This is a genomic window from Alistipes sp. D31t1_170403_E11 (assembly GCF_015553985.1).
Taxonomy (GTDB): domain Bacteria; phylum Bacteroidota; class Bacteroidia; order Bacteroidales; family Rikenellaceae; genus Alistipes; species Alistipes montrealensis.
Genome location: NZ_JADNHQ010000001.1, coordinates 807,398 through 865,068 on the forward strand (window position 1 = coordinate 807,398; position 57,671 = coordinate 865,068).

Below are 57,671 nucleotides of genomic sequence, written 5' to 3' on the forward strand. Positions count from 1 at the left end.
TATTTCAAGATCGACATCCCCAAACTGCTATCGCTGATGAGCTTCCGCGACGCCGACGCATTCGTGCCGGGCATCAACGACCTGGTCTACGGCAACGAAGAATACGGCATCCTGTCGGCCGGGGAGAAGATCGAACGGGGGCGCGTGGCCGTCGACGAACTGGGCCGTTACCGGACGGCCCGCGAGACAGGCGATACGGCGGCGATCGCCGAAATCGAAGCCAAGTTCGACCGTTCGACACCCGAGGGCGAAGCGTTCCTGCGCGATCATTTCGCCTACTTCGGCTACGGCTACCTCGACTCCCCGCAGCAGATCGTGCCCAACGTGCCGCTGCTGTTCTATTCGTTCCGCGTGATGGTCGGCGCCGGCTGTTTCTTCATCCTGCTGCTGGGCCTCATATGGTGGTTCAACCGCAAAGACCGGCTTTCCGGCAAACGCTGGCTGCTGTGGATCGCCGTATGGTCCATTCCGCTGGCCTACCTCGCTTCGCAGGCAGGCTGGATCGTGGCCGAAGTCGGCCGTCAGCCGTGGGCCATCCAGGATCTGATGCCCGTAGGCGTCGCGGCCTCGAAAATCCCCAGCGGATCGGTTTCCACAACCTTCTTCCTCTTCCTCGTGCTGTTCACCGCACTGCTCATCGCCGAACTGAGCATCATGTTCCGGCAGATCAAAATAGGACCTAAAAACGACTAAACCATGGATACGATAACATTACTCCAACATTATTGGTGGCTGATCATCTCCCTGCTGGGAGCCATCCTGGTTTTCCTGATGTTCGTGCAGGGCGGACAGGCGTTGCTCTACAACATCGGCCGCACGGAGGAGGAACGCAACATGCTCGTCAACTCGCTGGGCCGCAAGTGGGAGTTCACCTTCACGACGCTCGTGACATTCGGCGGCGCATTCTTCGCCTCGTTCCCGCTCTTCTACTCCACGTCGTTCGGCGGGGCGTTCTACGTCTGGATGGCCATCCTGTTCTGCTTCGTCCTGCAGGCCGTGGCTTACGAATACCGCCGCAAACCCGCCAATGTTTTCGGCGAGAAGACCTTCAATGCATTCCTTTTGATCAACGGCGTACTGGGGCCGCTGCTGATCGGAACCGCCGTCGGAACCTTCTTCACAGGGGCGGAATTTACCGTCGACCGCCTCAACCTCGCCAACCAGGGCGGTGCGGCGGTCATCTCGCAGTGGGCGACGCCGTGGCACGGGCTGGAAGCCGTCGCCGAATGGCGCAACGTCCTGCTGGGCATAGCAGTCGTGCTGCTGGCCATGACGCTCGCTTGCCAGTATTTCATGAACAACATCGACGACGAAGTAATTTTCCGGCGCGCCGCACGCCGCATGCGCACGTTCGCCGTGCTCTTCGTAGCATGCTTCGTAGCATGGCTCGTCGCATTAATCCTCGCCGACGGTTGGTCGGTCGACGCCGCGGGCCGAATCTCCGTCGAACCCTACAAATACCTTCACAACCTGCTGGAAATGCCCTACGTCACGGCCGTACTGCTTATCGGCGTGGTCTCGGTGCTGTGGAGCGTCTGGCTGGGCTGGCGCTCGAACCGGCATGCCATCTGGTTCGGGGGCGTCGGCACGGTCCTCACCGTGCTGTCGCTGCTGCTGCTGGCCGGATGGAACAACACCGCCTACTACCCCTCGCTCACGGACATGCAGTCGTCGCTGACGATCTACAACTCCTCATCGAGCCTCTTCACGCTCAAGACGATGGCCTGGGTATCGCTCTTCGTCCCGCTGGTCGCGGCTTACATCTGGTACGCCTGGCGGGCCATGAACCACCAAGCGATCACCCGCGAGGAGATTCGCGGCGACGACCACCAGTATTAATACAGAAAAAATCCCGACCGCATGAGATACGCTCCCATACTACTCTTGTTTCTGCTCTGCAGTTGCGGTTCCCGTCCGGGAAAAACAACGGCAAAACCGCAAACCGGACCTCCAGCGGCGCAAACCCCGCAACCAGCGCCCCGGCAAACCGGCGCCGCCACGGCAGAGGACACGGTACGCCATCAGCTCGGCGGCAAACTGTTCTTCTCCGAATGGTCCAAATTCAACCCGGCCGACTCGATAACCGTTATCGAAACCCGTTACCACAAGGCGGAAGGAAAGGAGCTCTACCGCGAATACCGGTTTATCACCCACAACCGTTACAGCTTCGCCCATCGGTTCTTCGAGAGCAGCTACCTCGATTCGGTCTACATGTCTTATTTCGACGGCCCGGATTACCGCGAGTTTTATGAGCATCAGCTTCCCGACTCCCTAAAATCGGAATACATCGACCCAGCAATCGGCGATTTCAACGGTTACTGGGTCTATCTGGCCGAATACAACGGTGATTATTACCTCGATGACGACTGGTCGTGGCATATTTCGTTCCACATTGCGGACAGCGTCAAAAGCGAACTCTATATGGACGGCCCCGTTCCCCGGAAAATCAGGACTGCGACGGCACTGCCCCAGGGAGGTTTGTTGCTCCGCTTCCACAGGGCCGATCCGCTGCGCTCCTACAAAGACGACTCGCTGCGTATCGAAGCCGTCGACGCACGACGGGGCGTCTACCGGCTTTCGGGCGAAAACGACTATTTCACCGCTCCGGCGCGGGCCGTACATAATTTCGAGATCATCCAATATTGCAACAGTACGGGCGATCTGATATAATCCGACAAAGGACTAAACGACCGGTATTGATATATCAAAACAAAAAACGGAGGTTAAAGCCTCCGTTTTTTTGTTTATCCGTCTTCGGTCTACTTCTCCTCCTTGTCCCCGAACGGAAATTGGTTCTGGTGCACGTCCTCGAAGCGCATACCCTTCTCGTAGGTCTTCATCGCACGACGCGACATACCCATCGACGAGAAACCGCCGTCGTGGTAGAGGTTCTGCATCGTGACCTTGCGCGTGAGGTCCGAAAACAGCGTCAGCACATAGTCCGCACAATCCTCCGCCGTGGCGTTGCCCAGCGGCGACATATTCTCGGCAAAACCCATCAGGTCCCCCAGCCCCAGCACACCGCTTCCGGCCGTGGTCGGCGTCGGCGACTGCGATACGGTATTGATACGCACGTTCTTCTCGCGGCCGTAAATGTAGCCGAAACTGCGCGCAATCGACTCCAACAACGCTTTGGCATCGGCCATATCGTTGTAACCGTAAAGCGTACGCTGAGCGGCAATGTACGAAAGGGCCACAATCGAACCCCAGTCGTTGATAGCGTCCTTCTTGCGGGCCACCTGAATAGCCTTGTGGAACGAGATAGCCGAGATGTCGAGTGTCTTCGAAAGGTAATCGTAGTCCAGATCGTCGTACGTACGGCCCTTGCGGACGTTGGGCGACATGCCGATCGAGTGAAGCATGAAGTCGAACTTACCCCCGAAATGCTCCATAGTCTTGTCAATCAGGTTTTCCAGGTCTTCGACGCTCGTAGCGTCGGCCGGAACGACGATCGTATTGCATTTTTCGGCCAGTTCGCCGATGGTTCCCATGCGGATAGATACGGCAGTATTCGTCAGGACGATTTCGGCTCCCTCTTCCACGGCGCGTTCCGCCACTTTCCAGGCGATCGACTGCTCGTTGAGTGCTCCGAAAATCAGGCCTTTCTTTCCTTTCAATAAATTGTATGCCATCGTATTTTAGTTTAAAAATTCGGACAAATATAACAATTATTTTTGAATTGGGACACCAATCGGCTCTTTCGCCACAGGAAACAAGCCCTCCGAAATACGAAAAAGCGGGCTTTCAGCATCGGCTGGAACGCATTTATGTTTTTTTGAAAAACTACGCCGTCCCGCCATGAAACCCGGCCCCCGATCCTATTTATTATTGTCCCCCTCTCCAACTCCTGTACCCCATACGCCGACGAACGTTTTCCGGCAACCGGGTAAATCCCTGCCGCCGTCCCGATCGCCCTGCCCCGGACCAATCCAGCACATGGGAAAAAACCGGGTTGCAAATCAGATTTGCAACCCGGTCCTCCTGTTTTGCGGAAGGAGAGGGATTCGAACCCCCGGAACCTTGCAGTTCAACGGTTTTCAAGACCGCCGCGATCGACCACTCCGCCATCCTTCCGGGCACAAAAGTAGTACCGATTTTCCATTCCGCCAAATCTTTACCCCGATTTATCGTCCATACCGCCGCGCCGAAAATCAAATTCGGACAATAATTTTCGTCTTTATCCGAAATTTGCATATCTTTGTCAGTGAGTTAGGACCTAGAGGTTATTTTCTTCACGCAACGATGTTATGAACAAAGCTCATTTGGTCGAGGCCGTCGCCCTCGATGCGAACATCTCGAAGATCGAGGCCCGCAAGGCCGTCGACTCTATCATCCGGGTTACGGTGCAGGCTCTCCGCGAGGGCGAACGGCTGACCCTGACCGGGCTGGGCTCGTTCAGCGTGCAGCAGAAGTCCGAGCGCATAGGGCGCAATCCCCGCACAGGCGCCGCCGTGAAGATTCCACCCCGCAAGGTCATCAAATTCCGTCCCACGGTCGAGGTCGAATAACCGCCCCGTCCGCAAAAATCCCGAAACATGCCTGAAATATCACTCCGCGCCGAGCAGATGCCGGCCTCTCCGATACGCAAACTCGTTCCGCTGGCCGACGCCGCCCGCGCCCGGGGAACGAAGATTTACCACCTGAACATCGGCCAGCCCGACCTGCCTTCGCCGAAAGAGGGCCTCGAAGCCCTGAAACACATCGACCGCAAGGTTCTGGAATACAGCCCCAGCGACGGCTACCGTTCGCTGCGCGAGAAGTTGGTTACTTATTACGAGCAATACCAGATCAAGCTCTCGCCCGAGGAGATCATCGTCACCACGGGCGGCTCCGAGGCCGTACTGTTCGCCTTCATGTCGTGCCTCAACCCCGGCGATGAGATCATCGTGCCCGAACCGGCCTACGCCAACTACATGGCCTTCGCCATTTCGGCAGGCGCCGTGATCCGTCCCGTCGTCTCGTCGATCGAAAACGGCTTCGCGCTGCCCCCGATCGAAGAGTTCGAGAAACTGATCAACGACCGCACGCGCGGCATCCTGATCTGCAATCCCAACAACCCCACGGGCTACCTCTACACCCGGCGCGAGATGAACCGCATCCGCGACATGGTGAAAAAATACGACCTGTTCCTCTTCTCGGACGAAGTCTATCGCGAATTCATCTATACCGGCTCGCCCTACATTTCGGCCTGCCATCTCGAAGGCATCGAACAGAACGTCGTACTGATCGATTCGGTATCGAAACGCTACTCCGAATGCGGCATCCGCATCGGCGCGCTGATCACCAAGAACAAGAAGCTGCGCAACGCCGTGATGAAGTTCTGCCAGGCGCGCCTTTCGCCGCCGCTCATCGGGCAGATCGTGGCCGAAGCGTCGATCGATGCCCCGCGGTCGTACAGCACCGAGGTCTACGAAGAGTATATCGAACGCCGCAAATGCCTGATCGACGGATTGAACCGCATCCCCGGCGTCTACTCGCCGATCCCCATGGGCGCCTTCTACACCGTGGCGCGGCTCCCGGTCGACGACAGCGACAAATTCTGTGCGTGGTGTCTCTCGGATTTCGAATACGAAGGCGAAACCGTCATGATGGCCCCGGCGTCGGGTTTCTATTCCGACCCCGCATGCGGCCGCAACGAAGTCCGCATTGCCTACGTCCTCAAAAAGGAGGACTTGGAACGGGCCCTGCTTATCCTGGGCAAAGCGCTCGAAGCCTACAACGCCAAAACGAAGAAATAACCCGAGACCCGCCTGCAGGCGGGTCTTTTTTCGATAAAAGCATTCCTTCCCGTTACACGGAACCCCCGGTCCGGACCCACCAATTCGGCCAAAGCTATGCCGTTTAGGATAGTTTTCGGGAATTTTAGGCCAAAAAGTTTGGGCTATGGGGATAGTTTTCCTACTTTTGCCCCGATTTTGCATGCCGCGAGACATGCCGAGTATAAACCAAACCAATTCGTTATGAAAAAACTTATCCTCGTTCTGGCCGCCGCTGCCATTGCCACCGGCGCTTACGCCGAAGGTTATCAGGTAAACAACATGTCGGCTAAGCAAACCGGTATGGGTCACGTAGGAACCGCCATGAAGCTCAACTCCGAGTCGATTTTCTTCAATCCGGCAGCCTCGGCTTTCCAGAGCAGCCGGTTCGATATTTCGGCCGGGTTCACGGGTATCCTTTCCAACGTCCGTTACCAGTCGCTGCCGACCCTCGGAAACGATTATACAAGCGGCCCGAGCGAGAAATCGGACAATAAGCTCTCCACCCCGATCCATGTCTATTTCAACTACAAGCCGACCGAACGGCTGGCCGTCGGCCTGGGCTTCTACACCCCTTACGGTTCCTCGATGAACTGGGGCAACAACTGGTCGGGAGCGCACCTCGTGCAGGAGATCAACCTCACGGCTTTCACCTTCCAACCTACCGTATCGTACAAAATCTGCGACCGCCTTTCGATCGGCGCGGGCCTGATGGTTTCGTGGGGTAATTTCGACCTGTCGCGTTCGCTGCTTTCGCCCACGACACGCCGCGGGCTCATCGCAGGCATGATCGACCCGAAAATCACCCAACTCGAAGGGGCCATCAACAGCGGCGCACTTACGGGTGAGGCCCTTGCACAGGCAACCGCAACCCTCCAGACGCTCGAAGGCGCCAAAGGTTATCTTAACAACACGATGAGCCAGTCGCTGGTATCGGCCAAACTCGAAGGCGACGCCGACGTGGCTGTGGGTGTAAACGCCGGCTTCCTGTGGGACATTACCGACGAATGGTCGCTGGCCATGACCTACCGTTCGCGCCTGAACATGAAAGTCGGCAAGGGCCACGCAACGATGAACATCGACCCGACGGCTGCGGCGCTCATTGCCCAACTCGGCCAGCTCTCTCCGGGAACCGAACTGATCCCGGGCCTCGACAAAGGCACGTTCAACGCCGAACTGCCCCTTCCGACAACCGTAACATGGGGCGTATCGTTCCGCCCGGCCGTGAAATGGGAACTGGCCGTCGACCTCCAATGGACCGGATGGTCGGCCTACAAAGCCCTGAATGTCGTCTTCAATGAAGAGGAACTGGGCATCAAACCCATCTACTCGGTGAAGAACTATTCGAACACACTGGCCTTCCGCTTCGGAGCGCAGTACCGTGCAACCGATTTTATCACGGCCCGCATGGGTATGTACGTCGACGAAAGCCCCGTGAGCAGCGACTACCTCAACCCCGAGACCCCGTCAATGACCAAAGTGGCTTACACCGCCGGCGTCAGCCTGCGTCCCACGAAATTCATGTCCATCGACCTGGCTTACTGCTACGTATCGTCGGCCGACCCCGAGCGCAGCGGTTCTTACCCCGTCTACGGTTATACGAGCGGCAAACTCGAAGAGGTCTTCTCGGGCAACTACAAGCTCCACGCCAACGTATTTTCCCTCGGCGTAGGTTTCAGTTTCTAAAAACGGAAAAATTTATTACCTTTGTGGCGCATCTCTCCGAGGTGCGCCGCATTGTTTTAACGGCTCCATAGTTCAAGGGATAGAACGAGGGTTTCCTAAACCCTAAATTCGCGTTCGAGTCGCGGTGGGGCTACGAGAAAGGGAGGAATATCAATTCCTCCCTTTCTCGTAGCCCCCTGGGCTCATACAGACAATCCTTCTAAATCTCCCTTTGAAAAGGGAGACTTCCGCACATCTATGTAGTTAAAAAACGAGAAAAGTTTATTCCTCCTTTTCTTATGGAATTTTACCTATCTTTGCTCCGTAAAACAAGACGACATGGAATCGCTCAAAGAACTCTATAAAATCGGCAATGGCCCGTCGAGCAGCCACACAATGGGCCCCAAGCGGGCTGCGGAACAGTTTGCGGAGCGCTGCCGCGATGTCGACGCCTACCGTGTAACGCTCTACGGATCGCTGGCAGCGACGGGCAAAGGCCACCTTACCGACGTGGCGATCCTCTCGGTACTCGAACCGATAGCTCCGGCCGAAATCGTCTGGAAACCCGAAGTCGTCCTCCCCTTCCACCCCAACGGCATGCTGTTCGAAGGGCTGAAGGCCGGCAAGGTCACCGACTCCTGGACCATTTACAGCATCGGCGGCGGTGCGCTGGCCAACGAAGCCACCCGCCTCGAAACACCCCAGAGCCTCTACCCGCTGTCCACCATCTCCGAGATCAAAGAGTGGTGCTACCGCGAGGGCAAAACCTACTGGGAGTATGTCAGCGACTGCGAGGGCCCCGAAATCTGGGAGTTCCTCGACCGGATATGGACCGTGATGTGCGAGACCATCGACCGCGGGCTGAACAACGACGGCGTACTGCCCGGAGGCCTGAAAGTCGCCCGCAAGGCCTCGACCTACTGGGTCAAATCGAAAAGCTATACCGATTCGCTCTCCTCGCGCGCCAAGATTTACGCCTACGCGCTGGCCACCTCCGAGGAGAACGCTTCGGGCGGAACGGTCGTAACGGCCCCCACCTGCGGGTCGAGCGGCGTCATGCCCGCGGTGCTCTACCACCTGGCCACCTCGCGTAACTTCCTGCGCATCCGCATCCTGCGGGCGCTGGCCACGGCCGGGCTGTTCGGCAACGTCGCCAAAACCAACTCCTCCATCTCGGGCGCCGAGGTCGGCTGCCAGGGGGAGGTCGGCGTGGCATGTGCCATGGCCGCCGCCGCCGCGTGCCAACTCTTCGGCGGAACCCCGTCGCAGATCGAGTATGCCGCCGAAATGGGCCTCGAACACCACCTGGGCCTCACGTGCGACCCCGTATGCGGGCTGGTGCAGGTCCCCTGCATCGAACGCAACGCCATTGCCGCTGCCCGCGCTTTCGATGCCAACGCCTACGCCACGCTCTCCGACGGCTCCCACATGGTGAGCTTCGACAAGGTCGTGGAGGTGATGAACGAAACGGGCCATGCGCTGCCGAGCCTCTACCGCGAGACCTCCGAAGGCGGCCTTGCCAAACGTTTCAAACGCTAAGGTTTCAGGCGCGCCGGAACAAGCTTTCCGGCGTGTGACGATTTTTCCCTGTAAACGGATAAAATTTCCCCGTCGGAGTGCCTCCGGCGGGTTAATTTTGTTATCAGCTAACGTCAACCTAAAACCACAATACGTATGAAACGATTTTTACTTCTCATGCTGGCCATCCCGCTGCTGACCGGAGCCTGCAGCGACGACACGACCAAAGACCCTGCGCCCGAACCTCCCGCCGCAACCCTGCCGGCAGGAACCAAGGACGACCCCTTCGGCGTGAACGACATCGCCGGGATCAGCGGACAGTCATCCGTCTGGATACGGGGCTACGTCGCGGGCGCCGAAGCCGGAGCGAGCACGATGTCCGTAGGTTCCGACAAACCTTCGCGCAGCAACATCCTGCTTGCATCGAAAGCCAACGAGTACCGCCCCGACAAGTGCATCCGCGTCGAACTGGCCGACAATTCCGACATACAGGCCCGCCTGAACATCGTCGACCATCCCGACCTGGTCGGTAAAAAGGTCCTGCTCCATGCCGACATCGTTTCGGTGAACAACGCCGTCTGCATCGCCAACATCACCGAACAGGAAGGCGGCAAGGAACCCGTCGAGAACCCCGATCCGGAGAATCCCAACCAACCCGACCAGCCTGATGACCCGACGCCTCCCGTAACAGGCAACGTCGAACTGGACAAACTCTACGGCTATGCCGAAGGCACGACGGGCGGCGCCGGCGCCACCGAAGCCAACATACACCACTTCAACGACGGCGACAAATTCCAGCAGTGGCTGAACCTCCGCGAAAAGAACAAGAGCGAGGTCCCGGCAATCGTCTGGCTGAGCGGCAGGTTCACCAAGGAAAACGGCCGCGGAGGCAGTTCCGCAAGCCCGTGGTTCGACATTAAGCGCACGAAGAACCTTTCGATTTACGGCACGAACGATTTCGTGATGGAAAACATCGGTTTTTTCCTCAACGAGGCCTCGAACATCATCATCCGCAACATCTACATCAAGATGCCCAAGGCGGATAACGGCGCCGATGGCATCTCGATGCAGGAAAGCAATAACGTCTGGGTCGACCACTGCACCTTCGAGTCGGTGAACCAGACCAAGGATTACGAGGACGGCTCGTGTGACGTAACGCACCAAACCTACAACGTCACCGTGTCGTGGTGTCACTTCATCAAAACCCAGAAGTCGTGCCTCGTAGGCCATTCGAACGGCCAGACGGCCGACACGAAGATCACTGTAACGTTCCACCACAATTTCTTCGACCTGTCGAGTTCGCGCCACCCGCGCGTACGCTTCGGCCGCGCCCACGTCTTTAACAACTACTTCAACCAGGTTACCACCTACGGCGTAGGCAGCGCTTACGGAGCGATGGTACTCGTCGAGGACAACTGTTTCGAAGGCGTAAAACTGCCTACCGATATTTGCACCTACCCCGCCAAACCGAGCGGCAGCAGTTGGGTTTCGAATCTGCAAGGCTCTGTGGCCGGCTATCTCTACGAACGCGGCAACGTCTTCAACAATAAGCCCGCCGACGCCACGTCGCCCTATCCCTTCACCAACGTGGAGTACAAGGCCTACAACGGCGAAAAACTCGCCGCGCCGCTGACCTACGACGACTTCAAGCCCTCGTATAACTACATCGTGGACCCCGCCGACCGGCTGGCCGAGATCGTTCCTTCGGCTGCAGGTACGGGCAAACTCTCCGGTTACGCCTCGGCGCCCAAAGAGGCGGACAACGGCGGTATTTCGGGCGGCGGAACCGACCCCGGAACCGATCCGGACCCGGGAACCGATCCCGATCAACCCGGCGGCAGCGACCTCGGCAACGGCTGGACACTGCTCTCCAACGGCACGACCCAAGCCACGGCAGTCTGCAAGGGCAGTCAACTGACCCTGACGGCCTGCGGCAAATTCGAAAGCGGTACACAGACTTTCGGATTCGTCTATAAGGAGGTTACAGGCAATTTCGTCGCGACTACACAAGTCGACTCCTACACAGCCCTGAAAGAGACCAACCAGGCGTTGGCTGGCCTGCTGGTCACACCCGACGTGGCAACTGCCTCAAGCGGTGATTTCATTCACGCCATGGCAGCCAAGGGACTTGCGAAATTCTACTATTCCAACCGGGCAGAAGCCGCCGGAAAAGCCGGAAAGGGCGAGTTAAGCGCTCCGGAAGCAATGACCGGAAGCAGCCCCGTCGTCCGGCTCGAACGTTCGGGCGACACCTTCACAGCATCCTATTCGCTCGACGGAGGTGCAACGTTCGGCAAGGAAAAGTCCGTCACCATCAGCGGGTTGCCCGACAAGTTACTGCTCGGCCTTGCAGCCAGCAGCGGCGACAGCAAGAAGACCTCGGAGGCCGTTTTCAGCAACCTGAAACTCAACGGACAGGCCGTCGCCTTCGAATAAGACGACCTCAGAGACAGAAAAATCCCGGAGCCTGCAACGGCCCCGGGATTTTCGCTATTCGTAGTAGGTGATTTTCCGAAACTCCAACTGATAAGCGTCCGGATCGTGAACGACCTCCGACCGCTCGTGTTCGGCCCCCTCGACCGGCTGCACGGAAGTACTTTTCACGGTTACCTTGCGCTCGGTCCAGTTGCCGTGTTCATCGAAACTCACGTATTCATAGACATGGATTCGCTCCGTATCTTCATCGTAATTATGGGCAGTTTCCCGACGGGTCGCAAGCCGTCCCTGCGCATCATACGTATAGACGGTTTCCACGCCGGTTTCCCATAGCGCCGCATAGGTCTGCGCCAACCGTCCGGCGTCATCGTATGAAAATTCGGTCGACTGCTCGCCGTCGCCCACCGCATCCCCCTGGTATTCGAGTTTCTGCGCAACGATCCTTCCTGCGGCATCATAGGTCAGCGACGCCGACATCCCGGCCTGCGCATCCTCGCCATACAGAAAGACCGTATTCGCCCGATAGGTGTATTCGGCGCATCCGTCGAGTACCAGATATCCCCTGCGATTGAATCCGTAATCCCGGCTCCACATCATGTCGGCCTCCGCGTATTCCCCTTCGGCGGTTCCGGTCTGCCAGTTCTCCACCCGGCAGTTTTCCACCGGCCCCGTAAGTTCGAATAGCGCCAGGCACGCTCCGTTATGCCGCACCGGGATTTCGCAACTGTCCGCAGGCGCCCCGCTGCCGGATGTCTCCGCCTGCGCCTGCGCCGCTGCATTCTGTTTCGGACGGCCAACGCATCCGGCCAATAAAAAAAGCACGGCCAGCACAGCCGCCGGCAAGACAAACCGATTCGATTTCTGCATAATTCTGAGATAGTGACGGCACAAAGGTATGAAAAAAATCCCGGCAGGCACAAAAAAGCCTCTCCCGAAAAGGAGAGGCTTTTTTCGATATACGGAGGACGGTCCGGCCCAACCGGCCCTTCAACTACTGTACCTGCTGGAGGCTCTCCAGATCGGCTTTCGAACCGACTACGAGGTCGTCGTAATCGCGCAAGCCCGTACCGCCGGGGATCAGGTGACCGCAGATCACATTCTCCTTGAGGTTCTCCAGCGGATCGACCTTGGCCTGGATGGCCGCCTCGTTCAAGACCTTGGTTGTCTCCTGGAACGAAGCCGCCGAAATGAAGCTCGAAGTCTGCAATGCGGCACGGGTGATACCCTGCAACACCTGGGTCGAGGTCGCGGGCACGATGTCACGCACCTGAACAGGCTGCTGGTCGCGGCGCTTGAGGCTCGAATTCTCGTCGCGCAGCTTACGCAGCGAAACGATCTGTCCGGGCTGCAGCGAAGTCGACTCGCCGGCGTCGGTAACAACCACCTTGTCGTAGAGTTCGTCGTTCACATCCATGAACTCCCACTTGTCGACGATCTGATCCTCGAAGAAACGGGTGTCTCCCGGGTCCTCGATCTTCACCTTGTTCATCATCTGACGAACAATGACCTCGAAGTGCTTGTCGTTGATCTTCACACCCTGCATACGGTATACCTCCTGCACCTCGTTGACGATGTACTCCTGTACCTTCGTAGGACCGAGGATATTGAGGATGTCGCTCGGAGTGATCGCACCGTCCGACAGCGGGCTGCCGGCCTTCACGTAGTCGTTCTCCTGCACGATGATCTGGCGCGACAGGGGAACCAGGTAACGTTTCACGTCGCCCTGCTTCGAGGTGATGATGATCTCACGGTTACCGCGCTTGATCTTGCCGAACGTTACCTCGCCGTCGATCTCCGATACGATGGCGGGGTTCGACGGGTTACGGGCCTCGAAAAGCTCCGTAACACGCGGCAGACCACCGGTGATGTCGCCGCCCGACTTGCCGACGGCACGCGGAATCTTGATCAGGATATCGCCGGCCTTGATCCGGGCGTTGTCCTTGACCACCACGTGGGCGCCTACGGGCAGGTTGTACTGCTTAACCTCGAGACCCTCCTTGTCGACGATCTTGATAACGGGGTTCTTGGTCTTGTCTTTCGACTCGATCACGACCTTCTCCGAAAGGCCCGTCTGCTCGTCGCGTTCGTCGCGGTAGGTGATACCCTCGATAACGCTTTCATAGGCGGCACGTCCCTCGTACTCCGAAATGATAACGGCATTGTAGGGGTCCCACTCGCAGATCAGATCGCCTTTCTTGACCTCGGCCTCGTCGCCCATGAAGAGCGTCGAACCGTAGGGCAGGTTGTGCGTATAAAGTACGATTTCGGTCTTGGGATCGACGATGCGGAACTCCGACTGACGCGAAATCACGATGTCGATGGCCTCGCCGGCTGCGTTCTTGCCCTTGACGGTGCGCAGCTCGTCGATCTCCAGACGACCTTCGTATTTCGAAACGACATTGGTCTCGACGGCCGTACCACCGGCCACACCGCCGACGTGGAACGTACGCAGAGTAAGCTGCGTACCCGGCTCGCCGATGGACTGCGCGGCGATAACGCCGACGACTTCGCCCTTCTGGACCATGCGGGCCGTGGCCAGGTTGCGGCCGTAGCACTTCGCGCAAACACCGCGGCGCGACTCGCAGGTCAGCACCGAACGGATTTCCACCGACTCCAGCGGTGACTTTTCGATGGCCTCGGCAATCGACTCGGTGATCTCCTCGCCGGCCTCGCAAAGCACCTCGCCGGTCAGCGGGTGAATCACGTCGTTCAGGGCCACACGGCCCAGGATGCGGTCGTAGAGGGTCTGTACCACGTCGTCGTTGCGCTTGATGGCCGTAGCCGTCAGTCCGCGCAGCGTGCCGCAGTCCTTCTCGTTGATGATCACGTCCTGTGCAACGTCCACCAGACGGCGCGTCAGGTAACCTGCGTCGGCCGTCTTCAGGGCGGTATCGGCAAGACCCTTACGGGCTCCGTGGGTCGAGATAAAGTACTCGAGCACCGAAAGTCCCTCCTTGAAGTTCGAAAGGATCGGGTTCTCGATGACCTGCTGGCCACCCTCGACACCCGACTTCTGCGGCTTGGCCATCAGACCACGCATACCGCTCAACTGGCGAATCTGCTCCTTCGAACCACGGGCTCCGGAGTCGAGCATCATGTATACCGGGTTGAAACCGTCGTTGTCCTTGATCAGCGTTTCGATCACAACCTTCGTCAGCTTCGTATTGATGTTCGTCCAAACGTCGATGATCTGGTTATATCGCTCGTTGTTGGTGATAAGACCCATGTTGTAGTCCTCCATGATGGCATCCGAACGTTCGTAACCCTCCTGCACGAGTTTCTCCTTCTCTTCGGGGATAATCACGGCATCGAGGTTGAACGACAGACCGCCGCGGAAGGCCATCCGGTAACCCATGTTCTTGATATCGTCGAGGAACGCGGCCACCTTGTCGGCGCCGGCCTTCTTCATCACCACGGCGATAATATCGCGCAGCGAACGTTTCGTCAGAATCTCGTTGATGTAACCTACCTCCTTGGGAACCATCTGGTTGAAGAGGATACGGCCGATGGTCGTCTCCTTCAGCACACGCACCTGGTTACCGTTTTCGTCCAGGTCGTCGACCATACACTTCACGATGGCGTGCAGGTCGGCCTGCCCCTCGTTGTAAGCGATGATCGCCTCCTCGGCGCCGTAGAATACGCGGCCTTCGCCCTTCACGCCCTTGCGGGGTTTGGTGATGTAGTAGAGACCGAGGACCATGTCCTGCGAAGGCACGGTAATAGGCGCGCCATTCGCGGGATTGAGGACGTTGTGCGAACCCAGCATCAACAACTGCGCCTCCAGGATGGCGGCATTGCCCAGCGGCAGGTGCACGGCCATCTGGTCGCCGTCGAAGTCGGCGTTGAACGCCGTACAGGCCAGCGGGTGCAACTGCATGGCCTTACCCTCGATCAGCTTGGGCTGGAACGCCTGGATACCCAGTCGGTGCAGCGTCGGGGCACGGTTCATCAGCACGGGGTGACCCTTGATAACGTTCTCCAGGATGCCCCAGATCACGGGATCTTTGCGGTCGATGATCTTCTTGGCCGACTTCACCGTCTTCACGATACCGCGCTCGATGAGCTTGCGGATCACGAACGGCTTGTAAAGCTCGGCGGCCATATCTTTAGGAATACCCATCTCGTGCATCTTCAGCTCGGGGCCGACGACGATGACCGAACGGGCCGAATAGTCGACACGCTTACCCAGCAGATTCTGGCGGAAACGGCCCTGCTTACCCTTGAGCGAATCCGACAGCGACTTGAGCGGACGGTTCGACTCGTTTTTCACGGCGTTCGACTTGCGCGAGTTGTCGAACAGCGAGTCGACAGCCTCCTGCAACATACGCTTCTCGTTACGCAGAATCACTTCCGGAGCCTTGATCTCGATCAGGCGCTTCAGACGGTTGTTGCGGATGATAACGCGGCGATAAAGGTCGTTCAGGTCCGACGTGGCGAAACGGCCGCCGTCGAGCGGAACCAGCGGACGCAGCTCGGGCGGGATCACGGGAATCACGTTGAGCACCATCCACTCGGGCTTGTTCTTGCCCTCCGAAGCGCGGAACGACTCGATGACGTTCAGGCACTTCAGAGCCTCGGACTTACGCTGCTGCGAAGTCTCGGTCGAAGCCTTGTGGCGCAGCGAGTAGGACATCGTATCGAGGTCCACTTGCTTCAGGAGCGTATACACGGCCTCGGCGCCCATCATGGCGACAAACTTGTTCGGGTCCGAATCGTCGAGCGACTGATTGCCCTTCGGCAGTGCAGCCACAACATCGAGGTACTCCTTCTCCGAAAGCGTGGCCAGGCGCTCGATGCCCTGCTCGGAAGCGGCGCCGGCGTTGATCACGACATAACGTTCGTAGTAGATGATCGCCTCCAGCTTCTTCGACGGAATACCCAGCAGGTAGCCGATTTTCGAAGGCAGCGAGCGGAAATACCAGATGTGCACGACCGGAACCACCAGCGAGATGTGTCCCATGCGTTCGCGGCGCACCTTCTTCTCGGTCACCTCCACGCCGCAACGGTCGCAGACGATGCCTTTGTAGCGGATGCGCTTGTACTTACCGCAGTGGCACTCGTAATCCTTCACCGGGCCGAAGATACGTTCGCAGAACAGACCGTCGCGCTCGGGCTTATAGGTACGATAGTTAATGGTTTCGGGCTTGAGCACCTCGCCGGCCGACTGGGCCAGGATCTCCTCGGGGGAGGCCAGGCCTATCGAAATCTGGCTGTAACCATTATTCGGTTTATTGTCTTTGGTAATTGACATATTTGTTCTCGTTTTTCTTTTCCTCTTAAATACACCTTACTCGAGTTTCACCGACAGGGCCAGACCGCGAAGCTCGTGCAGCAGCACGTTCATCGCCTCGGGAATACCCGGCTTGGGCAGGTTCTCGCCCTTGACGATAGCCTCGTACGCCTTGGCACGGCCCATCACGTCGTCGGACTTGATCGTCAGAATCTCCTGCAGGATGTTGGCGGCGCCGAAACCTTCGAGCGCCCAAACCTCCATCTCACCGAAACGCTGACCGCCGAACTGGGCTTTACCGCCGAGCGGCTGCTGCGTAATGAGCGAGTACGGACCGATCGAACGCGCGTGCATCTTGTCGTCGATCATGTGGCCCAGCTTGAGCATGTAAATCACGCCCACCGTAGCCGGCTGGTCGAACATCTCACCCGTACCGCCGTCATAGAGGTACGTACGTCCGCTGTGCGGAATGCCGGCCTGTGCCGTGTATTCGTTGATCTGGTCGAGCGAAGCGCCGTCGAAAATCGGCGTCGCGAACTTCATGCCCAGCTCACGGCCGGCCCATCCGAGCACGGTTTCGTAAATCTGGCCGAGGTTCATTCGCGAAGGCACGCCCAGCGGGTTCAGGCAGATGTCGACGATCGTTCCGTCCTCGAGGAACGGCATATCCTCGTCGCGCACGATACGGGCAACGATACCCTTGTTACCGTGGCGGCCGGCCATCTTGTCACCCACCTTCAGCTTACGCTTCTTGGCGATGTAAACCTTGGCCATCTGGATAACGCCCGTCTGGGGAAGTTCGTCACCGTTGGTGATGTTGTACTTCTCGCGCTTGATGGCGGCATCGGCCTTCTTCCACTCGATGGTGTAATTATTAATGGTAGCTTCGATAAGTGCATCGGTATGGGCGTCGCCCGTCCAGTTGCACGAACCGAGGTTCAGGTAACCCATCACCACGCCGGTCTTCTCGTCCGACGATTTGCGGGCGATCTCCTCCAGCATCTTCTGCGAGAACTTCGTTCCTGCGGGATAGAGTTCCACCCCGAAGTAGTCGGTAACACCCGTAGAGGTCTTGCCCTGGAGCAGCGTCCACAGTTTCGAAACCAGGCGCTTCGTGAGCTCCGCGATTTCGGCTGCAAACTTCTCGTCGAGCTTGTCCAACTGAGCTTTCTCGGCGCTCTTGCTCTTCTTGCCTTCCTTGTTGGCACGGCTGTAAAGGCAGGTGTCGATCACCACGCCGTGCAGCGACGGCTGGGCTTTCAGCGAAGCGTCCTTCACGTCGCCGGCCTTGTCGCCGAAGATCGCGCGGAGCAGCTTCTCCTCGGGCGAAGGATCGCTCTCGCCCTTCGGGGTGATCTTACCGATCAGAATGTCGCCCGGGTGGATGTTGGCGCCGATACGTACGATACCGTTGGCGTCGAGGTCCTTCGTAGCCTCCTCCGAAACGTTGGGAATATCCGAGGTGAGCTCCTCGACACCGCGCTTGGTATCGCGAACCTCCATGATATACTCGTCGACGTGCACCGAGGTGAAAATATCCTCACGCTGGATGCGCTCCGAGATCACGATAGCATCCTCGAAGTTGTAACCCTTCCAGGGCATGAACGCCACCTTGAGGTTGCGGCCCAGGGCCAGCTCGCCGTGCTGCGTCGAGTAGCCTTCGGTCAGAATCTGTCCCTTGGTCACCTTCTCGCCCGTCAGCACGATGGGCCTCAGCGTCACCGAGGTGTTCTGGTTGGTACGACGGTAACGCGGCAGCGTGTAAGTCGTCACCTCCGGAGCGAACGATGCGAGGATTTCATCCTCCGTACGGTCGTATTTGATCTGAATCTTCGTCGCGTCGGAGAACGTTACTTCGCCGTCGCCCTCGGCCACGATCTGAATGCGGCTGTCGGAGATCATGTCCTTCTCGATACCCGTGCCGACGATCGGGGCTTCCGAAGTCACCAGGGGCACGGCCTGGCGCATCATGTTCGAACCCATCAGCGCACGGTTGGCGTCGTCGTGCTCGAGGAACGGGATAAGGCTCGCGGCAATCGAAGCGATCTGGTTCGGAGCCACGTCCATCAGGTCGACTTCGCTGGCCGTAACCACGGGGAAGTCGGCGCCTTCACGCGCCTTGATACGGTCGGGTTCCAGGAAGTTGCCCTCCCCGTCGATCGGGGTGTTCGCCTGTGCGGCGACCAGGTCTTCCTCCTCCTCGGCCGAATAATAGTGGATATGCGAATTATCCATGTCGACCTTGCCGTTCTCTACCCGGCGGTAGGGCGTCTCGATGAATCCCATCGGGGAGATCTTCGCATAAACGCACAGCGACGAGATAAGACCGATGTTCGGGCCTTCCGGCGACTCAATCGGGCAAAGGCGGCCGTAGTGCGTATAGTGTACGTCTCGCACCTCGAAACCGGCGCGGTCACGCGACAGACCGCCGGGGCCGAGGGCCGAAAGACGGCGTTTGTGCGTAATCTCGGCCAGCGGGTTGATCTGGTCCATGAACTGCGAGAGCTGCGAGGTTCCGAAGAACGAGTTGATCACCGAAGAGAGGGTCTTGGCGTTGATCAGGTCCACCGGGGTAAACACCTCGTTGTCACGCACGTTCATGCGCTCGCGGATCGTACGCGCCATGCGCACGAAACCGACCGAGAACTGATTCGACAACTGCTCGCCCACGGTGCGGACACGACGGTTCGACAGGTGGTCGATATCGTCGACATCGGCTTTCGAGTTGATCAGCTGGATCAGGTATTTGATAATGGCGATGATGTCCTCGCGCGTCAACGTGCGAATGGCCGGATCGGTATCCAAACCCAGCTTCTTGTTGATGCGGAAACGACCCACGTCGCCCAGGTCATAGCGTTTGTCCGAGAAGAACAGCTTCTCGATAACGTCGCGCGCCGTCGCCTCATCGGGCGGCTCCGAAGCGCGCAGCTGCCTGTAGATGTAAACCACGGCCTCCTTCTCGGAGTTGCACGGGTCCTTCTGCAGGGTATTGTAGATGATCGAGAAATCGATGCCCGAGAGATTCTCCTTGTGCAGCAGAATCGTCTTTGCGCCGCTCTCGAGGATTTGATCGACATGCTCCTCCTCGAGAACCGTCTCGCGGTCCACGATCACGTTGTTTCGTTCGATGGAGACAACCTCGCCCGTATCCTCGTCCACGAAGTCCTCGACCCACGTCGAGAGCACCCTCGCAGCCAACTTGCGGCCTACGGCTTTTTTAAGGTTGGCCTTGTTGACCTTCACCTCGTCCGCCAGGTCGAAGATTTCCAGAATCTGCTGGTCGGCCTCGTAACCGATGGCACGCAGCAGCGTCGTAACGGGCAGTTTCTTCTTACGGTCGATGTAAGCGTACATCACGTTGTTGATGTCCGTAGCGAACTCTATCCACGAACCCTTGAAAGGAATGATTCGCGCCGAATAGAGTTTCGTTCCGTTCGTGTGCATGCTCTGTCCGAAGAACACGCCGGGCGAACGGTGCAACTGGGATACGATGACACGCTCCGCACCGTTGATGACGAACGTACCGCGTTCGGTCATGTAGGGAATCGTCCCGAAGTACACGTCCTGAACGACAACACCGAAATCTTCGTGCTCGTCGTCCGTACAGTAAAGCTTCAGTTTGGCCTTCAGCGGAACGCTGTATGTCAAACCGCGCTCCAGGCACTCCTCAATCGAGTAACGGGGCGGGTCGATATAGTAGTCGATAAACTCCAGAACGAAATTGTTCCGGGTATCCGTGATGGGGAAATTCTCCTGAAACACCTTGTACAGCCCCTCGTTCTTGCGATTCTCGGCCGTGGTATCCATCTGGAAAAAGTCCCGGAATGATTTAAGCTGTACCTCCAGCAAATCCGGGTAAGGAACCCGGTTTTTTACTGTCGAAAAGCTAATTCTTTGTTGTGTTTTTGCTGCGGACATCGTAAAATCCAAATTAGTTGAAGTGTAATGGGTTACGCTCCCCAAAATGTGCGGGTCATTATCCCGGCAATGCCCCCGTATGAAGGCGTCTTACGCCCCGGGAGCATCCTATATTCCAAAAACCGGACACAGCTCCTGATCGGCACTTCCGGTCTTTAGACCAAGAAAAGGCATAGAGCTTACACGCGGTAAGCCCTATACCTGTTCGTCTTCTATTGACGCTTAAGCAGCAATGCTACTTGAGCTCAACTTCAGCACCTGCTTCCTCGAGCTGGCCCTTGATCTGCTCAGCCTCTTCCTTGGAAACACCCTCCTTAACGGCCTTGGGAGCACCGTCAACGAGCGCTTTAGCATCGCCCAGCGAAAGACCTGCAAGGTCCTTCACTACCTTGATAACCTGGAGCTTGGCCTGACCGGCGTTCTTCAGGATTACGTCGAACGTCGACTTCTCTGCAGCAGCAGCCTCGCCTGCGCCTGCAGCGGGAGCTGCAACGGCAACAGCGGCAGCAGCCGGCTCAATGCCATACTCCTCCTTGAGGATCTGTGCGAGTTCGTTTACCTCGGTAACCTTCAGGTTTACCAGTTCTTCAGCAAGTTTCTTTACGTCTGCCATAGTTGTAAGCTTATTAATTTGTTTTTAATTCTTTTGTGATTAGTTGTTTCTCGATTCGAGCGTCTTCACGAGGCCCGCAATCTTTTGGCCTGCATTAGCCTGCAATGCAGAAATAACATTCTTGGCCGGGGACTGCAGCAGCGCGATGATGTCGCCGATGAGTTCCTCCTTGCTCTTGATGTTACACAGAGCGTCCAGCTGGTTGTCGCCCACGTAAACGCATCCTTCGGCAAAAGCCGCCTTCAGGACGGGCTTATCCGATTTCTTGCGGAACTCCTTAATCAAAACAGCGGGAGCTTTCGCAACGTTCGTGAACATAACCGAGGTAGGACCCTCCAATACTTTTACCAGATCAGCATCGGCCTTTTCCACCTTTTCGAGGGCTTTGCCCAGGAGGGTGTTCTTAACGACCACCAATTTTACATCGCTCTCGAAGCACTTGCGGCGCAGGGCAGCGGTCTGCTCTGCATCCAGCGACTCGATGTCGGTGATGTAGAAGTGAGGATAAGCCTGGAGCTGCTCGGCGAGGTTGTTAATTACAACCAGTTTTTCTTCCTTAGTCATCTCTTCTCTCCTCCTTCTTATTTGGTTTCTACTGATTTGGAATCAATCTGCACGCCGGGGCTCATGGTGGTCGAGAGATAAATACTCTTCACATAAGAACCTTTGGCAGCAGCCGGTTTCAGCTTGATAATCATATTCAGCACCTCTTTCGCGTTTTCCACGATCTGATCTGCCGAGAACGAAACCTTGCCTACCGTCGTGTGGATGATACCGAATTTGTCGACCTTAAAGTCGATCTTACCGGCTTTCACCTCGCTTACGGCCTTGCCGACTTCCATAGTAACCGTACCGGTCTTGGGGTTCGGCATCAGTCCGCGGGGACCCAGAATACGGCCCAGCGCACCGACTTTACCCATTACGTTGGGAGTACAGATGATCACGTCAACGTCGGTCCAGCCGGCCTTGATCTTGTCAACATACTCGTCCAGACCTACATAGTCAGCGCCTGCAGCCGTCGCCTCGGCCTCCTTCTCGGGAGTACAAAGCACCAGCACACGCACCGTTTTACCGGTTCCGTGGGGAAGCGTCACCACGCCGCGGACCATCTGGTTCGCCTTGCGGGGGTCAACACCCAGACGCACGTCGATATCCACCGAAGCGTCGAATTTCGTGAACGTAATTTCCTTCAGAAGAGCGGCAGCCTCCGGGAGCTTGTAAGCCTTAGCGGCTTCCACCTTAGCGTAGGCGATCTTTTGATTTTTTGTCAACTTACTCATCTTCTTCGCAATTACATATTAGGAAATTCTCCGACGACACTGATACCCATACTGCGGGCAGTACCGGCAACCATGCGCATAGCGGATTCCAGTGTAAAGCAGTTCATGTCAGGCATTTTGTCCTGAGCAATTTCGCGGACCTGATCCCACGTCACCTGACCGACCTTGTCGCGGTTAGGCTGAGCGGAACCCGTCTTCGCTTTGGCTGCTTCCTTGAGCTGGATGGCTACGGGCGGCTGTTTTACGACAAAGTCGAACGACTTGTCGCTGTAAACAGTGATGATGACCGGGAGAACCTTTCCCGCCTTGTCCTGCGTACGAGCATTGAATTGCTTGCAGAAGTCCATGATATTGACTCCCTTAGAACCCAATGCGGGACCAACCGGGGGCGAAGGATTGGCGGCACCACCTTTGATCTGCAATTTAATAAATGCAGCAATCTCTTTTGCCATAGTTTTCCTTGGTTAATTATTCTTTTTCTACTTGGGTGAAACTCAACTCCATAGGAGTTTTGCGCCCGAATATCTTCACCGATACCGTGAGTTTCTTGCGCTCGTTGTCGACGGCCTCGATAGTACCTTGGAAGCTCGAGAAAGGACCGTCCGTAACCTTGACGGTCTCGCCGACAAAGAAGGGTATTTCGTTCTCCTCCTCCTGTGCGCTCAGTTCGTCGACGCGGCCGAGGATGCGCGCAACCTCCTGCGGACGCAGGGGCGTAGCGTTCATCTTGCGGCTGTCCTCTTTGGTGTCGCCGAGGAAACCCAGCACATTGGGAGTATTGCGAATTATAATCGGAATCTGGCCGACGAAAGCGGCCTCCACCAACACGTAACCCGGATAAGAAACCTTCTCTTTCGAAACCTTCTTTCCGTTGCGGATGGTATAGACTTTTTCGGTAGGAATCAACACCTGGGAAATGTAGTCCTCCAGATGGTTATGGCGGATTTCGGCCTCGATATACTCTTTGACCTTTCCCTCCTTACCACCGATAGCACGGACGACATACCACTGTTTCTTAATCTCGCTCATCGTTTCAGCAAACAATTAACGGCCAAGATTTCCCAGGGTCTTGTAAATGCCTGCCATCACGTTCTCGAACGTCACGTCCATTGCCAGAACGACCACGGCGAAGATGACCGAAGCCACCATCACGACGATCGTAGAACTCTGGAGCTGCGGGAACGTAGGCCACGTTACCTTGTTTACAAGCTCGTTGTAAGATTCTTTAACGTATTTGAACATATCTTTGTCTTTTACTCTTGGCAGGAGCAGAGAGATTCGAACTCCCATCAACGGTTTTGGAGACCGCTATTCTACCCTTGAACTATGCTCCTAAAAAGGGAGGCGATGCGGTTCACCGCCTCCCGGAATATCGATTGTGAATTACTTCAGAATCTTCAGGATCTGACCTGCACCTACCGTACGGCCACCCTCGCGGATTGCGAAACGAAGACCTTCGTTGATAGCTACCGGGTAGATCAGGTTTACGGAGATGGTTACGTGGTCGCCCGGCATAACCATGTCTACGCCTGCGGGCAGGTGAACCTCACCCGTTACGTCCATCGTACGCAGGTAGAACTGGGGACGATAGTTGTTGTGGAACGGCGTGTGGCGGCCACCCTCTTCTTTCTTCAGGATGTAGACCTCAGCCTCGAACTCGGTGTGCGGGGTGATCGAGCCGGGTTTAGCGACTACCATACCGCGCTTAACATCCTTCTTGTCGATACCGCGGAGCAGCAGACCTACGTTGTCGCCAGCCTCGCCCTGATCGAGCAGCTTGCGGAACATCTCGACGCCCGTACAGGTCGACGTGAGGGTCTTCTCCTCGAGACCTACGATCTCAACGGGATCACCTACGTGGATGATACCGGTTTCGATACGGCCCGTTACAACGGTTCCACGGCCGGTGATCGAGAACACGTCCTCGACAGGCATCAGGAACGGCTTCTCGTTCTCACGCGGGGGAATCGGAATATATTCGTCGACAGCAGCCATCAGCTCCATGATCTTCTCTTCCCACTTAGCCTCGCCGTTCAGGCCGCCGAGTGCGGAACCACGGATGATGGGAGCGTTGTCGCCATCGTACTCATACTTCGAAAGCAGGTCGCGAACCTCCATCTCGACGAGGTCGAGCATTTCGGGATCGTCAACCATGTCGCACTTGTTCAGGAAAACAACGATGCGCGGTACGTTCACCTGACGGGCGAGCAGCACGTGCTCGTTGGTCTGGGGCATCGGACCGTCCGTAGCGGCAACGACCAGGATAGCACCGTCCATCTGAGCGGCACCGGTAACCATGTTCTTCACATAGTCGGCGTGGCCCGGGCAGTCTACGTGAGCGTAGTGACGGTTGGCCGTCTGGTACTCAACGTGCGAGGTGTTGATCGTGATACCACGCTCTTTCTCCTCGGGAGCGTTGTCGATCGAGTCGAACGAACGGAGCTCCGACAGACCGTTCTTAGCCAAAACGGTCGTGATAGCAGCGGTAAGAGTGGTCTTACCGTGGTCAACGTGACCGATGGTACCGATGTTTACGTGCGGTTTCGACCGGTCGAATTTTTCTTTTGCCATAGTATTAAGTATTTAAAGTATTGTTAAAAATTGTCCTAAAGTTTTAAAATTCATTTCGCAGAACGAGCGAGCGACACAAACTCCCCATTTCATTCAACGGAGGCGTTCGCATCACACGCTGCTGCGTACTGGAGCGGAAGACGAGGCTCAAACTCGCGACCCTCAGCTTGGAAGGCTGATGCTCTATCAACTGAGCTACTTCCGCAAAAATATACCGCATCAGAGTCATCCCTCCCCTCGCACCGTCTTCCGACGGCGTCCGGGTCTTGCAACTCCAACCGGCACTCTCTTTTAGTGGGAAGTGATGGATTCGAACCACCGAAGGCGTAAGCCAGCAGATTTACAGTCTGCCCCATTTGGCCACTCTGGTAACTTCCCAATTTTTGTGCTCCCTGTTCCGGTTTTGTTTTCCGTTTCCGAAGAAACCCGACCTGGCTTCGAGCCATGCGCCGTCTCTTTCGGAGGGGGCTTTCGTTTGCCGCTGCTCGTTTTGTTCGACCGGATCCTTCGATCCGCTTCTCGCATCGGCTCTCCGAGCCGATGGAGGGATTCGAACCCCCGACCAGCTGATTACAAATCAGCTGCTCTGGCCAACTGAGCTACATCGGCGTATTCACCGTTTTGGATTGCAAAAGTAGGCATAAAAAATTTACCTCGCAAATTATTCGGGATAAATTTTCTACTTTTTCACTCTTCTCAAAGAACGTCGCCCGATCGTCCTGACTTCAGGGGCGAAATCGGGTGCAAAGATAGGAAAAGTTTTGAATAACACAACAGCTTCTGCGAAAAATATCGCCCTTCCGGGCCAACTATATTACGCGCCGGCCCGACCGGCATCGCGGCGGTTCTCCCAAGGAATATTTCCGCGGCCGCAATACCTATTTTATATAAGAAATCCGAATTCGCTTATTTTTCGTATCTTTAAACCTGAGAATTTATGCATTATGGAAACGATACCCCTTTTCGGCCCTTACAGCCTCCGGGCTCTTCGCGCGGAAGACGCCCCGGATATCTTCGCTTCGATCGACACGCAGCGCCTCCATTTGGGGCGCTGGCTTCCGTTTGTAGCCGACACGCACCAGATCGAACAAACCCGGCAGGTAGTGGCCGGCATGCTTGCCGACACCGCCAACCCGGTCTTCACGCTCCGCGACGGCTGCACCTTTGCCGGGCTGATCGGGTTCAAATCGGCCGACGGCCGCAAGCGCAGTATCGAGATCGGCTACTGGCTGCGCGAAGAGCAGCAGGGCAAGGGGATCATGACGGCTGCCGTGCGGGCGCTCTGCGACCTCGCATTCGGAGAAATGGGGATGCAGCGCGTGGAAATCCGCTGCGGAGTGGGCAACCTCCCGAGCAACCGTATCCCGCAGCGCCTCGGCTTCCTGCGCAGCCACATCGAAATGCAGGGCGAGCAACTTTCCGACGGGACGTGGATCGACCTGAACGTCTACGTGCTGACACACTAAAAAAGGAGGCTCCGAAGAACCTCCTCTTATCCGGACCGATCGGCCGCCCTATTTCTTTTTGATCGAGCTGATCAACTGCGCGGGCGTCGCCTGCAGGTAATTCTTGCAAAACCGGCTGAACTGCGTGTAGTGGCGGAATCCATACTTGTTCATCAGCGCCTTAGTGCTGTCCTCGCCGTCGCGGATGTCCGTAAAGACCTTCAGTGCCTTCTGGCGCATCATCCAGTGATAAACGCTGTCGTTGAAATGCTCGGCAAAGCGGCGCTTGAACACCGAAAGGCTCATACCTGCGAGCGAAGCCAGTTCGGCGACACCCTGTGCCTTGTCGTAATTGTTGCAGACGAAGACGCGGAAATTGTCCTGCGGCTGAATCATCGACTGGAAGAAGTAAGCGTGTTCCGTCGGCGTGTAGAGCACCTTGATCATCATGAAAAGCTCGGTGGCCTTCATCCGGTGGTAGCGCACGCAGTTGAACATCTGGCGGATTGTGAAGAATGTGCCCAAAAGGCGCTCTATCGCCGGGTGCATCGAAAGCGTGGGAACCGATTCGGTCGGGACAACCGAGTCGTAGGGCATTACTTTGTCGAAAATATCCTGCTCACAGAACTCGATACGGTGAATGAGCGACAACACGACCACATGGGTCTCGTCATCCTGGGCCGTAACGACGAAGCGTTCGCTGCGGGCGAGACACACGCACTGTTTCGACGTAACCAGACGTACCGTATCGTTGCCGTGTTCCAGCTTCAGCGATCCCGACATGACGAAAAGGATGCGCACCATGCGGTCGGCAGGGAACGTTACCCCTTCACCGGCCGCAAACGTAAGCTGCGAAAACCGGCAATAGGTCGAATCGCCGATGCGGCGAAACGGTGCTGGGAATGTAGGACAACTACTACAATCCGCAGTGCAACTCTCCTTCAGCGACGACTCCTCAAACTGCGGTTGGGGTTGATAATCCATAAATTATAAATCTGTGTGATGTGATTTTTATAGACAAAATTACAAAAAAAATCAGAATAGCAAGCAAATAGGCGTCCGCAAGGCTAAAAAAAGTCCCTGCCGCAACCGGCAGGGACTCTGCAAAACATCGCAAAGGCGGCAAAATGCCTATTTATAACTAATGATCAAAATTTTCGAAGACTCCCAGAAACGCACGGGATCGGTGATGATCAGTTTCTCGACGACCTTGTTCGCGTCGGTCACCAGTTCGTACGACCCCTCGGGGTGCGACGTGACAAGCGAGGCTTTCTTCTGTCCTACGGGAATTTCCGACAGCAGCCGCGAATCGGCCATCGTGAAACTGTCCAAATTGCTGTTCTTCCCGACGGTCAGCGTGCGGCCGATGAAACCCTGCTTGTTGATGATCTGTGCATCGCGCAACTCCTTCTCGGCCCCCACGATATAGTAAACCGTATTGAGCTGGTTCTGCAATTCGACCTTCTCGCCGCTCAGGTTCTCGACCTGGACGCTCCGGGCAGCCACCTCCTGTGTGAGGTTCTCCACTTCGGCTCCCATTCGGGTCAGGTTCTCACGGAGCTGTTCCACTTCGGCATTCTTCTCTGCCAATTGTTTGTTTATGCCGGCAATCATCTTTTCCAACCCGTCGATACGCAGATTCGCCTTGCGCAGCAGGGCCGCCGAACGTTGCAGCGATTCGATCTTCGATCGGTTCTCCTGCAGCAGGCGGTCGATGGCTTTGATGTCGTTGTTGATCTCCTCGACGGGACGGCGGCCGCTCTCGGCCTCCCCGGCCACGGTAATGAGGTTCTCACGCGACTTGATCAGCGCGAGGTTCTCCGATATGGCATTGATGTCCGCAAACACGGCATTGATCAGCGAATCTTTCGCGCTGACGACCGTCACCAGCGAATCGCGCTGGCTCTCCGCCTGAACTGCGACCTGCTTGCTCACGCAGGAGGTAAAGACCGCAACGACGCCCAGCGCCGCGGCGATCAAACTATTTTTCATCTTGTTTTTCATGGCTCCAACACTCTATGTTTTACAATCTTGTTCGCCTTCGGGCGCAAATATATATATAAAAACAAGACCTTGTTCAGAATTTTTCACAAAGCCTGAAAATTCCGTGCCGGAGCCAAAAATAACGGGCCGCAACTTTCGTTGCAGCCCGTTTTTGCAAATGCGGAAGCATGATTACTTCGCACCTTTCTTATCGTAGCGTTTTGCGTAACGGCTCATAAACTTATCGACGCGACCAGCGGTGTCAACCAACTTCATCTTACCGGTGTAGAACGGGTGCGACGTGTTGGAAATTTCCATCTTATACACGGGATAGGTTTCGCCGTTCACTTCGATGGTCTCTTTTGTCGAAACGGCGGACCGACACAAAAACACGATGTCGTTGGACATGTCCTTGAACGCCACCAAACGATAATTCTCCGGATGAATACCCTTTTTCATTTCGTTGTTTTTGTTTTTAATTATTGCTTAAGCGGGACAAAGGTACGAATTAATTTGCAACAAACAACATCCGGCGCACTTTTTTTCACACTCCGAAGGCCGGAGAGTTGCGCAATCTGAATACTTTTTTTATCTTTGCGCCACAAAAGCGCTCCACAGGCGCAGGACCGGGCCCATAGCTCAGTTGGTCAGAGCAGCGGACTCATAATCCGAAGGTCGTGGGATCATGCCCCTCTGGGCCCACTGAAAAAGGTTGCGAATCGTCGCAACCTTTTTTTGTATCTCCGCTCCGAATCCGGCGGCCAACGCCGGCCGAATCCGCGGCCCGCTGTAAAATAATCCGGGAAACGCGGATTTTCATAAATAATTTCTATCTTAGTACTTCCATTGATGTTGCCGACACCCTGCCCGAACCAAGGCGGCAACATGCAAACGACCACGACTACAATGACCGACAACGAACTGGCCCGGGAAATACGCGACGGGAACCAACTGGCATTTACCATGGCTTATGATAAATACCAGCGGCAGTTGTATGCCTTTGCCTGCAGGTATACGCGCAACGGCACACTGGCCGAGGATATCGTACAATACACATTCCTCAAGTTATGGGAAACCCGTTCGAGGCTTCTGCCCGCCTCGGGCCTGGCCGGCTACCTCTTCCGGATCGCAAAGAACCTGACGCTCAACGCCCTGCGCGACTACATCCCGACACAGTCCGAATACAAGGACACGACGGCGCCCGCAAGCGAGTTCCTGCCCGACCTGGAGCGCCACAACCTGATGGAACAGCTCGACAAAGCCATCGGTCAACTCTCACCGCAGAAAATCGAGGTCTGCCGCCTGAAAATCCACGAAGGCCTCTCCAACGCCGAAATCGCCGAAAAACTGGGTATCTCGATCAATACCGTCAAGGTGCTTTACCACCAAGCCGTCACCCAACTCCGCAAACTGATGCACTCGGGTTACGCCATCCTGCTCATCCTGCTGGTGAGCCGCTGACGCACGCAGCGATTTTTTCAAAAAAAGCAAATTCTCCATAATACTTTTTACGGCGTCGTGTGTATTACTATAAAACACGACCCAGTATGAAGCAACCGAAGCGCACACCTATATATGACAAAGAACTGCTCCTTGCCTATTTCGACGGAAAATGCCCTTCCGAACAGGAAAACGACATCCGGCTCTACCTGAAAACCCCCTCCGGGCAGCAAGCGGCCTCGGAGTTGATGGATAAGGACATTGCCTCGGTTCTGAACGGGGAGGCCGGGAATGCCGCCCCGATGCCTCCGGCCGGCCTGCGGGAGAAAATCCTGCGGGAAATCGGACTGCGCATCCGCCGCAGACAACGAATCCGGACGCTGTCCCGCATCGCAGCCGTCGCGCTTCCGCTCGTGTTCCTCAACCTGTTGCTGCTGGGCCGCCTCTACGACTGGGGAGGGGAGCAAATCGCCTACCAGAAAATATATGTCCCTGCCGGCGAACAACTCCGCATGCTGATGGCCGACGGCACGTCCGTGATGCTCAATTCCGAGACTACACTGGAGTACCCGGCCCGCTTCGACCGCAGGAACCGCCACGTACGCCTGCAGGGCGAGGCCTATTTCGAAGTCGCCAAAGACCCGGCCCGCCCGTTCCGGGTCGAAGCCGGCGGCATGACGGTCCGCGTCCTCGGGACCAAATTCAACCTCAACACATCGGCCCCGGAATCGACGCAACTCTACCTGCAGGAAGGAAGGGTCAGCATCGAAGAACACCTCTCGGGCAAACGGCGCAGCTACGACATCGCCCCGGGCCAACTCTTCGAAATGGACCGGGTATCGGGCCGTTGCACCTTGCTGCCCAATGCCGACACGGCCGCCGTGGTCGGCTGGATGCACAAACGCTTCTACTTCAAGAACACTCCGCTGAAAGACCTGCTCGGATTTCTCGAACACAACTACGGCGTAGAGTGCCGCGTAACGGACAGCCGCCTCTACAAATACACCTATACGATCAATTTCAACAACGAGTCGGTCGACCAGATTCTTTCCGCCATGGAGCGGATCACCCCCATGCGTATCGTCCGCGTCGCCGATTCGATCACAATCCATCCGCTCGACAGGTAGCGGCAAAGAAAACTGAAAACCGAATGACCTAAACCATAAGACCATGACCTAGAAACCAACCCTCCCGACAAAAAAAGAGCCGGGTATGCCCCACATACCCGACTCAGGTGTCAGAACCAGTACACAAATTACCCAATCCTAACAACTACAAATGTATGAAAAACAAATTACAATCGGCGGAAGTCCGGCAAAAAAAACGCCCCTACGCCCGACTTATCTGCCTGTTTTTCTTTTTCACACTGTTTTCGATTCCGGAACTCAGGGCCCAGAAAGTGACCCTGCTGTTTTCCGATGCGAAGATCGAACGAATCATGGAGGAGATTACCCGGCAAACCAACCTCCCGTTCGCCTTCAGCCGTGAAGTCGTCGACGTGAACCGGACCGTCTCGATCCAACTGACCAACGCGGACCTCGGCGCCGCACTGACGCAAATGTTCGCCGGAACCCGCATTTCGTTCCGAATTACCGACCGGCGCATCCTCCTGGCCGACCGGGATACCATGAAACAGAACGGCCAGTGGTTCGTCACGGGCAAGGTCACCGACGAAAACGGCTCACCGATCGTCGGCGCCACCGTCCTGCTGCAAGGCACGACCCGCGGTACGACGACCAATGCCGACGGCGATTACCGGATCGCCATCCAGGAGGGCGACACCTCACCCGTGCTGCTCTTCTCGTTCATCGGATACGACCTGCGCAACATCCCCGTATCGTCCTCCCGGTCGGTTGTCAACGTCACGATGAAAAGCACCTCGACAGCTATCCAGAACGTAGTGGTGACGGCCCTCGGCCTGACCCGCGAAGAGAAATCGCTGGGTTATGCCGTCTCGAAGGTAAACAACGAACAACTGAACTCGACCGTTTCGAGCAACTGGCTCAACTCGATGGCGGGCAAAGTCGCCGGACTCAACCTCGAAGGCACTTCGTCGGGCCCGGGCGGATCGATCCGCGTGACGCTGCGCGGCGAAGGCTCGCTGTCGCACGACAAGAACACGGCCCTGTTCGTCGTCGACGGTATCCCCATCAACAGCGACATGACCGCCAGCAGTTCGGCCTCGCAGGCTTTCGATGTCGACGCCCCGATCGACTACGGCAACGGAGCCAGCGACCTCAACCCCGAGGACATCGAATCGGTGTCCGTGCTGAAAGGTCCCGCCGCTACGGCCCTCTATGGTTCCCGTGCGGCCAACGGCGCCATCATCATCACCACCAAGTCGGGACGCACCGGCAAAGGCATCGGCGTCACGTTCAACTCCTCGTTCACGTTCGAGCGCGCCGGCTTCTGGCCCGATTTCCAGACCGAATACGGCGCCGGCAACGGCAACCTGACCAACATCGACCAGCAGCGCTACTACAACTACTGGAGCGTGAAGGCGGACGAGGCGGAAGACGGCATCGCAGCCCCCAACCGCGTCTACTCCCGCATGGGATTCGGCTCCAAATTCGAAGGACAGATGTTCTACCAGTACGAATCGCGCAACTGGGAAACGGGGAAATACCACAAACTGCCCTGGAAATACAACGACAACTGGTACAAGGGGCTTTTCCAGACCGGAATCACCTATAACAACAGCATCTCCGTCGAAGGCAGCAACGGCAAAGGCAGTTCGGTCCGCCTCTCGCTGCGCGACTCCCGCAACGACTGGATCATCCCCAACACGGGCTACAAGAGCCAGAACATCAGCTTCTCGGTCGTCCAGAAACTCAACCGCTTCATCACCTTCAAAGGCAAGGTCACCTACTACCGCAAGAACAGCGACAACCTCCCTATGTCGGGCTACAACCCCGCGGCGCCGCTCTACACGCTGCTGTGGAATCCGACCGTCATCGGCGTGGATTCCTACGCCCGCGAGTATAACAACGACCGCATCCGGCAGATGTACCAGGCGGGCACGGAGTATCTTTTGATCAACTCTTCCTATGCCGACAACGTCTACATGCAGCTCTACCAGCAGCTCAACACGCTCGACCGCGACCGTGTCTACGGCAACGTGGCCGTGACACTCGACCTGCACAAGAACCTGACGCTCGACCTGCGTTCGGGCATCGATTTCTACAACGACTTCCGCACCCAGCAGAAACCCTGGTACTCTTCGGGCTACCAATATGGCTACTACAAGGAACAGACCGTCCGCAATTTCGAGATGAACAACGATTTCCTGCTCACCTACAAGAAACGCTTCGGGGATTTCGACCTGACGGCCTCGTTCGGCGGCAATAACATGGTCTATAACTACCAGAACGTACAACTCACGGCCAAAGACGGCCTGCAGGAGTACAACATCTTCAAGATCAGCAACTCGAAGACCATCCCTTACAGCTACGCCCGCCGCAGCAACAAGTCGGTCAACAGTTTCTACGGACTGATCAACCTTTCGTGGAAGGACATGCTCTACCTCGACATCACCGGCCGCAACGACTGGTCGAGCGCCCTGGCCCGCGGCAACAACTCCTATTTCTACCCCTCGGTGAGCGCCAGCGTCCTGATCGACAAAATATTCAATTTCAGCGACAAAGCCCCGTGGATCAACCTGCTCAAGGTCCGCGGTTCATGGGCCAACGTCGGCAACGACACCTCGCCTTACAGCCTCAACCACGTCTATTCGACCAGCAGTTTCGCCAGCGCCTATTACCTCTCCGGCACGATCCAGAACCCGAACATCAAGCCCGAAAACGTCGAAAGCTACGAAGTAGGCCTCGAAGCGCGGCTGTTCGACAACATCTGGTCATTCGACGCCACCTATTACAACTCCCGCACGACCGACCAGATCATCGGCGTCCCCGTCGACCAGACCACCGGCGCCACCAGCATGCTGATCAACGCCGGCGAAGTCCGTAACAAAGGCGTGGAACTCTCCACGCGTATCGTTCCCGTCCGGACCGAGCACACCCGCTGGGAGATCAACCTCAACTGGTCGAAGAACTGGAACAAACTCGTCAGCCTCGCCCCGGGCGTGGAGGTGTGGCAGCTCAACTCGGGCATGAACATCAGCGGCAACATCTACATCAACGCCTATCCGGGCAAGGAACTGGGCCGCCTCTACGGCCGCGGATACAAACGGGCCCCGGAGGGCGCTTTCTACACCGACGCCCAGGGCCGCAACATCAGCTGCGCCGGACAGGTCGTCGTCGACCAGGCGAGCGGGGCCCCGGTGCTGACCGGCACGGAAGACCCGCTGCTCGACCTGGGCAGCATCTACCCCGACTGGAAGGCGGGCATGACCCATACTTTCTCGTACAAGAACCTGAAGATGGCCCTCACTTTCACCGGACAATGGGGTGGCAACGCCTATTCGGTCACCCACTTTGCGCTGGCCTACCAGGGCAAACTGAAAAACTCGCTGCCGGGACGCTACGCCGGGCTGATCCACGAGGGCGTAAACCTCAATGCAGACGGCACTTACCAGAAAAACACCACCATCACGCGGGACATCGCCGACTACTACTCGACCTATGTCTACGCCCGTGAAAATGCCGAGAACAACACCTTCGACACCTCTTTCCTCAAGCTCAAGGAACTCCGTATCGAATACGCCCTGCCGTCGAAAATCTGCCGGAAGACGAAATTCATCCAGGGTGCTTCGCTGGCCTTCTACGCCACCAACCTCTTCTGCTGGACCAACTTCCCGATCTACGACCCGGAAGCCGGTTACATGGTGGGTTCCTCCATCAGCCGGGGCATTGAAGCCGGCGCCTATCCCCTGACGCGCACGTACGGTTTCAACCTTAAACTGAACTTCTAACTCCGAGAACCATGAAAAAACTCAAATACCTGGCTGTTATCGCGTGCGCCGCACTGACGGGCTGCGAACACCTGTTCGACGAATACAACAGCGATCCCAACAATACCGAAATGTGGCAGATCCATCCCGAAAGCATGATGGAACAACTGCTCTTCTCCGCAGCGGACGAGTTGATGTACGGAACCTGGCAGCTCAACGGCGAACTGATGCAGTACACCGTCAACCTCCAGTCGGAGAACATCCACCGCTACATCATCCGCGACAACTACGTCAACACCCCCTGGAGCTACCTGTCGAAATGGGCCGCCAACGCGGACCACATGCGGCGGCTGGCCATCCTGAAAGAGGAACCCAACTGCCAGGCCATCGCACTGACCATGCGCGCGCTGATGGTCTCCAACCAGACCGACCTGTTCGGCAGCATTCCCTTCAGCGAGGCCTACCGGGGACGCGACACCGTCGCCGTCACCCAACCCCGGTTCGATACGCAGCAGGAGGTTTACACCCAACTGCTCGACGACCTGGAGCTGGCCAATTCGCTCTACAACGTCAAGAAACCGCTGCAGACCCCGACCAAGGACCTGATCTACGGCGGCGACCTGAGCAAATGGCGGAAATTCACCAATTCGCTCCACCTGCGCCTGCTGATGCGGCTCTCGAACCGCGACCAGGAGATGAACGTCACGCAGCGAATCCAGGCGATCGTCGGCAACCCCACGACCTATCCGCTCTTCACGAGCAACGCCGACAATGCCGTGCTGACCTTTACCAACATATCCCCGAACGTCAACCGCTTCGGCAAGTACACCGAAAAGAGTTTCTCCTCGAACACCCGCGTCATGGCCGAATACGTCATCAAACTGATGGACGAGCTGGGCGACCCGCGCCTGGTCATCTACGCCCGGCAGCAGAACAACGAGTGGAAAGGGCTCGCGAGCGGCTACCCCACGACCGAGACGATCAACGACGGCAGCGCCACGCTGAACAAGGACGTGCTGGGCGACTACACCTCGCCCTCCACCTACATGCGTTACGACGAAGTGCTGTTCATCCTCGCCGAAGCGACCTACCGCGGCATGCTCCGGGGCGGCGAGATCGAGGCGCAGCGCTACTATGAACAGGCGATTCTCGCCTCGATCGACTTTTGGGACAGCGTCAACCCGTCGACGGTGCGCGTAACGCAGGCGCAGAAGGACCAGTACATCCTGAAAACGACCTACAACAACACACTGGAGCAGATCATGACCCAGAAATACATCGCGCAGTTCTGGTGCGGTTACGAGGCCTGGGCCGACTATCGGCGGACGGGCTATCCGGTGCTGATCATCGGCACGGCCACCGACAACAACGGCATCCTCCCCACGCGGCTGATGTACCCTTCGCGGGCCCAGCAGACCAACAGCGTCCACTACGAAGAGGCTGTCCGCGAGATGGGCGGCGACAACATGCGGATTCCCGTATGGTGGAGCCAGAAAGCAACCAGCAAATAGTCATTCACCGTAACCCAATGATTTCATGAAAACGAAAATATACCACCTCCGCAACCGGGTCCTGGGCCATGCCGCCGCCTGCATATTGGCATGCACGGCCGCTCTGGGCATCTCCTGCCAGGAGGACGACACCCATTCGGAAGATCCTTACATCCGTTTCACCGAGGAGATCACGTCCCTCTCCTACGACAAATCGGGCGGGAAACAGGAGATCGAAATGTATACCAACATGGGGGACTGGACCGTCGAAACCACCTTCGCCGAAGACGGGCAATGGCTCGACATCTGGCCCCGCGAAGGGCGCAACAGCGGCCGCTTCACCATCACCGTCGACAAGAACGAAGCGGCTTACAGCCGTTTCGGAACGGTCAACGTAGTCGTCGGCGGCAAATCCGTCAAGCAGTTCACCGTGCGCCAGCTTTCAAGCGACGTGAAGTTCCAGTTGGATATGGGCGGCAACAACATGACCGCCTCGGCCAAAGGCTCGGAGTTCACCATCGGCTTGATCACCAACATCGGCTGGAAGGCCGAAGCCATGGGCGACGCTGCCGGGTGGATCACCCTCGGCGCAACCACCGACAGCACCCAGGTCCTCACCATCCGCAGGAACGACGGCGACGAACGCACCGGCCAGGTCCGGTTCTACGCCCTCGGGACCGGGCTGGAGGATTTCCAGGCCACCGTCAACATCAAGCAGTTCGACCAGGCCCACGACCCCTACAACGGTACGCAATTGACCGTCGCGGAACTGATGGGCAAACTCAGCGACGGCATCGGCCGCGTCACGGAGAACTGCTGGGTGGAAGCCACCGTCGTCAGCGACCAGAAACTGCTGAACTTCGACAACAACCAGATGGTCGTGCAGGACGACAGCGGCCGCGGCATGCTCATCGAGTTCGCCAACGCGAAGGACAACACCTACCAACTCAACGACAAACTCAAAATCCATCTCTACGAGGCCGAGTTCGTCCGCGATCCGGTCACCCTCGGCTCGAAACTGGCCGCCTTTACCACCAACTCGGTCTTCGAACAGTCGGAAGGCACGCCCGTCGTCCCTGTCGAGACCGCCATCGACCGACTCGACCGCTACGAGAACACACTGGTAACGCTGCCCGAGGTCGAATTCGCCGTTCCGCTGGGCACTTACTACAACAGCCAGGAAGACGGCTATGCCACCACCGCCGTACATGCAGCTTCGGCGCCCTACAACGACGGATTCACCCGCTACGGGCACATCCTGCGCGACCGTGCGGGCAACACCGCCAAACTCTACACGCTCAGCTACTTCCTCCAGCGTTACGCCCAGATCATCCCTTCGGGCAGCGGCCCCGTCAGCGGCATCGTGCTCAAATACACGAAGAACGACATTACAGAGAACACGCTCCGGATGCGGAGCCTCAGCGACATCGGGGTATCCGCCGACGCCTCAACGCGCCTGAGCAATACGCTGGTGCAGTTCGGGCCGTTCGACTGGAACGCCACCCCGCTCGACGCCGTCACGCCCGCCGTCGGCAGCGGCGAGGTCAAATCGACAGCCTACCGGGGCGTGCAGAGCGCCGGGGCGATGACCTACGGCTGGAGCCATACCCGCAAGGACACCCCGGCCACGATCACCGTCGCCCCCAACGGCAAGCAGACCGCCAGTCCCGCCGTGACCCAGCAGATGATGTATCCCTACCTCTATTCCAGCAACTTCTGGAACTTCATCGGCTCGACCATGAACCGCACCGGAAACGACGACCCCGACTACAAGGGCGAAGCCTGGGTCTTCAACGTCACCAACTTCCAGGCTTCGGGCGGCGACCTCATGCTGGTCTTCACGACCGCGAGCAGTTGGGGAGGCCCGCTCAAGATGCACATCGAATGGGCCGACGACGAGAACGCGGCGCTCAACCAATACCACGCCATCGCCGACTACTTCAGCCCGATGTGGAACGAAGGCTCTTCTTTCCAACTCAAACAGTTCTCCGTGGCCCTGCCCAACGAACTGAAAACGAAGAAGAAATTCACGATCCGCTTCCGCAACATGGCCAACCTCCGGGCTCCGAACGACGGCGGCAAGCTCTCTTCGGGCGGCTACTCGGGAATCGGATTCTGGGCGATCACGGAACGGAAATAACCCATTGCCGGCTGCGGAGGGAGGCCGCGCGCTTCCCTCCGGCCGACGCCGGCCGACATCCAATTACGAACCTTCAAAGCTATACGAAATGAAACTCAATAAATTCTTCTCGATCCGGCTGCTGTGCTTCCTGCTCCTGCTGCCGCACATAACAGGCTGTAAAAGCGACGACACCGCACAGGAGCCGTTCCAGCAGGAAAAGCTGGTCACCGACCTCTACATCCCGGGCACGACGTTCTACACGTCGACCGTCAGCGAACTGACCATCCAGGGCAAAGGATTCCGACAGGGCGATACGTTCAGCCTGCGCAGCGAAGGCCGCCAGGACACGCCGCTGACCCTGAAGGCCATCGACCCGGCCTACATCACCTTCGCTGTTCCGCAGGAGATCGAAACGGACGAATACACCCTGATCCTCACCCGGGGAACGCAGGAACAGCCGCTGGGCGTGCTGGCCTTCCGCCGGAGCATCAACCTCGACGTTCCCGACAAAGACCTGATGACCATCAAAGGGGCCGTCTTCTGCGGCAGCACCCCGGTCGTGGGCGCTGTCGTATCCGACGGCGAGGAGGTCACCACCACCGACGACAACGGCTACTACTGGCTCGGGTCGCGCAAATACCACGGCTACGTATTCGTGTCCCAACCTTCGGGATACGACCCCCTTACGGTAAACTCCCTGCCTCAGTTCTGGCAACCGCTCACCGAATCGCAGTTCGTCTGCGAGCAGCACAATTTCGAACTGGAGAAGGTCGACAACGACAACCACGTCATGCTCGTCACCGCCGACATCCACCTGGCCAACCGCGTCAACGACCTCAAACAATACAAGGAGTTGTTCATCCCGGATATCACCCAGACCATCGAAACCTACGGCGGCCGTCCGGTCTATACGATGGTGCTGGGCGACATGACCTGGGACCAGTTCTGGTACGACACCAAATACAACATGGAGAGCTACCTCAAGACGCTGGCCGACGCCAAGATTCCCAGCACGTTCTACCACCTGCCGGGCAACCACGACAACGACCCCTACTATGCCGGCGATTTCCAGGCCGAAGCCGCCTACAAGAAGTACCTCGGACCGACCTACTATTCGTTCAACCTGGGCAAGGTCCACTACATCGCCCTGGACAACAACGTCTACATCAACAACGGCGCCTCCGTCGGCACGTCGGGCGACAGGTCGTTCGGCAACTACCTCACCCAGATCGAACTCGACTGGCTGAAAAAGGACCTCGCGCTGGTTAGCAAGAACACGCCCGTCGTGGTCGGGCTCCACTGCCCCGTCTTCGGATTCAACAGTTCGCTGGAGATCACCAACGCGATGAACAGCCTGGCCGACAACGAAAACCTAATCGGGTGTTTCGAAGGTTTCTCCGACGTTCACATCCTCACCGGCCACACGCACGACACCCACAACACGGTCTATTCGGCGTCGATCATGGAGCACAACACCCCGGCCGTCTGCGCCACCTGGTGGTGGACGGGCCACTACGGCAACGGGCACATCAGCCGCGACGGCACGCCCGGCGGCTACGGCGTCTACGAGATCGACGGCTCCGATATCCGGTGGCATTACAAGGGACTGGGACTGTCCCGCGAAAAGCAGTTCATCACCTACGACATGAACTCCGTGAAGAACTACTTCCGCACCAACCAGATGGCCGTCAAGTTCCTCAAAGCCTACCCCACGCGCGACGACTACAAGGACGTGGGCAGCAACGTGGTCTACATCAACGTCTGGAACTGGGACCCCGAATGGACGATCTCGGTCAGCGACGGCGTGAAGGAACTCCCCGTCAAGCAGATCTACGGACTCGACCCGCTGCACACGGTCAGCTACGAGGTGGCCCGCGTCTCCGACGGCGGTTCCTACACGGCCGCCTTCGCCACGCAGCCCTGCGTCCACCTCTTCGCGGTCACGGCCCCCGACGCCAACACGACGCTGACGGTCACCGTCACCGACCGCTTCGGTAAAACCTACAAAGAGGTGATGTCGCGCCCCAAGGCCTTCGCCGTAAACATGCAGTAGACAACCAAAACCAGCAACCGCAATGAAAAACATTCGCACATACCTCTATTCCGTCCTGCTGCTCTGCGCAGGTACGCTCGCAGCCTGCAACGACGACCCCGAAACGGAACCGGCCTACGTAGAGACCGGCGCCCCGACCTTCACCGCCAACAAACGCGGCCTGGCCGCCGACGGGGAGACGCTGCATATCGACGTGAAGTCGAACACCTATTGGATCATCCGCCAGCAAGAGGCCGACGACTGGTTCACGCTCTCGCCCCAGGCCGGCTCCGGCAGCCAGGAGGTGGCCGTGACGATCGCCGCCAACACCGGGCAGGAGCGCAGTGCAACGCTCGTCTTCGAGACCGAACACGGCCAGATGCAACGAATCACCCTTCGGCAGGAAGGACACGGCAACACGATCCGGTTCTTCAACGACGACTTCGGAACGGGCGCCTCCGCCCTGCCCGTCGTACAGTTCGAAGGCTGGAACCGCAACGGAATCGGCAGCCTGCGCTGTCAGTACTGGGGTAACGATGTCAACGCCGACTCCGGACAGGCCTCCTCGGGTTACGTCGGGGCCTCGGGCGGCAACGGCATTGTTTTCGCCGTCGATTCGGCCAACTTCATCCTGGGCGGCATCGCCCTCAAAGGCGACATCAACTTCAACCTTTCGTTCGGCTGCATGACCTCGCAGGCAGCCTTCGACCCTGCGCAGTTCCAGGTATTCTTCAGCAAGGACCGCGTCAACTGGACGCCGATCGCCTACGACCGGTCGTCGGGCGCCGGCTGGGAAGCGGTGAGCATCCCCTTCTACCTGCCGGAAGGCATCGACCAACTCTACATCCGCTTCCTGGGCCGGAAAGCCGGCGCCTACCGGCTCGACGACGTGACGCTGGCCGAAGGCGACGGACGGGGCGAAACGATCACCTTCGTCGAGGACATCGTCGAGTACGAAGAAATCCCGGTCTTCAACGAGGCTTTCGACTGGTGCGTCGGTCCCAACAGCACGCTGCCCGGCAACGACGGTTCGAACATGACGACCGTGAGCAACCGCAACGGCTGGGAGGGCAACCTGGTCTACATGCACAGCGGATTCCCGAAAATCGGGACCTCCTCGGGCCTGGGCTACCTCACCAGTCCGGCGATGGCGGCCGTGGGCGAAAAACGCGTCGACGTGACCGTGACTTTCAACGTGGCGATCATGGGCAGCGACCGGAGCGACATGCAGTTGATCGTACTCAACAGCGGCTCGGTCGAAGGCAGCGAATCGAAGACCTTCACCATCGAAAGCGACAACTACTGGGAAACCCGCAGTTGCGTCGTCAACGGCGCGACCAAGGAGACCCGTATCCGTTTCAGCGCCATCCGGGCCAAAGGCAACCGTTTCTACATCGACAATGTAAAAGCGTCGTTCACGGAGGTAAAGGAAAAACCCTAATCGCTCCCGCCCCGAAACGGGCATCGGAAAAAGGAGGATCGCCATGTCTGGCGGTCCTCCTTTTCGTCTCCCCGGGGAAGAGATTACTTCAGCTTCGCTGCATCGGAAGCCATCTTTTCGTAGATGGCTACCATCTCGCCGAACGATCCCTCGCCGCGTTTGAGTTCGTACATGAACACGCCTTTGTAACCGGCCTTCATCAGCGCCTTGTACAGCACCGGCCAGTCGATCTTGCCCTTGCCGGGAAGCCAGTGGCGCTCATCGACCATGTCGTAATCGGAGACGTGGACGGTCCCGATCCGGTCACCGCACGCCTCGACGAAATCCAGCAGGTCCTCCGAAAGCAGGTGGTTCGTATCGAAGCAGATTTTCACGTCGGGATAAGGCGCGATGATGCGCAGCAATTCGGCGGAGTTTCGTCCGAGACACGTGCGCGGCAGATCCTCGATGCAGAGCTCCGCACCGATCCGCGCAGCCTCCCGGCGCAGCACGCCGATCGAGGCGATGCTGTTCAGGATGCGCTGTTCGCGGTCGGCGTCCGCAATCGGTTCCGAGCTGGGATGCAGCACCAGTTTCTTCGATCCGAGTTCGCCGCAGATGGCGATCATCTCCGTCAGGAATTCGACGTTGGCCATCCGGGCGCTGTCGCTGAGCACCGAAATATCCATCGTGCGCGAAAACGGGAGGTGACACGACCACACCTTCAGCCCGGCTTCGTCGGCCTTCTGCTTGGCGTGAAGCGCCTTTTCGCGAATCTCGGCCACAGTTCCGCGGCCGCTGATGCCGATCTCGACATACCCGATACCCGCCTGCGCAGCCTGTGCCATCTCTTCGGGGCTCATACTGCTGGTCGAACTGCCGATGCCGAGACACTGTGCCGTCAGCTTCGCGGCGCACAGCAGCACGGCTGCCGTAAACAAAATCTTTTTCATCTTTCCCGGTTATTTGGTGTAATTTTTCACGCAACGGACACTCAGGTAAATATCCTTGGCCGCTTCGCTGTTGGTTTTGGCCTGGAGGTTCAGGCTCGTGCCGCTGATGACCAGCGAACGGGCCGTCGTCGCATTGGTCTGCCCGATGAACCACATGTATCCCCACTTGCCCAGCGCACTGCTGTTAAAACTGTTGTCCGCCTTCTGGTAACCCAGCGGATACCAGCCGAAACCGATACTTTCGGCCCCTTCGACGAATTGCAGGAGGGCTTCCCCGGCGTCGGTAAGCGTCAGGCTCGACTGAATCCAGATGCCGCCGTCGACAACGCGCCCGTTGCCGCCGCGCAGCCACGCGCCGACGTTGCCCATGTTCTTGACCGTGCAGCCCGACATGTAGAACGAAGCTTTCGTCGCCGCATTCGCCGGATTCTTGTCATGCCCGCCGGAGAAGGTGTAACCGCCCAGCGCGAAATCGTCGGGAATCGCATATTCGCTCTTGATAGCCATCAGCATGTCCCACCAGTCGTTGGCGTTGGCCACATGCCAGCCTTCGGGGCAGCAGCCGCGAATCTGGACGCCGTATTCGCCCTCTTCCGTACCGTCGAGTTTGAACGCGTTGCCTACGTCGTCCACCCCTTCATACCCCTGCACATAGGGACACTGCGCCGACGTACAGCCCGAAATTCCGGTCATCGCTTCGTACCAGGTGTAGAAACGGCCCTTGGCAGCGTCCAGGCGTGCCAGGTGCGAAGCTTCCAGCCCCGAGACCGAGAAGGCCGTCAGGTCGGGCGCGACGCCCAACCGGCCGTCTTCGCCCGCCTCGTGGCAGTTTTCGGTCATCCACCAGCGTTTGCCGTATTTGCGGATCGAGTAACCCGGCAGTTCGATGGGAACCGAAACGGTAATCGCCGCGAAATACTCGCGCACCTTGCTCGTCCCCAGTTCGTTTTTCGCAACCACCGAAACCGACTGCGCGGGAATCACCACGTCGTCGTTGACCACCTTGACGGTGATGACGTTGGTTCCCTGCCCGTCGACGATCGAGATTTTCGACTTTTCCTGTTCGGCAATCATCCATTCGTAGGTATCGGCCCACTGGACCTTGGTCACCGAGAAGGTGAACTCTTCGCCGCCGTTGCAGGTCAGCGTGGCGGGAACCTTCGTGATCGGCCCGGGCTTCTTGGGAACGGTCATCTCCTGCATCTCCTCCTCGGTGTCGCGCTTCACGGCCTCGGTACAGGCGACCAGTGCCGACGTTGCGGCCATACACGCCGCGGCCACTATATATTTTCGGATATTTTTCATGGTTTTAACGTTTTAGGTTTTACAAAGTGTGAACCTCGGGGTATCCGAACGGATTCTCCACATACCAACGGGCCTTGTAAATCTGGTAACCCGCACGGTTGAACAGGCGGTTGCCGCTCAGGTCGGACACCTCGGCCGACCACCAGTTGGAGCCGCCCGACGTGGGACGCATGACGATCGTCGAATAGCCCTCCGGCCCCGTCGAGATACTCTTGATGTCCTTCTGCTGGAAAATCTGCACGTCGGAGAATTTCTCCGTCTTGCAGTCGAACTTGTAAACGTGCTCGACCGTGGTGACATACATCGCCTCCTCGCCGTAAACCGGGGCGAGGTCGTGCGCCATGGTGTTACCCGTCCCCATGTCGTAGGACCTGACCTGCGAAAGTTCGGGGACCGTGCGGTTGCCGTTGTAGGAGAGTTTCAGCAACTGGGCGCCCGTCGCCGTCCACAGGCAGTTGCGCCTCAGGTCCCAGGCCACGTTGTGGGCCGAATAGACCGACATGGTGAAAGCGGGCTTCGCGACATATGCCGCGGCTTCATTATAAACATAGACGCTCAGCAGGTTGCCCGTACTCGACGCCACCACGATATTTTTATCGGGAAGCACCTCGGCCGAGTGGGGATTTCCGCCCGGCTTGGCATAGAACAACAACTTCTTGTCCGCGATACGGATCAGCCCCACGCCGCCGCCCGAAGCCGTAACGAGCACGCACGTACGGTTATAGACCGGCTTGGCCTCGTCGGGGGTATTGAACCACGCCTGCTCGCTGGCCGAAAGTCCGCTGTCGGCAGCCTTCCACTCCCAGGCGATCTTTCCCGTCGGCTGGTCGATCATCACGATGCGGTTCTTGCTCTGCTCGGGCAGGATCATCACCTTCGTGGCCTTGTCCAGGTCGATCGTCTCTTCCTTCTGGTCCCCGGGTCTCCAGGGCACATAAGGCCCCTCCTCCTCGTCCTTGCTACAAGCCTGGAGGAAAAATACGGCAGCCAGAATCCACAGATACTTTTTCATAGTTATAATTTGCAGTTTGTCGGATTAATAATTGGGGTTCTGTTCGAGTTTCTTGTTCAGCAGGATCTGATCCGCCGGAACAGGCCACCAGTAATCGCGGTCGGGGTCGAACGCACGTACGGCGATGTCCGTTCCCGCATAGTCCTGAATCACGGCGTTCATATCCAGTTCGGCGGTCATCCAGCGGCGGATATCGTTGTAATAAAGGCCTTCGCCGGCAAACTCGATACGGCGTTCGTGGCGGATGATTTCGCGCATCTGGGCCTGGGTCTTCGAACCGTAGGTATAGGTCGGCATGCCGACACGTCCGCGTACCCGGTTCACCGCGTCGTAAACAGCGTCCGACGGCCTTGCATCGACCTCGTTCTGCGCCTCGGCAAACATCAGCAGCACGTCGGCGTAACGGATGAACATGTAGTTAGTCTCGCCGTTCGAGTCGTCCGAATCGCGCTTCTGCTCGTCGTAGATCGTGAGTTTCTTGTGCGCGAAGCCCGTGAACTGGCACACCTCCGAAGCCGGGCAGTTGGCCTTGCCGAGGAACGTGCTGCCGGGATAGAAGTTCGTCGCCGCGAAACGGGGATCGAGGTTGTCGTACTTGCCCATCGTCCCCGGTCCGCCGGTTTTCGTCTCATAGGCGTTCACCAGGTCGAGCAGCGGCGCATTGTTGCGGTACTGGATGCTGTACACGTTGAACGAATTGACAGCCGTGTTCTTGGTCTTCGAGAACTCGATGTTGAAGACACACTCGCAACTGTGCTCGTTGGCCGGCAGGAACAGTTTCCGGTAGTCGCCGTAGAGGTCGTAACCCGCCTGCGCCTCCTTTTCGATCAGGTCGCCTGCCGCTTTGGCCGCAGCCCGCCATTTTTCGACATCGTTCGAGGGGTTGACCAGCTTGCTGGCCTCGAAGAGCAGCACGCGGGCCTTGAGGGCCATCGCCGCGCCGCGCGTGGCACGCCCCTGGTCGGCAGTCTTCGACCACTTCCAGTCGAGCAGTTCACGGTCGATAATATCGTTCAGGTCGTCGAGGATGGCCCGGACCACCTCTTCGCGCGAAGCGCGGGGCAGCGAGCCGTGCGCATAAACGGGCTCTTCGAGAATCAGCGGTACACCGTTGTAATAGGTCACCAGCATATAGTAATAAAGTGCGCGGAGGAATTTGGCCTCGCCCTCCATCTGAACCCGGCGGTCGTCGGCCACCACAGCGCCGGGCAGGCGGTTGAGGTGGGTATTGCAGCGCCCGATACCTTCGTAGCACTTTTTCCAGCGGTTGGCGATGATGCCCGAACTGTTGGCCGTGTGCGTACCCTGCGCAATCACGTTGAAACCGCCCGAGTTGTTGTAATTATAGGCGTTCGGGGAGCACGTTTCCTCCATCAGCGGCGCCGAATCACCGAACAGTGCACTGTTGGTCAGGATGTTGTAACACCCGGACATAGCGGCCTCGGTTCCCTCTTCGGTTTCCCAGAACGTCTCGACCGTATATTTGTCGGTAGGAATGGTGTCGAGGTTGCAGGCGCCCAGCGTCACCGCACCGCAAAGCATCAATCCGAATACTATCTTTTTCATAATTTTCCGTATTTGAAGCGATTAGAAAGTAATATTGAAACCGAAGTTGATCGTCCTGAGCGAGGGATACTGCATCAGGTTGGTCGACGAAAGGTCGATCTCGGGGTCGAACATCTTCAGCGGGGAGATCGTGAAGAGGTTCTCGCCGTTGACAAAAATCTGGCACTGGCTCATGCCGAGTTTCGAAATCCACTTCTTGGGCAGGGTGTACGAGAGCTGCAACTGTTTGCAGCGCAGGTACGACGCGTCGTAAAGCCACTGCGTATTCTTGTAGTCGTGCATCTCGGGAGCGCCCGTCGCGGTGTGGAGGATCGGCAGGCGGGAGTTGTGGTTCTCGGGCGTCCATGCGTCGGTGGCCCACTCCTTCAACACGCCGGCTCCGTTCCAGAACGGCGCGGCCAGGTTGCCCGAAAGATAGGTCTTCACGTCGGCAACGCCCTGGAACTGCGCCGAAAGTTCGAGCCCCTTCCAGCCCAGCGAACAGTTGAAGGCATAGGTGATGCTCGGGGTCAGGTTTCCGCTGACAGCACGGTCGTTGTCGTCGATCTTGTCGTCGTTATTGAGGTTCTTGTAACGGATGTAGCCCGGCTTCACGCCGCTGCCGACAGTCACCGAGTTGGCGATCTCGTCGTAGCTGTTGTAGAATCCGTCGGCCTGGTAGAGATACCACGCATCGATAGGCTCGCCCTCGCGGATGATGTTGAAGGTCTTGATATACTCCTGGCCGTCGAGGTCCACGACGATGTTTTTGTTGTAACAGAAATTACCGCCGATGCTGTAATGGAAATTCTTGATCGTGCTCCGCCACTGGAGGTTCAGCTCGACGCCGTCGTTGGCCACCACGCCGATATTCTGCTTCGGGCCGTTCAGGTTGCCGATCTGCGCCGGAATCTTCACGTCGCGCAGGATACCTTCGGTGCGTTTCTTATAGAGGTCGACGCTGAACAACAGGCGGTGGTCGAAGGCCTCGAAGTCCAGTCCGAGGTTGTAGGTGCGGGTGGTCTCCCACGAAATATTCTCGTCGACGAAGTCCTTGATCGCCGCGCCGCCCGCAAGCACGTCGCTGAAACTGTAATTGTAATCCTTGCTCGCCAGCACGGCCATCAGGTATTCGTAGTTGCCGATGGCCTGGTTACCCATTTCGCCGACCGAACCGCGGAGTTTGAGGACGTTGATCTGCCGGACGTTCTGCAGGAAATTCTCCTTGTCGATACGCCAGCCGACCGACACGGCGGGGAAGAAGGCCCAGCGGTTGCCCTTGGCGAACTTCGACGAGCCGTCGTAACGCGCCGTCACGTCGATCAGGTATTTCTCCTTGTAGTCGTAGGTGATACGCCCGAAGTAGGAGAAGAGCAGTTCGAGCGACGAACCGCCCGAAATCTCATCCATCGTAGCCCCTACCGACAGGGCCGTCAACTGGTTGTTGAAGTAGTCGCGTTTCTTGGCCTGGAAATTCTTGCCGTCGTAGCGTTTGTACTCCGTGCCGGCCATGATGTTGAGATTGTGGTTGCCGCCGAAGCTCTTGCCCCACGAAAGGGTATTGTAGAAGGTGTAGTTGATCGAGTTGTTGTCCCAGTCCTTGGCCGACACGTAGGCGCTGAAATCCTTGCGCTCCATGGTCTTGGGATTGTAGGTGTACATCGCATGCTTGAAGTCCTTCGAATAGTGGTCGATCTTCACATAGCCCAGGTTGGCGTTGTACTTGATCCCCCACGGCAGGTCGTAACCGATGTTGATCTGGCCCAGGATGCGGTGATACTGGCGCCGGGTGTTACCCTCGTTGAGCTCCATGAGCGGGTTCTCGGGATTGTTGCGCCCGGGGGTCGAAAGCCACGTCGAGAGCCACTTGCCGTCAGGCAGTTGCGTGCCGAAGATCGGCAGGGCGCGGTTGATGACGTTGACCGTCGTCGAAACGCCGTAGATCGGGTCGGTGTTGTAACGCAGGTTGCCCAGCAGGCTGACGCCCACCTTCAGGCGCTTGGTCACCTGCGCGTTGATCTTCATGTCCCACGAGAAACGCTCGGCATCGTCGTTGGCGATCATGATACCGCGCTGGTTCATGTAACCGCCGCCCAGCGAGTAGGAAATCTTGTCCGTGCCGCCCGAAACGCGGGCGTTGTACTGCTGGAGGAAGCCGTTCTGGTAGCAGAGGTCATACCAGTCCGAAGCGGGATAGATGTACCGATCGTGTTTCATTCCCTCCTCGTATTCGAGGATGTCGTCTTCGTTGTAGGTCACCGTCAGTTTACCCTCGTTCAGCTCGGCCTGGTTGCGCATGCGCATGTACTGGATCGGGTTGGTCACCACGTCGGGAACATACGTCGCCGACTGGATACCGAAGTTGGCGCTGAGCTTCACCACAGGCGTACCTTTGCGGGCCTGCTTCGTGGTGATCAGGATGACGCCGTTCGCCGCCTTCGAGCCGTAGATCGAAGCCGAAGCGTCCTTCAGTACCGAGATCGTCTCGATGTCGCCGGGATTCAGTTCGCTGAGCGAATACTCCATGCCGTCGACCAGCACCATCGGGCTGGAACTGCTCATCGTCCCGACGCCGCGGATGCGGATCGTGGCGCCGTCGCTGCCGGGCTTCGCCGAAGCCTGGTTGATATAGACGCCGGGCATCGAATAGAGCGCCTGCGAAGCGTGGGTCATCGGCTGGTTCTCGATCTCCGACATCTGGCGTACGGCGATCGAACCGGTCAGGTTGACCTTCTTCTGCACGCCGTAACCGATCACCACCACGTCATCGAGCATCTGGGTATTCTCTTTCAGCACCACGGTCAGGCGCGTCCGGTTGCCCACCGCCACCTGCTCGGGATTGTAGCCGATGAACGAGACGCTGAGCTGTGCGCCGGGCGTCACGTTCAGGGCGAATTCGCCCTTCGAGTTGGTCACCATGCCGTTGGTCGTGCCGTCGACCAGCACGTTTGCACCCACGATCGGATCGCCGGACTCGGTCTCGACACGGCCCGTCAGTTGGTATTCGGCCCCCGAACGCCCCTGCTCGGGCTTGTAAAGCACGATGTGACGCCCCTCGATCTTCGCCAGAATCCCCTGGTCGGCCAACACGCCGTCGAGCAGTTTTATGACGTTCTGCTCCCGGGCATCGACCGACACGCGTTTTTCAAAGTCGATTTCGGTTTCCCGATACCAGAACGAGTAGCCGCTCTGCGCCTTGACCGCCTCGATCACCTCGCGCACGGTAGCGTCCTTCAGCGTCAACGAAATCACAGGATTCTGCGCATAAAGAGCCTGCGCTGCGACCGTAAACCAACACAGAACGAGCAATCCGCTCAGTCTGCCCAGTGTCCGCCGTCCGAAAAGGTCCCGGAAGGACCTCCTGCTGGTAGAATTTTTACTCATAAGGATTAAAATTTAGGTTGTAGTGAAATAGTTGGGTGAATATTTATCGGTTTCTGTAAAGTTCGAAATGGTTTTTGCGGCTCCGGAAGAGGATACGGCTGTCGGCCGAGATGATTTGCATAATCTCCTGGATGTTCTCGCCGTCGACGAACTCGCCCGTGAAGCAGATTTTACGCAGCCGTTCGTCCGCAATCGCAATGTCGACGTTGAACTGCCTTTCGAGGCTCCGGGCGATCGACGCCAGCGGTTCGGCCCTGAAATAGAGTTTATCCTCCTGCCACGAGAGCACCTGCCCGACGTTCACCCGGCGCAGCGACAGCATCCCGGAGGTCCGTTCGAAAAATCCCTGTTCGCCGGGCCGCAGCCGCACGCTCCGCGAGTCGGGACCGCCGTCCACCAGCAGGCTGCCCGTCGCAAGCGTGATCTGGTAGTTCTCGTCCTCGGAATAGGCGTGTACGTTGAAGGTCGTGCCGAGGACCGTCGAAGCAACCTCGCCCGTGACGACGACGAAAGGCCTTCGGGCATCGTGCTCGACCTCGAAATAGGCTTCTCCGTCGACCTCTACGCGGCGCTGGTCGCCAAACAGGGTCGGATAGACGATGCGCGTGCCGCCGTTGAGCCGCACCCGCGAACCGTCGGGCAGCACCACATCGGACTTCACACCCTTCGGCGTCGAGATAATCACGGGATGCGCCTCGGCGACCAGGCGGCTCTCGACCCGGCGTCCGCCCAGAAACCAACTGCCGCAGACGACACCCGCCATCACGGCCGCAGCCGCGGCATAGCGCACAATCCGCATCCGGAGTCCCCGGCGGCGGATACGCGTACGAACATCGGTCCATACCGCTTCCCGCATCTCATCGGCCATGGCGTCGACTCCGGATCCCACCCGGATGCCGTTCAGCAATTCGGACAGCCTGCGGCGGTCGCGTTCCGAACCTTCGATCATTTCGGCCATCTCCGGCTCTTTCTCCCTATTTTTTATCTGCATGATTTCTCTTTTTTAGTCGTGTATACAGTTATAGAGTACGAAAGCCGCGGTTCCGTTTAAGGGAACCGCGGCTTTTTTCGTATTTTTTCGATTTTTCCGTCCGGAAGGCGTCAGAAACGCGATGAGAACAGGAACATGAGCAGGGAGATCAGTTTCAGGTCGGGATAATGTTTGCGAATGCCCGTCACGATCCGGTCGACGGCGATTTTGATCTGGACGCGCACCGTACTTTCGGAGAGCGACAGCGCCCGGGCGATTTCGCGCGACGACAGCCCCTCCTGCCGGTTGAGCAGGAACACCGTGCGGCAGCGTTCGGGAAGGTCGTTGATCAGGCGGCGTACCAACTCCTCGACTTCGGATTCCAGCAGGCGGCTATCGGGAGCCTCTCCGTCGTGGGGGGGGGAATTGAGGTCGAGCACCGAAATCGGAATATCTTCGAGCGACAGGCAGCGCCGTTGCGCCTGGCACTCCCTCAGGTAACGGTTCGATTCGTTGCGGGCGACGACATAGAGATAGGCGTCGATATTGCTGATCCGCCGCAGCGAGACGCGGGATTTCCACACGGCAACGAACACGTTGCTGACGACTTCGCCGCAGGCCTCCTTGTTCCGCAGGAAATAATAGGTAAACCGGAAAACGCTCCGGTAATAGAGATCATAGAAAACCCGGAAAGCGTAATCATCGTTCTCGCTTACGGAAACAAGCAAATCTTCGAGTTTCTTTTTCTTCTCCACGTTCGCTGGGTTCAGGCTTTCTGAGAACAAAAATAGGAAACTTTTTCAGAACCGCAATACGCAGCTTCGTTAAAATCCGGTAACGAGGCCCGCCTGCACCCGCATTCCGACATCCGCAAAAAGACCGGAGCCGCTCTGCGTGAACGGCCCCGGTCCTTTTCGATCGGTCGGTTTACGATCCGGAAATTACTTTCCTTCGTCGCTGTTGCGAATCTCCTTGCGGCGGATCTTACCGCTGATGGTCTTGGGCAGCGAATCCACGAACTCGATCACGCGCGGATATTTATAAGGAGCCGTAATGCGTTTTACATGGTTTTGCAGCTCCTTGATCAACGCCTCCCCGGCACGTTCGCGGTACGTTGCTGCAAGGACGATCGTCGCCTTCACGACCTGCCCGCGAATCTCGTCGGGAACGCCCGTAATGGCGCATTCCACCACCGCCGGATGGGTCATCAGAGCGCTTTCCACCTCGAACGGCCCGATGCGGTAACCCGAACTCTTGATCACGTCGTCGGCACGGCCCACAAACCAGTAGTAACCGTCTTCGTCCCGCCAGGCCACGTCGCCCGTGTAGTAAACCCCGTCGTGCCAGACCTCGCGGGTCAGCTCTTCGTTCAGGTAGTACCCCTTGAAAAGTCCGAGGGGCTTGCCTGTGTCGGTGCGGATCACGATCTGCCCCTGTTCGCCGTCTTCGGCCGAACGGCCGTCGGGCGTAAGCAGGTCGATCCGGTACTGGGGATTGGGCACGCCCATGCTTCCGGGCTTGGACTCCATCCAGGGAAACGTGGCGAGCGTCAGCGTCGTCTCCGTCTGCCCGAATCCCTCCATCAGGCGAATGCCCGTCAACTTCCGGAACGCATCGTAAACCGCGCCGTTCAGTGCCTCGCCCGCCGTCGTGCAGTACTCCAGCGACGAGAGGTCGTATTTGCTCATATCCTCGCGGATCAGGAAGCGGTACACCGTGGGAGGCGCACACAGCGAGGTAATCCGGTATTGTTCGATCTTGCGCAGCATGTCCGCGGGCGTAAACTTCTCGTGGTCGTACACGAAGATGTTGGCCCCGGCCAGCCACTGCCCGTAGAGTTTACCCCATGCGGCCTTCGCCCAACCCGTGTCGGCGATGGTCAGGTGCAGGCTGCCGTCGTGGAGTTTGTGCCACAGGAGGCCCGTGGTGATATGTCCCAGCGGATAGGTGAAATCGTGGGCCACCATCTTCGGTTCCCCGGTCGTTCCCGAAGTGAAATACATCATCATGATGTCATCGTTGGTGTTCACCTGCTCGGGGCGCACGAACGGAGGCGCCGTCTCTACGCCGGCGTGAAAATCGAGAAACCCTTCGGGAACCTCGGGACCCACGCTGATCAGCAGCTTGGTCGTGGGGCTTTCGGGCATGGCCGCCGCGATATGGTCGGTGATCACCGGCTCGCCCGCCGCCACGATCGCCTTGATGCCGGCCATGTTACACCGGTAGACGACATCTTTTTTCGTCAGCAGGTGGGTCGCGGGAATCACCACCGCCCCCAGCTTATGCAGGGCCACGATCGAAAACCAGAACTCGTAGCGGCGCTTGAGGATCAGCATCACCACGTCGCCCTTCCCGATGCCGAGGGTCCGGAACCACGAGGCCGTCCGGTCGCTTTCGCGCTTGATGTCCGCAAAGGTGAACTGCGCTTCGTCGCCCTGGTCGTTGGTCCAGAGCAGTGCCTTTTTGTCGGGCTGTTCGGCGGCATAGACATCTACCACGTCGTAGCCGAAATTGAAATTTTCCGGAACCCGGATGTGCAGGTTCTTCCGGTAATCCTCCTGCGAGGAGAATGTCGTCTGGGATAAAAATCGTTCTACCATACCTTACATTATTATGGCCAGGAACCGGACCGTTTTCCCGTCGAGCGCTTTCATTCCGTGCGGCTGGCTCGAATCGAAATAGAGGCTGTCGCCCGTTTCCAGCACGATCTCCTTGCCGTTCAGGCCGATCAGCAGGCGGCCTTCCAGCACGTAGTTCATCTCCTGCCCGGCATGGCTGTTCAGGTGCATCGGGGCGTCGTCCGCCGAGGGCTCGACCGTCACGATAAAGGGATCGATCTTCCGGTCGCGGAATCCTGCCGCCAGCGCCTCGTATTTATAAGCCTTCTGCCGCTCGACCGATACGCCCTTCCCGGCGCGGGTAATGAAATAGGCGTTCATCTTGGGCTCTTCGCCGAACATCAGCACATCGAGGCTGATTCCGTAATGGCGGGAGATCGTTTGCAGCACATTCACCGAAAAATCGGTCTTGCCGCTCTCCATCGCCCGGTACTGCTCGACCGGGAGGTTGCAGCTTTCAGCCACCTCCTGCTCCGTCAGTTCGAGCGCTTCGCGCAGCCCGCGCAAACGGGTCGCGATCGACTGAATAGGGTCACACATTATTTTTTCGTTTTAAATAATAAGGTCTGCACACGGGCCCCGGACAGCAAGTAACAATCCGGAAGGCCGGCCACACGGCCCCTGCACATTGCACGGGCCGTTTTCCAGTAAGTAGGCCGTAAATATACTAAAAACTCTTAAAAACTGCAATTTCATTTTCTTTTTCCTCTTCCCGCGCCGTGAATATTCGGGTTCCGGATTTTTCTTTTCGCCGTTTTGGCGTATATTTGCAACGATGAAACGACTGATCTGCCTACTCCTGTTGCTGGCCGCATCGTGCAGCCGCAGCGCCCTGCCGCCCGATGTCACCGAGCAGCAGCCCAAGCGCGAAACCCCGGTCGACGAAGCGACCTACACCAAAATCTTCCTGGCCGGAACGATCGACATGGGCAACAGCGTCGACTGGCAGGCCGAAACGATCCGCCGGTTCCGCGAACGGAACGACGGCCGCTACCTGTTCTTCAACCCGCGGCGCGCCGCCGGACTGGACGGCACGACCGGGGACATGCACTACCAGATACGCTGGGAACTGGAACACCTCGAAAAGGCCGACCTGATCGTGATGAACATCCTCGGGACGAGCAAATCACCCATCACGCTGCTCGAAATGGGCATTCACATCCGCTCGGGAAAACTGCACGTTGCCTGTGAGCCAAGTTTTTACCGCTACGACAACGTAAAAGTCACCTGCGAACAATACGGCGTCCCGCTCTACGCATCGCTCGACGAACTGCTCGCCGGCGTGTTCGGCAAATAAAAAATTTCCTCCCCGGATTTTGTTTTTTCGAACAGAAGCCCTATATTTGTCCCCAACGACAGAACAAATGACGAATTTCAACCATATCCATCATCACCATCACCGCTTTACCAAGGGGTAGGTCGATTATGTATATGTAAACGAATATTTATACATGAAGCTCACCCCCTGCGGGTGGGCTTTTTCATGTGCCGTACCGCAGGTGGGTGTCCAGAAAACAGAAAAACAATCAAACACACACCGAATATGCTGAGAATTGCCATCCAGGCCAAAGGCCGACTGAACGAACAGAGCATCGAACTGCTTTCCGAAGCAGGCATCCGCGTTGCCGAGAGCAAACGCAAACTCATCTCCCGCGCGGAAGGGTTTCCGCTCGAAGTCCTCTACCTGCGCGACGACGATATCCCGCAGGCCGTAGCCATGGGCGTCGCCGACCTGGGCATCGTGGGACTGAACGAAGTTTCCGAAAAGGGATTCCCCGTCGAGCAGGTCATGGACCTCGGGTTCGGCGGCTGCCGCCTCTCGCTGGCCGTGCCCAAAACGGCGGCTTACGAAGGGCTCGGGTTCTTCCGCGGCAAGCGTGTCGCCACCTCCTACCCCAACATTCTGGGCCGCTACTTCGCCGAACAGAACATCGACGCCGAAATCCACACCATCGAAGGTTCCGTCGAGATCGCCCCCGCCGTGGGCATGGCCGACGGCATCTTCGACATCGTCTCCTCGGGCGGCACGCTCATTTCGAACGGCCTGGTCGAGGTCGAGAAGGTTCTCTTCTCCGAAGCGGTGCTCATCGCCAACCCCGAGCTCGACAGCGACAAACGCCGCGAGACGGAGCAGCTCACGTTCCGCTTCAACTCGATCCTCGACAGCCGGGGCATGAAATACGTGCTGATGAACCTCCCGAAAGAGCGGCTCGACGACGCCATCCAGATACTCCCCGGCATGCGCAGCCCGACGGTACTGCCGCTGGCGCAGGAGGGCTGGTGCTCGATCCACGCCGTCATCTCCCAGGAACAGCTCTGGGAGCGCATCGAACGCCTCAAGGAGATCGGCGCCGAAGGCATCCTGATCCTGGCACTCGAAAACATGATCCGCTAAACCGGAACCCGCTATGGAAATCCTGAAAATCTACAACAACCCCGAACGCGCGGAGTGGCCCTCCCTCACCGAACGCTTCACCCGCGAAGAGGAGGAGATCACGCGCCAGGTAGCCGAAATCCTCGCCGAGGTAAAATCCGGCGGCGACCGTTCGCTGCGCGAAATCACCCGCCGCATCGAAGGGCGCGAACCCCGGACATTCGAAGTGTCGGCCGAAACCCGCGCCGCGGCCGAAACCCTTATTCCCGCCGCACTCAAAGAGGCCCTCGCTACCGCAAAATCCAATATCGAAACCTTCCACCGCGCCCAGCTCGCCCCCGAAGTCGATTCCGAACCGATGCCGGGCGTGAGGTGCGTACAGCGCGCCCTGCCGATCGGCCGCGTAGGGTTGTACATCCCCGGCGGCAAGGCCCCGCTCTTCTCCACCGTGCTGATGCTGGCCGTTCCGGCGCGCGTCGCCGGCTGCAAAGAGGTGATCCTCTGCACCCCGGCCCGGCCCGACGGCACAATAGCCCCCGAGATACTCTATGCCGCCGACCTGTGCGGCGTCGACCGCATCTTCGCCGTCGGCGGAGCGCAGGCCGTGGCCGCCATGGCCTACGGCACGGAGAGCATCCCGCGCGTCGACAAGATTTTCGGTCCGGGCAACCGCTATGTCACCAAAGCCAAACAACTCGTCGGCGCCAACGACGTAGCCGTCGACCTGCCCGCCGGCCCTTCGGAAGTGCTGGTACTGGCCGACGACGAAGCCTCGCCCGCTTTCGCCGCCGCCGACCTGCTCTCACAGGCCGAACACGGAGGCGACAGCCAGGCCGTACTGGTCTGCCCGTCGATAGAGTTCGCCCGCGACGCCCAGCGGGCCGTCGGCGAACAACTGCTCCAGCTGCGCCGCGGCGACACCATTCGCGAAGCGCTCCGCCAGAGCCGCATCGTGGTCCTCGACAGCCGCAAAAAGATGATCGACTTCGCCAACGCCTACGCCCCCGAACACCTGATCATCTCGATGCGCGACGCATGGGAGGCCGCGGCGCAGATCACCGCCGCAGGCAGCGTCTTCATCGGCCCCTGGTCGCCCGAAAGCGCCGGGGACTACGCCTCGGGAACCAACCACACACTTCCCACGGGCGGCTGGGCACGCTCGTACAGCGGCGTGAACACCGATTCGTTCCTGCGCAAGATCACCTACCAGGAACTCTCCCGCGACGGACTTGCGCTCCTCTCCCCGACGATCATCGCCATGGCCGAAGCCGAAGGTCTCGGGGCACACGCCGCCGCCGTGCGCGTCCGCATGAAAGGGGGTGTGTTATGAGACCGCTCGACGAACTCGTTCGCCCCAACATCCGGGCGCTGAAACCCTACTCCACGGCCCGCGACGAATATGCCGGCGGGGAAATTTCGACCTGGCTCGACGCCAACGAAAACCCCTACGACAATGGCGTCAACCGCTACCCCGACCCGCACCAGAAGGTCCTCAAACAGAAAATCGCCGCCCTGAAAGGCGTGCGCGAAACACAAATCTTCATCGGCAACGGCAGCGACGAGGCCATCGACCTCGCCTACCGCATCTTCTGCCGCCCCGGTGTCGACAACGCCGTCTCGATCGCCCCGACCTACGGCATGTACCGCGTCGCGGCCGATGTCAACGATGTCGAGATGCGCGAAGTCCCGCTCGGCGAAGACTTCTCGCTCCCGGTCGACGAACTGCTCGCCGCAGCCGACGA

Annotated in this window: 43 protein-coding genes and 7 tRNA genes (2 of these 50 running past the window's edge); 22 read left to right on the top strand and 28 right to left on the bottom strand. The window is 58.0% G+C overall.

Going from position 1 to position 57,671, the window contains the following annotated elements:
• The 3 genes in view from I2E69_RS03160 to I2E69_RS03170 are tightly spaced (at most 21 nt apart) and all read left to right on the top strand, a layout consistent with a single transcriptional unit that may run on beyond the window.
• Positions 1 to 693 carry the 3' portion of a cytochrome ubiquinol oxidase subunit I gene (locus tag I2E69_RS03160; protein WP_195458690.1) on the top strand. It extends 873 nt beyond the left edge of the window, so the window shows 693 of its 1,566 coding nt (coding positions 874-1,566); the start codon falls outside the window, past its left edge; it ends in the stop codon at positions 691 to 693.
• A gap of 3 nt (positions 694 to 696) precedes the next feature.
• Positions 697 to 1,839: a cytochrome d ubiquinol oxidase subunit II gene (locus I2E69_RS03165; protein ID WP_195458691.1), complete on the top strand. Its 1,143-nt coding sequence runs from the start codon at positions 697 to 699 to the stop codon at positions 1,837 to 1,839.
• 21 nt (positions 1,840 to 1,860) lie between these two features.
• Positions 1,861 to 2,670, top strand: coding sequence for a hypothetical protein (locus tag I2E69_RS03170; protein ID WP_195458692.1), 810 nt, complete (start codon positions 1,861 to 1,863; stop codon positions 2,668 to 2,670).
• 89 nt (positions 2,671 to 2,759) lie between these two features.
• Here the strand turns inward: I2E69_RS03170 and I2E69_RS03175 are convergent, their stop codons facing one another.
• Positions 2,760 to 3,632, bottom strand: a complete 873-nt coding sequence (locus tag I2E69_RS03175; protein WP_195458693.1) for an enoyl-ACP reductase — start codon at positions 3,630 to 3,632, stop codon at positions 2,760 to 2,762.
• A gap of 357 nt (positions 3,633 to 3,989) precedes the next feature.
• A tRNA-Ser gene (locus tag I2E69_RS03180) sits at positions 3,990 to 4,074 on the bottom strand.
• A 173-nt stretch (positions 4,075 to 4,247) separates the two neighbouring features.
• On the opposite strand from I2E69_RS03180, the gene I2E69_RS03185 reads away from it, so the two are divergent.
• The 6 genes from I2E69_RS03185 (at position 4,248) to I2E69_RS03210 (ending at position 11,375) form a co-directional block, all read left to right on the top strand.
• Positions 4,248 to 4,508, top strand: a complete 261-nt coding sequence (locus I2E69_RS03185; RefSeq protein ID WP_195458694.1) for an HU family DNA-binding protein — start codon at positions 4,248 to 4,250, stop codon at positions 4,506 to 4,508.
• A 27-nt stretch (positions 4,509 to 4,535) separates the two neighbouring features.
• Positions 4,536 to 5,738, top strand: coding sequence for a pyridoxal phosphate-dependent aminotransferase (locus I2E69_RS03190; protein WP_195458695.1), 1,203 nt, complete (start codon positions 4,536 to 4,538; stop codon positions 5,736 to 5,738).
• A gap of 222 nt (positions 5,739 to 5,960) precedes the next feature.
• Positions 5,961 to 7,442 carry an OmpP1/FadL family transporter gene (locus tag I2E69_RS03195; RefSeq protein WP_195458696.1) on the top strand — a complete coding sequence of 494 codons (1,482 nt, stop codon included), beginning with the start codon at positions 5,961 to 5,963 and terminating at the stop codon, positions 7,440 to 7,442.
• A 61-nt stretch (positions 7,443 to 7,503) separates the two neighbouring features.
• Positions 7,504 to 7,575 (top strand) — tRNA-Arg (locus tag I2E69_RS03200).
• A 185-nt stretch (positions 7,576 to 7,760) separates the two neighbouring features.
• On the top strand, positions 7,761 to 8,960 hold the full coding sequence (locus I2E69_RS03205; protein WP_195458697.1) for an L-serine ammonia-lyase, iron-sulfur-dependent, subunit alpha: 1,200 nt from the start codon (positions 7,761 to 7,763) through the stop codon (positions 8,958 to 8,960).
• 135 nt (positions 8,961 to 9,095) lie between these two features.
• Complete coding sequence (locus I2E69_RS03210) at positions 9,096 to 11,375, top strand: DUF6359 domain-containing protein (RefSeq protein WP_195458698.1); 2,280 nt, start codon at positions 9,096 to 9,098, stop codon at positions 11,373 to 11,375.
• A gap of 54 nt (positions 11,376 to 11,429) precedes the next feature.
• Here the strand turns inward: I2E69_RS03210 and I2E69_RS03215 are convergent, their stop codons facing one another.
• The 14 genes from I2E69_RS03215 to I2E69_RS03280 form a co-directional block, all read right to left on the bottom strand.
• Positions 11,430 to 12,242 (bottom strand): RHS repeat domain-containing protein, encoded by an 813-nt coding sequence (locus I2E69_RS03215; RefSeq protein ID WP_195458699.1) that lies wholly within the window; start codon positions 12,240 to 12,242, stop codon positions 11,430 to 11,432.
• 124 nt (positions 12,243 to 12,366) lie between these two features.
• Positions 12,367 to 16,626: a DNA-directed RNA polymerase subunit beta' gene (gene rpoC, locus I2E69_RS03220; RefSeq protein WP_195458700.1), complete on the bottom strand. Its 4,260-nt coding sequence runs from the start codon at positions 16,624 to 16,626 to the stop codon at positions 12,367 to 12,369.
• 36 nt (positions 16,627 to 16,662) lie between these two features.
• The gene (gene rpoB / locus I2E69_RS03225; RefSeq protein ID WP_195458701.1) at positions 16,663 to 20,523 is read right to left on the bottom strand and encodes a DNA-directed RNA polymerase subunit beta; all 3,861 of its coding nucleotides are present in this window, start codon (positions 20,521 to 20,523) and stop codon (positions 16,663 to 16,665) included.
• Between the two features lie 235 nt (positions 20,524 to 20,758).
• Positions 20,759 to 21,136, bottom strand: coding sequence for a 50S ribosomal protein L7/L12 (gene rplL / locus I2E69_RS03230; RefSeq protein WP_195458702.1), 378 nt, complete (start codon positions 21,134 to 21,136; stop codon positions 20,759 to 20,761).
• A gap of 39 nt (positions 21,137 to 21,175) precedes the next feature.
• The gene (gene rplJ, locus I2E69_RS03235; RefSeq protein WP_195458703.1) at positions 21,176 to 21,700 is read right to left on the bottom strand and encodes a 50S ribosomal protein L10; all 525 of its coding nucleotides are present in this window, start codon (positions 21,698 to 21,700) and stop codon (positions 21,176 to 21,178) included.
• A 17-nt stretch (positions 21,701 to 21,717) separates the two neighbouring features.
• Positions 21,718 to 22,416: a 50S ribosomal protein L1 gene (rplA, locus tag I2E69_RS03240; RefSeq protein ID WP_195458704.1), complete on the bottom strand. Its 699-nt coding sequence runs from the start codon at positions 22,414 to 22,416 to the stop codon at positions 21,718 to 21,720.
• A gap of 11 nt (positions 22,417 to 22,427) precedes the next feature.
• Positions 22,428 to 22,868 carry a 50S ribosomal protein L11 gene (gene rplK / locus I2E69_RS03245; protein WP_195458705.1) on the bottom strand — a complete coding sequence of 147 codons (441 nt, stop codon included), beginning with the start codon at positions 22,866 to 22,868 and terminating at the stop codon, positions 22,428 to 22,430.
• A gap of 16 nt (positions 22,869 to 22,884) precedes the next feature.
• Positions 22,885 to 23,445, bottom strand: a complete 561-nt coding sequence (gene nusG / locus I2E69_RS03250; RefSeq protein WP_195458706.1) for a transcription termination/antitermination protein NusG — start codon at positions 23,443 to 23,445, stop codon at positions 22,885 to 22,887.
• Positions 23,446 to 23,460: 15 nt separating this feature from the next.
• The gene (secE, locus tag I2E69_RS03255) at positions 23,461 to 23,658 is read right to left on the bottom strand and encodes a preprotein translocase subunit SecE (protein ID WP_195458707.1); all 198 of its coding nucleotides are present in this window, start codon (positions 23,656 to 23,658) and stop codon (positions 23,461 to 23,463) included.
• A gap of 18 nt (positions 23,659 to 23,676) precedes the next feature.
• Positions 23,677 to 23,750, bottom strand: a tRNA-Trp gene (locus I2E69_RS03260).
• A 49-nt stretch (positions 23,751 to 23,799) separates the two neighbouring features.
• The gene (gene tuf, locus I2E69_RS03265; RefSeq protein ID WP_195458708.1) at positions 23,800 to 24,987 is read right to left on the bottom strand and encodes an elongation factor Tu; all 1,188 of its coding nucleotides are present in this window, start codon (positions 24,985 to 24,987) and stop codon (positions 23,800 to 23,802) included.
• 129 nt (positions 24,988 to 25,116) lie between these two features.
• A tRNA-Gly gene (locus I2E69_RS03270) sits at positions 25,117 to 25,192 on the bottom strand.
• 90 nt (positions 25,193 to 25,282) lie between these two features.
• Positions 25,283 to 25,365, bottom strand: a tRNA-Tyr gene (locus I2E69_RS03275).
• A gap of 157 nt (positions 25,366 to 25,522) precedes the next feature.
• Positions 25,523 to 25,596: transfer RNA gene (locus I2E69_RS03280), tRNA-Thr, on the bottom strand.
• Between the two features lie 335 nt (positions 25,597 to 25,931).
• Between I2E69_RS03280 and I2E69_RS03285 the strand changes: the two genes are divergently transcribed.
• On the top strand, positions 25,932 to 26,453 hold the full coding sequence (locus I2E69_RS03285) for a GNAT family N-acetyltransferase (protein WP_195458709.1): 522 nt from the start codon (positions 25,932 to 25,934) through the stop codon (positions 26,451 to 26,453).
• A gap of 48 nt (positions 26,454 to 26,501) precedes the next feature.
• Here the strand turns inward: I2E69_RS03285 and I2E69_RS03290 are convergent, their stop codons facing one another.
• The 3 genes from I2E69_RS03290 to I2E69_RS03300 all read right to left on the bottom strand — a co-directional run bounded on the left by I2E69_RS03290 (position 26,502) and on the right by I2E69_RS03300 (position 28,874).
• Positions 26,502 to 27,416, bottom strand: coding sequence for a helix-turn-helix domain-containing protein (locus tag I2E69_RS03290; RefSeq protein ID WP_229095344.1), 915 nt, complete (start codon positions 27,414 to 27,416; stop codon positions 26,502 to 26,504).
• Positions 27,417 to 27,563: 147 nt separating this feature from the next.
• Positions 27,564 to 28,424, bottom strand: a complete 861-nt coding sequence (locus I2E69_RS03295) for a hypothetical protein (protein ID WP_195458710.1) — start codon at positions 28,422 to 28,424, stop codon at positions 27,564 to 27,566.
• 183 nt (positions 28,425 to 28,607) lie between these two features.
• Positions 28,608 to 28,874 carry a type B 50S ribosomal protein L31 gene (locus I2E69_RS03300; protein WP_195458711.1) on the bottom strand — a complete coding sequence of 89 codons (267 nt, stop codon included), beginning with the start codon at positions 28,872 to 28,874 and terminating at the stop codon, positions 28,608 to 28,610.
• A 169-nt stretch (positions 28,875 to 29,043) separates the two neighbouring features.
• Here I2E69_RS03300 and I2E69_RS03305 point away from each other — a divergent pair.
• The 8 genes from I2E69_RS03305 (at position 29,044) to I2E69_RS03340 (ending at position 41,789) form a co-directional block, all read left to right on the top strand.
• Positions 29,044 to 29,117, top strand: a tRNA-Ile gene (locus tag I2E69_RS03305).
• A 183-nt stretch (positions 29,118 to 29,300) separates the two neighbouring features.
• Positions 29,301 to 29,876, top strand: coding sequence for an RNA polymerase sigma factor (locus tag I2E69_RS03310; RefSeq protein ID WP_195458712.1), 576 nt, complete (start codon positions 29,301 to 29,303; stop codon positions 29,874 to 29,876).
• An 86-nt stretch (positions 29,877 to 29,962) separates the two neighbouring features.
• The gene (locus tag I2E69_RS03315; RefSeq protein ID WP_195458713.1) at positions 29,963 to 30,982 is read left to right on the top strand and encodes a FecR family protein; all 1,020 of its coding nucleotides are present in this window, start codon (positions 29,963 to 29,965) and stop codon (positions 30,980 to 30,982) included.
• Positions 30,983 to 31,137: 155 nt separating this feature from the next.
• On the top strand, positions 31,138 to 34,725 hold the full coding sequence (locus I2E69_RS03320; protein ID WP_195458714.1) for a SusC/RagA family TonB-linked outer membrane protein: 3,588 nt from the start codon (positions 31,138 to 31,140) through the stop codon (positions 34,723 to 34,725).
• 11 nt (positions 34,726 to 34,736) lie between these two features.
• Positions 34,737 to 36,215, top strand: a complete 1,479-nt coding sequence (locus I2E69_RS03325) for a SusD/RagB family nutrient-binding outer membrane lipoprotein (RefSeq protein ID WP_195458715.1) — start codon at positions 34,737 to 34,739, stop codon at positions 36,213 to 36,215.
• A 25-nt stretch (positions 36,216 to 36,240) separates the two neighbouring features.
• On the top strand, positions 36,241 to 38,334 hold the full coding sequence (locus I2E69_RS03330) for a DUF5689 domain-containing protein (protein WP_195458716.1): 2,094 nt from the start codon (positions 36,241 to 36,243) through the stop codon (positions 38,332 to 38,334).
• A gap of 88 nt (positions 38,335 to 38,422) precedes the next feature.
• Positions 38,423 to 40,369 (top strand): calcineurin-like phosphoesterase C-terminal domain-containing protein, encoded by a 1,947-nt coding sequence (locus I2E69_RS03335; protein WP_195458717.1) that lies wholly within the window; start codon positions 38,423 to 38,425, stop codon positions 40,367 to 40,369.
• A 22-nt stretch (positions 40,370 to 40,391) separates the two neighbouring features.
• Positions 40,392 to 41,789, top strand: a complete 1,398-nt coding sequence (locus tag I2E69_RS03340; protein ID WP_195458718.1) for a BACON domain-containing protein — start codon at positions 40,392 to 40,394, stop codon at positions 41,787 to 41,789.
• Positions 41,790 to 41,872: 83 nt separating this feature from the next.
• On the opposite strand, the gene I2E69_RS03345 is transcribed toward I2E69_RS03340, so the two are convergent.
• The 9 genes from I2E69_RS03345 to I2E69_RS03385 form a co-directional block, all read right to left on the bottom strand.
• Positions 41,873 to 42,721 carry a sugar phosphate isomerase/epimerase family protein gene (locus tag I2E69_RS03345; RefSeq protein WP_195458719.1) on the bottom strand — a complete coding sequence of 283 codons (849 nt, stop codon included), beginning with the start codon at positions 42,719 to 42,721 and terminating at the stop codon, positions 41,873 to 41,875.
• A 9-nt stretch (positions 42,722 to 42,730) separates the two neighbouring features.
• Positions 42,731 to 44,026 (bottom strand): FISUMP domain-containing protein, encoded by a 1,296-nt coding sequence (locus tag I2E69_RS03350; RefSeq protein ID WP_195458720.1) that lies wholly within the window; start codon positions 44,024 to 44,026, stop codon positions 42,731 to 42,733.
• 19 nt (positions 44,027 to 44,045) lie between these two features.
• Entirely contained in the window at positions 44,046 to 45,038 is a 993-nt protein-coding gene (locus I2E69_RS03355; protein WP_195458721.1) for a DUF6528 family protein, read from the bottom strand.
• Positions 45,039 to 45,062: 24 nt separating this feature from the next.
• Entirely contained in the window at positions 45,063 to 46,604 is a 1,542-nt protein-coding gene (locus I2E69_RS03360; RefSeq protein WP_195458722.1) for a RagB/SusD family nutrient uptake outer membrane protein, read from the bottom strand.
• Positions 46,605 to 46,625: 21 nt separating this feature from the next.
• Positions 46,626 to 49,967 carry a SusC/RagA family TonB-linked outer membrane protein gene (locus tag I2E69_RS03365; protein ID WP_229095346.1) on the bottom strand — a complete coding sequence of 1,114 codons (3,342 nt, stop codon included), beginning with the start codon at positions 49,965 to 49,967 and terminating at the stop codon, positions 46,626 to 46,628.
• A gap of 43 nt (positions 49,968 to 50,010) precedes the next feature.
• Positions 50,011 to 50,958 (bottom strand): FecR family protein, encoded by a 948-nt coding sequence (locus I2E69_RS03370; RefSeq protein WP_195458723.1) that lies wholly within the window; start codon positions 50,956 to 50,958, stop codon positions 50,011 to 50,013.
• 110 nt (positions 50,959 to 51,068) lie between these two features.
• Positions 51,069 to 51,692 carry an RNA polymerase sigma-70 factor gene (locus tag I2E69_RS03375; protein ID WP_195458724.1) on the bottom strand — a complete coding sequence of 208 codons (624 nt, stop codon included), beginning with the start codon at positions 51,690 to 51,692 and terminating at the stop codon, positions 51,069 to 51,071.
• A 186-nt stretch (positions 51,693 to 51,878) separates the two neighbouring features.
• Positions 51,879 to 53,537: an AMP-binding protein gene (locus I2E69_RS03380; protein ID WP_195458725.1), complete on the bottom strand. Its 1,659-nt coding sequence runs from the start codon at positions 53,535 to 53,537 to the stop codon at positions 51,879 to 51,881.
• 3 nt (positions 53,538 to 53,540) lie between these two features.
• Complete coding sequence (locus tag I2E69_RS03385) at positions 53,541 to 54,095, bottom strand: helix-turn-helix domain-containing protein (RefSeq protein WP_195458726.1); 555 nt, start codon at positions 54,093 to 54,095, stop codon at positions 53,541 to 53,543.
• Positions 54,096 to 54,330: 235 nt separating this feature from the next.
• On the opposite strand from I2E69_RS03385, the gene I2E69_RS03390 reads away from it, so the two are divergent.
• The 4 genes from I2E69_RS03390 to hisC form a co-directional block, all read left to right on the top strand.
• Positions 54,331 to 54,852 carry a nucleoside 2-deoxyribosyltransferase domain-containing protein gene (locus I2E69_RS03390; protein ID WP_195458727.1) on the top strand — a complete coding sequence of 174 codons (522 nt, stop codon included), beginning with the start codon at positions 54,331 to 54,333 and terminating at the stop codon, positions 54,850 to 54,852.
• Positions 54,853 to 55,098: 246 nt separating this feature from the next.
• On the top strand, positions 55,099 to 55,950 hold the full coding sequence (gene hisG, locus I2E69_RS03395; protein WP_195458728.1) for an ATP phosphoribosyltransferase: 852 nt from the start codon (positions 55,099 to 55,101) through the stop codon (positions 55,948 to 55,950).
• A gap of 13 nt (positions 55,951 to 55,963) precedes the next feature.
• Positions 55,964 to 57,259: a histidinol dehydrogenase gene (hisD, locus tag I2E69_RS03400; protein ID WP_195458729.1), complete on the top strand. Its 1,296-nt coding sequence runs from the start codon at positions 55,964 to 55,966 to the stop codon at positions 57,257 to 57,259.
• Positions 57,256 to 57,671, top strand: partial view of a histidinol-phosphate transaminase gene (gene hisC / locus I2E69_RS03405; RefSeq protein WP_195458730.1) — the beginning only. It continues 619 nt past the right edge of the window; only the first 416 of its 1,035 coding nucleotides appear in the window; the start codon lies at positions 57,256 to 57,258; the stop codon falls past the right edge of the window. Before hisD ends, hisC begins: the two co-directional genes overlap by 4 nt.

What these genes read in the sequence shown, in the direction of transcription:
- I2E69_RS03360 (WP_195458722.1), bottom strand. Translation starts at nt 46,604, where the DNA reads ATGAAAAAGATAGTATTCGGATTGATGCTTTGCGGTGCGGTGACGCTG.
- I2E69_RS03165 (WP_195458691.1), top strand. Translation starts at nt 697, where the DNA reads ATGGATACGATAACATTACTCCAACATTATTGGTGGCTGATCATCTCC.
- rplJ (WP_195458703.1), bottom strand. Translation starts at nt 21,700, where the DNA reads ATGACTAAGGAAGAAAAACTGGTTGTAATTAACAACCTCGCCGAGCAG.
- I2E69_RS03320 (WP_195458714.1), top strand. Translation starts at nt 31,138, where the DNA reads ATGAAAAACAAATTACAATCGGCGGAAGTCCGGCAAAAAAAACGCCCC.
- I2E69_RS03170 (WP_195458692.1), top strand. Translation starts at nt 1,861, where the DNA reads ATGAGATACGCTCCCATACTACTCTTGTTTCTGCTCTGCAGTTGCGGT.
- I2E69_RS03175 (WP_195458693.1), bottom strand. Translation starts at nt 3,632, where the DNA reads ATGGCATACAATTTATTGAAAGGAAAGAAAGGCCTGATTTTCGGAGCA.
- I2E69_RS03205 (WP_195458697.1), top strand. Translation starts at nt 7,761, where the DNA reads ATGGAATCGCTCAAAGAACTCTATAAAATCGGCAATGGCCCGTCGAGC.
- hisG (WP_195458728.1), top strand. Translation starts at nt 55,099, where the DNA reads ATGCTGAGAATTGCCATCCAGGCCAAAGGCCGACTGAACGAACAGAGC.
- rplA (WP_195458704.1), bottom strand. Translation starts at nt 22,416, where the DNA reads ATGAGTAAGTTGACAAAAAATCAAAAGATCGCCTACGCTAAGGTGGAA.
- I2E69_RS03210 (WP_195458698.1), top strand. Translation starts at nt 9,096, where the DNA reads ATGAAACGATTTTTACTTCTCATGCTGGCCATCCCGCTGCTGACCGGA.
- I2E69_RS03185 (WP_195458694.1), top strand. Translation starts at nt 4,248, where the DNA reads ATGAACAAAGCTCATTTGGTCGAGGCCGTCGCCCTCGATGCGAACATC.
- I2E69_RS03310 (WP_195458712.1), top strand. Translation starts at nt 29,301, where the DNA reads ATGCAAACGACCACGACTACAATGACCGACAACGAACTGGCCCGGGAA.
- secE (WP_195458707.1), bottom strand. Translation starts at nt 23,658, where the DNA reads ATGTTCAAATACGTTAAAGAATCTTACAACGAGCTTGTAAACAAGGTA.
- I2E69_RS03325 (WP_195458715.1), top strand. Translation starts at nt 34,737, where the DNA reads ATGAAAAAACTCAAATACCTGGCTGTTATCGCGTGCGCCGCACTGACG.
- I2E69_RS03190 (WP_195458695.1), top strand. Translation starts at nt 4,536, where the DNA reads ATGCCTGAAATATCACTCCGCGCCGAGCAGATGCCGGCCTCTCCGATA.
- I2E69_RS03345 (WP_195458719.1), bottom strand. Translation starts at nt 42,721, where the DNA reads ATGAAAAAGATTTTGTTTACGGCAGCCGTGCTGCTGTGCGCCGCGAAG.
- I2E69_RS03290 (WP_229095344.1), bottom strand. Translation starts at nt 27,416, where the DNA reads ATGGATTATCAACCCCAACCGCAGTTTGAGGAGTCGTCGCTGAAGGAG.
- rpoB (WP_195458701.1), bottom strand. Translation starts at nt 20,523, where the DNA reads ATGTCCGCAGCAAAAACACAACAAAGAATTAGCTTTTCGACAGTAAAA.
- I2E69_RS03355 (WP_195458721.1), bottom strand. Translation starts at nt 45,038, where the DNA reads ATGAAAAAGTATCTGTGGATTCTGGCTGCCGTATTTTTCCTCCAGGCT.
- I2E69_RS03370 (WP_195458723.1), bottom strand. Translation starts at nt 50,958, where the DNA reads ATGCAGATAAAAAATAGGGAGAAAGAGCCGGAGATGGCCGAAATGATC.
- I2E69_RS03215 (WP_195458699.1), bottom strand. Translation starts at nt 12,242, where the DNA reads ATGCAGAAATCGAATCGGTTTGTCTTGCCGGCGGCTGTGCTGGCCGTG.
- I2E69_RS03285 (WP_195458709.1), top strand. Translation starts at nt 25,932, where the DNA reads ATGGAAACGATACCCCTTTTCGGCCCTTACAGCCTCCGGGCTCTTCGC.
- I2E69_RS03385 (WP_195458726.1), bottom strand. Translation starts at nt 54,095, where the DNA reads ATGTGTGACCCTATTCAGTCGATCGCGACCCGTTTGCGCGGGCTGCGC.
- I2E69_RS03295 (WP_195458710.1), bottom strand. Translation starts at nt 28,424, where the DNA reads ATGAAAAATAGTTTGATCGCCGCGGCGCTGGGCGTCGTTGCGGTCTTT.
- hisD (WP_195458729.1), top strand. Translation starts at nt 55,964, where the DNA reads ATGGAAATCCTGAAAATCTACAACAACCCCGAACGCGCGGAGTGGCCC.
- I2E69_RS03340 (WP_195458718.1), top strand. Translation starts at nt 40,392, where the DNA reads ATGAAAAACATTCGCACATACCTCTATTCCGTCCTGCTGCTCTGCGCA.
- I2E69_RS03300 (WP_195458711.1), bottom strand. Translation starts at nt 28,874, where the DNA reads ATGAAAAAGGGTATTCATCCGGAGAATTATCGTTTGGTGGCGTTCAAG.
- rplL (WP_195458702.1), bottom strand. Translation starts at nt 21,136, where the DNA reads ATGGCAGACGTAAAGAAACTTGCTGAAGAACTGGTAAACCTGAAGGTT.
- I2E69_RS03335 (WP_195458717.1), top strand. Translation starts at nt 38,423, where the DNA reads ATGAAACTCAATAAATTCTTCTCGATCCGGCTGCTGTGCTTCCTGCTC.
- nusG (WP_195458706.1), bottom strand. Translation starts at nt 23,445, where the DNA reads ATGAGCGAGATTAAGAAACAGTGGTATGTCGTCCGTGCTATCGGTGGT.
- I2E69_RS03380 (WP_195458725.1), bottom strand. Translation starts at nt 53,537, where the DNA reads ATGGTAGAACGATTTTTATCCCAGACGACATTCTCCTCGCAGGAGGAT.
- I2E69_RS03195 (WP_195458696.1), top strand. Translation starts at nt 5,961, where the DNA reads ATGAAAAAACTTATCCTCGTTCTGGCCGCCGCTGCCATTGCCACCGGC.
- I2E69_RS03390 (WP_195458727.1), top strand. Translation starts at nt 54,331, where the DNA reads ATGAAACGACTGATCTGCCTACTCCTGTTGCTGGCCGCATCGTGCAGC.
- I2E69_RS03350 (WP_195458720.1), bottom strand. Translation starts at nt 44,026, where the DNA reads ATGAAAAATATCCGAAAATATATAGTGGCCGCGGCGTGTATGGCCGCA.
- rpoC (WP_195458700.1), bottom strand. Translation starts at nt 16,626, where the DNA reads ATGTCAATTACCAAAGACAATAAACCGAATAATGGTTACAGCCAGATT.
- I2E69_RS03365 (WP_229095346.1), bottom strand. Translation starts at nt 49,967, where the DNA reads ATGAGTAAAAATTCTACCAGCAGGAGGTCCTTCCGGGACCTTTTCGGA.
- tuf (WP_195458708.1), bottom strand. Translation starts at nt 24,987, where the DNA reads ATGGCAAAAGAAAAATTCGACCGGTCGAAACCGCACGTAAACATCGGT.
- rplK (WP_195458705.1), bottom strand. Translation starts at nt 22,868, where the DNA reads ATGGCAAAAGAGATTGCTGCATTTATTAAATTGCAGATCAAAGGTGGT.
- I2E69_RS03315 (WP_195458713.1), top strand. Translation starts at nt 29,963, where the DNA reads ATGAAGCAACCGAAGCGCACACCTATATATGACAAAGAACTGCTCCTT.
- I2E69_RS03330 (WP_195458716.1), top strand. Translation starts at nt 36,241, where the DNA reads ATGAAAACGAAAATATACCACCTCCGCAACCGGGTCCTGGGCCATGCC.